Genomic DNA, 56,542 nt, shown 5'->3' on the forward strand with positions numbered 1-56,542 from the left:
AATGTCCGACCCTCCACACGGGGAGTGGAAGAGCCGGAACCAAATTTCAAAATTTGGCACTGACATTCATCGACACACTATTGAGTTCTCAAAGAACACACGCACACCCATCCGCGCCGGTCTCACCCGGTGCTTCTGAGAGGCAACTTTCCCAGCCTAACCGGCCTCTCGTCTGGAGTCAAGTCCATTCGATTGTCCTGGTCCTTGCGGGCCGCCAGGCGCTCCTCGTCCTACCTCGTGTCCCGGTCCACGCTCAGCCTCTCGGCTTGGCGTCTCGGCTCCGGGTCGGTGTCCGTGTCGCTCTGACGTTGAATAAGTTACGCGGCGACGAACGCGGCGTCAAATCCGCACTACACCGATGTAATTCCGCAGGTCAGAGGCTTGCGCTCGGGCCGAAAACGGGCTTGGGCCACACGAATGTGACCCAAGACACCAAGATCAACTCGCGGTGGCGCGCCGGACGCCCGCGATATTGCGCTTGCCCCTGCGCACCACCAACCAGCGTCCGTGCAGGTAGTCGCCCTCGGCAGGTGTCCATTCGAGGTCGGAGATCTTCTGATTGTTGACCGACGCGCCGCCCTCGTTGACCGCGCGGCGTGCGGCGCCGCGGCTCTCGGACAGTCCGGTGGCGACGAGCAGATCGACGATCGTGTCGGGCTGACCGGGCGCGACCTCGGCCAATTCGCCGTCGACCGCGGCCTCGCGCAGGGCGGCGGCCAGCGTCGGCTCGTCCAGTTCGCGCAGCTCGCCGCGGCCGAAGAGGGCCTGGCTCGCCAGCTGGACCGCACGGGTGTGCTCCTCGCCGTGCACCAGCGTCGTCATCTCGGCGGCGAGCCTGCGCTGGGCCTCCCTTGCGTGCGGACGCTCCTCGGTCGCCGTCTCCAACTCGGCGAGCTCCTCGCGGGAGAGGAAGGTGAACCAGCGCAGGTACCGGACGACGTCGGCGTCGGCGGTGTTCACGAAGTACTGGTACCAGGCGTACGGGCTGGTCATCTCCGGATCGAGCCAGAGGCTGCCGCCGCCGGTGGACTTGCCGAACTTCTTGCCGTCCGCGGAGGTCACCAGCGGCACGGTCAGCGCGTGCACCGATTCCCCGTCGACGCGGCGGTTCAGCTCGACGCCCGCGATGATGTTGCCCCACTGGTCCGAACCGCCGACCTGCAAGCGGCAGCCGTAGTTGCGGCGCAGCTGCAGGTAGTCGTTGGCTTGCAGCAGCATGTAGCTGAACTCCGTGTAGGAGATGCCCTCGCCGTCGAGGCGTCGCTTGATGGTGTCGCGGGCCAGCATGACGTTGACCGAGAAGTGCTTGCCGACGTCGCGCAGGAAGTCGACGGCGGTGAGCTGCCCGGTCCAGTCCATGTTGTTGGCGATGATCGCGCCGGTGGGCGAATCGTCCAGGTCGACGAACCGCTCGAGCTGGGAGCGGATCCGCTGCGCCCACTCGGCCACCGTGTCGGTCGAGTTCATGGTGCGTTCGCCGACGTCGCGCGGGTCGCCGATCAGGCCGGTCGCGCCGCCTGCCAGGACGATCGGCCGGTGCCCGGCGCGCTGGAAACGCTTCAACGCGAGCAGCGGGACCAAGTGGCCGGCGTGCAGGCTCGCGGCGGTCGGGTCGAAACCGGCATACAGGGTCAGCGGCCCGTCGGCCAGCGCCGCGCGCAGGGCGTCGAGGTCGGTGGACTGCGCGATCAGTCCGCGCCAGGTCAGTTCGTCGATGATGTCGCCGCTCACGCCGTCCCATCTTTCCGCACCGCTGTCCTGCGCCGATGCGCAGGTACCGGGGGCGATTCTCCGCGACACGGTCCGCGGTCGCGGTGCAGGCCGGGTCCGTCTAACTCCTGGCACCACCGCGCGTGCCTCGGCGAACTCGGCCACCGGCTCCTGGAACGACCGAGGGGGCCGCGGCGGCGAGGGGCGCGCGGGGACTGCGCCGGTACGCCGAGACCGCGGGCGAGGACGGTAGCCAGAACCGCCACGGACGATCGGCGGCCGTGCTGACGCCGACGCGCGGACCGCTGGCGATCTGGGCGGCATCGATCGCGCCGTCGAGCTCCAGCCGGATCGGCGAAGCCTGATCGAACAGTGGCGTGCCGTAGTCGGCCAGGGTGATGCCGAGGACGGTGCCCAGATTCCCCGGCCCTCGCCCCAGGTCCGTGTCGGAGCGCGCACCTGGCCGCCGGGAACGCGCGACATCCAGGCCCTCGACGACCTCACCCGCCCTGATCAGAACCGCGCTGGCGATACCGTCCGGGCCGCTGGTCACATTGATACAGCTGTGCATGCCGTAGCTGAGGTAGACGTAGAGGAAGCCGGCGGGGCCGAACATCACCGCGTTGCGTTTGGTGCGCCCGCGCCCGGAGTGCGAGGCCGAGTCCGGCCACGGTCCCTCGGGATCGCCGCCGTACGCCTCGACCTCGACGATCCGGACGGCCACCGGCCCCGACCGCAGCGTGGCACCGAGCAGGCGACGGGCGGCAGCGGGCGGTTCGACCACGAGATCATCGAAAGACACAGCGGCCATTCTCCTCGGCCGCACCGACAACCGCCCAACCGCTGGTCAGCCGCCATGGTGAGCCCCCGGCAGCGACGGCTCCGAGCACACCTGCCGCGCCGCCCCCCTCATGTCGCTCGTCTCGCCGCACGACCGAGCGCCCCCGCACCACCGATCCCGCGGAATCGGCGCGCGCCCAACAGTGATCGGACGATCGTCTCGACCAGCACCCAGAGGCGCGAGCCACGACAGCGACGCCCGCTCCCCCACACGACGAGCTACGCGTCACCCCAGCGTCGACGTGCTCATCGTCAGCCCCTTCAACTTCCCCGGGTTGACCTGGAAGCGCAGGTTCTCGATGCGGCCGTCCACCAGGTCGTAGGTGAATGCGGCGACCGGGACATCGCCGATGCGGGCCAGCGCGCCGACTTCGCCGTTGATGTGGGCGGACTCGAGCACGATTCCCGCCGACTCGGGCATGGCGAGCACGCCGAGGATCCAGCGGGCGACGTGGTCGGGGCCGTGCAGCGGACAGCGGGCCGCAGTGACCACGCCGCCGCCGTCGGACCATCAGGTCACGTCGGGGGCGAGCAGGTCCATCAGCGCGTTGAGGTCGCCGCCCGCGCATGCCGCCATGAACTGCTCGGTGACGTGCGCGCGCTCGGTCGTGTCGGTGTCGAAGCGGGGGCGAGCGCACGTGGTTTCTTGCGCGGTGCGCGATCGGGCGGATGGTGGCCTCCGGCCGGTCCAGGGTGTCGGTGTCGGCGATCTCGGCGTGGCTGTAGCCGAACACCTCCCGCAGCAGGAACACCACGCGCTCGATCGGAGTCAGGGTTTCCAGCACCACGAGCATGGCGGTGGAGACGGTGTCGGCCAACTCGGTCCGTTCCGCGAAATCGGGTGTGGTGAGCAGGGGTTCGGGCAGCCAGGGCCCCACGTAGCTCTCGCGGGTGGCCCTGGCCGAGTGAGCCGATCGAGCGACAGGTTGGTGACGGGCGGGTGGCCCGGCCACCAGGCCAGAGCTGCACGGCGACGGTCATCTTCTTGCTGAGCCGGAAGGTCTTCGGCGGCGAGCCGCTCACGGTCTCCTTGTACAGCACCGCGGCGCGTCCGGTGAGATGGAACCGGCGCGGGGTGTAAGACGAGTTCGTCGTAGGGCAGCACGCGATCGCCGTCGACGGCGACCAGGCGTGCCTCGGGGTCAACGGAAGTCGCCCAGCCGCAGACGAATTCGACGCCGGTGCCGTCGAGGATCTCGGGGATCCGGTGATCGGCCAGTTCCTGCCCGGTGGCGATCTGGTGCATGCGCAACCGCTCGGTGAAGCGATCGGACGGGTTGACCAGCGTGATCCGCACGGGCAGGCGGCGGGTGCGGCGGGCCAGCCGCACGGCGGCAAGCATGCCCGTGTAGCCCGCGCCGAGTATGACGATGCGGTGTTCGGTGGTTCATGGCGGTGTCTCCGATTCGTTGCTCGGTCGCTGGTTGGCGACGACCACGGGACAGGCGACCGGCGCCGAACGTGGCACCGCGGATCGCGACCCGTGTCACGCCGCGATCGGGGCTGGTTCCAGGGTCGAAATGGGGACGCTCCCCGATGCGCCCGAGCACCCGAGATTCCTACCGTCGGTGCATGTCTTCGGTTTCCCGTCCGCGTCGATGGCGGCGGTTGTTCCTCGTTCTCGTTTCCTTCGTCGTCGTGTTGCTCGCCGCGATCGGCGGTTGTGCCGGTTGGGTCTACGTCGACGCGGCGGTCTCCACCGTCGGTCGCACGGAGTTTCGCAACGAGCTGGCGGTGCCGCCGCTTGCCGAGTCTCGCGTCGAGCCCGATGGGGCGCGCCTGTTCGAGCTCGACATGCGCACGGGCAGTAGGGAATTCCGGCCCGGGCAGGCCACGGAAACCTGGGGTTTCAACGGTGACTACCTCGGACCGACGCTGCGCGCCCGGCGCGGCGAACAGGTCAGGGTCCGCGTCCGCAACGGCTTGCCCGAGGCCTCGACGGTGCACTGGCACGGCATGCACCTCCCCGCGGCCATGGACGGCGGCCCGCACCAGATGGTCGAGGCGGGCGCGACGTGGACGCCGGAGTGGACGGTGGACCAGCCCGCGGCGACGCTCTGGTACCACCCGCACCCGCACGGCGAGACGGAGGACCACGTGCGCCGCGGCCTGGCCGGGATGTTCCTGCTCGACGACGAGCTGACCGAAACCCTCGCGCTACCAAGGAATTACGGCGTCGACGACCTGCCGGTCATCGTGCAGGACGTGACCTTCCGCGGCTCGCGCTTCGACGGCACCCACCGGATCTTCCGTGAAGTCGGCTTTCTCGGCGAGCAGACGATGGTCAACGGCACACTGGCCCCCTACCGCGAGGTCGGCGACGAACTGATCCGGCTGCGACTGCTCAACGCCTCCACCGCGCGCGTCTACACGTTCGGCTTCGACGACGCCCGCGCCTTCGCGCTCGTCGGCACGGACGGCGGCCTGCTCGAACGCCCGGCCACCCTGCACGAGCTGCCGCTCTCGCCGGGCGAGCGCGCGGAGATCGTGGTGCGGATGCGCCCCGGCGAGCGAACGGTGTTGCGCAGCAACAAGTTGGCCGCGGGCCTCGGTTTCTGGACGCAGCGCTTCAGCGGCGGCGACGACACATTCGACCTGCTGGAACTGCGCGCGGCGGCGACCCTGCGCCCCTCCCCGGCGCTGCCCGCGACACTGGCGCCCGCGTCCACCCCCGACGGCGGCGACTCGGTGACCGAACGCCGCTTCGAACTCGACCTGAGCGGCATCAACGGCCAACCGATGGCGATGGACCGCATCGATTTCGCCGCCACCCGCGGTTCCACCGAGACCTGGATCGTGCACAACCGCGACGGCATGCCGCACAACTTCCACATCCACGACGTGCAGTTCCGTGTGCTCGCGGTCGGCGAGAACGCGCCGCCGCCGCGGTTGACCGGCCCGAAGGACACCGTCTTCCTCGCACCGAACGAGACCGTGCGGCTGGCGGTGCGCTTCGACGGCCCCGCCGATCCCGACACGCCGTACATGTACCACTGCCACCTGCTGTGGCACGAGGATCTCGGCATGATGGGCCAGTTCGTCGTCGTGGAGCCCGGCGGCACGCCGGGACGTCCCCCGCACCGTCACGGGCATTGACACCACTTGCCGCGCCTGGCGCGACGGCGGTAAATTCATCACACAGTGAATTCAACACTCGATGAATTGAGGCCGTCATGTCTCACCCCTCGTCGGCTCCGGCCGTCGAAATCCGGAATCTGACCGTCCGGCGCGGCAAACGCGAAGTCCTGCACAACATTTCGTTGACCATTCCGCGCGGCTCGATCACCGGGCTGCTCGGACCGTCCGGCTGCGGCAAGACCACGCTGATGCGCAGCATCGTGGGCACCCAGATCGTGGCGTCCGGCGAGATCACCGCGCTCGGTCTGCCCGCGGGGTCCGCCGAACTGCGCAGGCGCATCGGCTACGTCACCCAGTCGCCGAGCATCTATCCCGATATCAGCGTCCGCGACAACGTCGCCTATTACGCCGCGCTGTACGGCCGCGATCGCGACGACACCGATACCGCCATCGCCGCGGTCGGCCTGCTCGACCACGCCGACCAGCGCGGCGACGAACTCTCCGGCGGTCAGATGACCAGGGCCTCGCTGGCTTGCGCGCTCGTCGCCCAGCCGGATCTGCTCGTGCTCGACGAACCCACCGTCGGGCTCGACCCCGTCCTGCGGGTCGATCTGTGGAAGCAGTTCCACGAGCTGGCGGCCGGCGGGACGACGCTGCTCGTCTCCAGTCACGTCATGGACGAGGCCGAGCACTGCGACAAACTGCTGCTGATGCGCGAAGGCGACGTGCTCGCCCAGCTCAGCCCCGACGAACTGCGCGAACAGACCGGCGAGCAGAACCTCGAACAGGCGTTCCTCACCCTCATCACGATGGGACGAGCGGCATGACCACGACAGCCCTACCTTCGAGCGTGACCCGGTGGACGCTGCGCCCGTACGCCGCGACCACCACCCGCATCCTGCGCCAGCTGCGCAACGACCACCGCACCGTCGCCATGATCCTGGTGGTCCCCGCCCTGCTGATGACGCTGCTGCACTTCATCTACGCCGAGGCGCCGACCGCGCCGCATCAGCCGCTGACGCTGTTCGACCGGGTCGGCATCAGCATGCTCGGCATCCTGCCGTTCATCGTGATGTTCCTGATCACCGCGATCGCCATGCAGCGCGAACGCACCTCGGGCACCCTCGAACGGCTGCTCACCACACCGTTGTCCAAGCTCGACCTGCTCGGCGGCTACGGCACCGCCTTCTCGCTGGCCGCGGCCGCGCAGGCGACCGTCGCGTGCCTGGTGTCGTTCGGGCTGCTCGACCTGGAGGCGGCGGGCAACCCGGCGTGGGTGGTGCTGATCGCGGTCGTCGACGCCATCTGCGGTGTCGCGCTCGGCCTGTTGGCAAGTGCGTTCGCGCGCACCGAGTTTCAGGCGGTGCAGTTCATGCCGGTCGTCGTCGCACCGCAGATCTTCCTGTGCGGTTTGCTTGTTCCGCGCGACCAACTGCCCGGCTGGCTGCAACCGATCAGCGATCTGATGCCGCTCAGCTATGCCGTCGATGCGCTGCAACAGGTTTCGATGAACCCCGAGGCGACCGCGGAGATGTGGCGCGATCTGGCTGTCGTCGCGGCCTTCGCGGTGGTGGCGCTGGTGCTCGGGGCGGCGACCCTACGCAGGCGGACCGCATGAGCTCGAACGAGAATCCGGCGACGAGCCCTCCGGCATCGAGAGAGTCGGAAGGCACGAGCGCGGACGAACGTGTCGCCACGGACTGCCCGCCGTCTGGCAGCGCGGCGCCGAAACGGGTGGCGCCCGGCGGCCGAGCGCCGAAAGCCGCAGCGGCGAAAAGGGTCTCGACCGCGGCCACGCGGCGACGTAACGGATCGCAACGAACCGATGCGGTGGAAGCCGAGGAGCGGCAGGGGCGTTCGGGACGGCGGCCGGGCAGATCCGGCGCGCGGGAGGCGATCCTCGCCGCCGCCCGCGCGCGGTTCGCCGAGGTGGGGTTCGACAAGACCTCGATCCGTGCCGTCGCGGCCGACGCCGGGGTGGATCCGGCGCTGGTGCACCACTATTTCGGCACCAAACAGCAGTTGTTCGGGGCGGTGGTCGAGCTTCCGGTGGACCCGGAGGTGATCCTGAGCGTCATGGAGAGCGCGCCGCTGGACCAACTCGGCCCGACGATTCTCGGCGCGGTGGTCGGCGTGTGGGACTCCCCCGCGGGTCCCGGCATCGTCGCCGCCGTGCGCAGCATTCTCACCGGCAGCGATCCGGTGCTGGCCCGCACCTTCATCCTGGAGGTGGTGCTCGAACGGGTCCGCAAACGCATCGCCACCCCGGAGGACGACGGGCACGCGCGGGTGGCGTTGGCGGCCTCGCAGATGATGGGGGTGCTGGTGGCTCGCAAGATCATCGGTGTCGAACCCCTGGCGTCGATGCCGATCGAGGAGCTGGTCGCCGCCGTCGGCCCGACGCTACAGCGCTACCTGACCGGCGACATCGGCTCGCCCGCAAGCGAATTCGCACCGACCGCCGAAACGATCGCAGGGCGGCGCCGACGACTCGAGCGTGGGCCGTCAGCGAATCCACCCTGAGAGGATTCCAGAGCGACGCAAACGCGCTGGAACATCGGCCGCAAGCGAACCCGCGCGAACTGCCGGGACGATCCCTAGGCGACGCCGATCTACTCGATCGGCCGCCCGAAGACGCGGCCGTCGTCGCGCGCTCAGGCGGTGAACGCCTCGTGCTCGGCCTCGGTGACGTCGCGCGCCTCATCGATGAGCAGCACCGGAATGCCGTTCTCGATCGGGTAGGCGCGGCGCAGGCGCGGGTTGTAGAGCAGCGCGGCGCCCGCGGCGTCGCGGACCAGCAGCAGCGGGCCCTTGTCCTGCGGGCAGGCGAGCAGGCTCAGCAGGGTGGCGTCCAACGCGGTTTCCTCCGGCATGATCGTGAACCTACCCGACCGGTTCGCCCGCTTCGACGGCCGGGCGACGGCGGAACGAGATGTGCCGATGCCCGAAGAAACTCGCCACCGCGACCAGCCCCATCACCACCACCGCGGAGGGCTGCGCGGGCAGGTGCAGCACCGTCACGGCCAGGTAGAGCAGCGCGGTGTTCAGCGCGAGACCGCCGGAGTTGACCGCGACGAAGCCTGCGAAATCGCGTAGCACGTGGCCGCGCACCCGGAACACGAGGGTGCGGTGCAGCACGAACGCGACGGTGATGCCGAGGGCGTAGGCCAGCGGGACCGCGACCAGCGGCGCCCACCCCGCGTCGGGCAGCACGGTCAGCCAGCCCACCGTCAGCGCCATGCCGAAGACCGTGTTGAACGCGCCGATCAGCGCGAAGGCGACCTCCTGCCGCCGGACCAGCCGCAGCAGCAGACCCGAAGCGGGCGCCGCCGCCTCGGTCGTCGCGATCGAACCCTGGTCAGTGCTCACGACACCGCCGCCGCGTTCACTCGCGCCTCGCCGCGGTCTGTGTCATCGAGACGCGCGCTCACGAGACCACATCCGCGAGCTCGCGCTCCGGCTCGCCCGCGGGACGTTCTTCGGAGTCCGCGTCGTCGTCGCGCCGCCGGGATCGCACGTACATCCACTGCAACACCCCGAGACCCGCCAGCCCGGCCACCATGGTCGCGATGCCGATCTTCCAACCCGGCGGACGCCAGGTCAGCACCAGTTCCGCGTCCTTCGTGCCCGCGGGAACCTCCACGGCGACGAAGGACTTGGCCACGGTGGTGATCGGAATCTGCTTGCCGTCCAGAGTGACTCGGTATCCGGGCCAGCCGAGGCGGGCGAAGACGACGCGGCCGCCCTGCTCCGAGCTCACCCGCACGCGGCTGGTGGTGTCGGTCTCGTCGATCGACGTGGCCGTCACGTTCTTCGTGTCCGAGACCCGCCCGTTCACGGTGGACACCGGACCGTCGACGCGCTCCAGCACCGCGATGTAGCGCTCGTGGCCCGGGTAGTCCACCCACTTCCAGCCCTCGGGGGCGGCTTGGTCGCGCGCGTCGGGGTACAGCGCGCGCTGCAACACCACCCGATCGAGCTTCATCAGGTCGACCAACGGGCGGCCCGTGGTCGGCTCCGGCGCGAACACCCTGCGGTAGGCGTCCGGGCAGACGCTGCTGTCCCAGCGCATGCACAACAGCTCGCCGAAGTAGAAATGCCCGGTGGGCGTGTAGCCGTTGACGTACTTCAGCTCCAGCGCCCTGGCGTAGTTGCCGAAGACCAGCGAGCCGTAGGCGGCGTCGATGTCGCGGTCGGCCGGTTGCAGCAGCCCGCGCTCGCCGAGCTGGAGGGTGGTTCCGGTGAAATCGGGGAACTTCGCCATCGCTTCCGTGCGGTCGGCGGGCAGGTTCCACGGCATCGGCGTCGGCTGCGCGGCGCTCACCTGGAAATAGGCGATCGGGAACATCGCGAAGATGGTCAGCGCGCATGCGGCAGCGATTCCCCGCTCGCGGGCGAGCCACACCACCCCGGCGCCGACGGCCGCGAGCGCGAGCGCGGCGACCACGTGCCAGAGCGCGTGTTGCGGGTCGGCCGAGAAGGACCGCACCCACAGCGCCAGGATCAGCACACCGCCCGCGATGCCGCGGTTCTTCCAGTTCTGGAATGTCCCGTAGCGGCCGAGCAACACGCACACCAGCACCAGCAGACCGATGGCCAGCATCGGCAGCACGCGCACCGGCCAGCGCAGCGGACCGATCGAACCGGGTCCGGCTGTCCACATCAGCATGATCATGGCGAACAGCGCGACCGCGCTCAGCTCGCGCCACGACTCGCGGGCCCGCTTCCAGTCGATGAACGCCAGCGCCGGGATCAGGAACCAGGCGATGTAGGTCAGCGGCATCGGCTGCACGTAGCCCCACCAGGAGGTGAAGGCGGGCAGCGAGCTGGGCAGGCTGGCGTTGAGCGATTCCGACCACGGCACGGTCAGGAACTGGTCGTTGTTGATCTGCGCCGTGCCGCGCCAGGTCACCTTGGCCGAGAGCATGCTGGGCAGGAAGGTCAGCAGTCCGGCCAGCCCGGCGCACAGCGAGACGGCCGTCAGCCGCGCGACGGGCCACCACTTGCGTTGATACACAAGCTCGCCGACGGCCACCGCGAGCAGCATCAGCGCCGCCTCCACGGCCGGGAAGATGTACTGCGTGGAGATCGTCAGATACAGGAAGACGAAGACCGGAATCGGCCCGCCCAGCCCGCGGGTGTAGCGCACCGACGAGGCCCACGCGTGCACCAGCCAGGCGGTGCCGGTCAGCGCGGTCATCCAGCTGGCCTGATCGAAGAACAGGAAGAAACCGGACAAAGGGAACGCGATACCGGCCACCGCGGACCAGGCCGGGCGCGCGCCGTAGGCCAGACAGATCCGGTAGACGCCGGTCGCGGCGATGATGGAGAAGATCAGCTTGACGACCGTCGCGTACAGCGCCACGTTGTCCACCGAGGGTGCGATCAGATCGATCAGCAGCTGCGGCGGATTGAACAGGCCCGCGTCGTCCATCGTGTTGTTGCCCGACATCCACTGCTCCGGGACCATCACCGGGAACTGGCCGTCGCGCAGCGCACGGCCGAGGCCCACCCACAGTGCGGTGTACTGCGATTCGGTGTCGTCGGTGAAGTAATGGCGGACGTTGGCGAGCAGCACCGCCGCGTATCCCGCGATCACCCCGAGCACTGTGATCGCGGCCCACCGGTGGACGTCCCGTCGCGAGTGCGGCCGCGAGTCGAGTACTGCACTGTCGGTCACGAGTTCCAAACCCTACAGCCCACCGCGGCGCTTGGCATCGGCCGCCGAGGTGTTGATGATGGTCTGATGAACTGCACCGGAAGGCCTTGTTCGCATCGTGCTACAGTTCACGGCGGCTCGGGCTCCGCTGTCCAGCGGGCAGTACCGGCACGCACCGTCATCGAAAGTTGATTCAGCTGATGCCGATTCCCTCCGCTCGCCCGTACTCCGACCCTGCCGCGGACGGACGTCCCGGCGTCGACCGGCCGCACGGCATTTCCGTTGTGGTTCCGGTGTATCGGGGCGAGAACACCATCGGCGGACTGGTCGCCGAGCTGCACGCGCTCACCGCGGGCTCGGAGACGCCGGGCGGCACCGCGTTCACCGTCCAGGAAATCATTCTGGTGCACGACAACGGGCCCGATCGTTCCGATGTCGTGCTGCAAGAGCTGGAGCAGACCTATCCCGAGGTGCGCACCGTCTGGCTGAGCCGGAATTTCGGCCAGGACGCCGCGACCATCGCCGGAATGTCGGCCGCGCGCGGCGACTGGATCGTCACCATGGACGAGGACGGCCAGCACGATCCGCGCTTCATCGGCGCGTTCCTGGACGCGGCGCTCAACGGGCGCGCGGACCTGGTCTACTCCAAGCCGACCAACACCCGCCCGCACGGTTTCCTGCGCAATCTGACCTCGCGCGGGGCCAAGATCGTGCTGGCGACGCTGTTCGCCTTCCCCGATTCCACCAGGTTCGAGAGCTACCGGCTGATTCGCGGCGCCATCGGCCGCCAGCTCGCCGAGGTCGCCTCCAACGGCGTGTACCTCGACGTCGCGCTGACCTGGGTGGTCGGCACGGTCGTCCAGGAGCCGGTGATGCTGCGCGCCGAGGGCCGCGAGGAGTCCGGCTACAACTACCGCAGGCTGTTCTCGCTGTTCTGGAAGATGGTGCTGTGCAGCGGAACCCGCGGCCTTCGCCTGGTCAGCATGCTCGGCGTGACGCTGGCGCTGGCCGGTGTGGTGATGGCGGGTGTCGTCGTGTACGAGGCACTCACGACCGACGGCTGGGCGCCGGAGGGCTGGGCCTCCACCATCGTGGTGCTGCTGCTGTGTTCCGGAGCGATCCTGTTCTCGCTCGGCCTGATCGCCGAGTATCTCGGTGTCGCCCTGCACATCCTGGTGGGCAAGCCGCTCTACCTCACCGTCGATTCACCGACGCCGCGCCCGATCGACGCGCGGGAACTGACCACGACCACGAGTAGGGGGATCGACCGGGTTGAGCACTGACCGCGTCATCTTCAGCCGCCCGTTCCGGGCGCGCCGGGAACTGGCCAATCTGGAGGCCGTGCTTGCCTCCGACCACAGCCATGGCGACGGGCGGTTCACCGCGTCGGCCACCGCGAAGCTCAAGGCCATCACCGGCGCGCCGCACGCGCTGCTGACCACCTCGTGCACCTCCGCGCTGGAGATGGCCGGTCTGCTGCTCGAGCTCGGCCCCGACGACGAAGTGATCGTGCCGAGTTTCGCGTTCACCTCCACGGCCACGTCGATGGCGCTGCGCGGGGCGACGTGCGTCTTCGCCGACATCGATCCGGCGTCGGGCAACCTGGATCCGGAATCGGTGGCCGCCTCGATCACCGAGCGCACCAAGGCCGTGGTGGTCATCCACTACGGCGGTGTGGCCGCCGACATGGCAGGCCTGCTCGCGCTAGCCGCCCAGCACGGTTTCGCCGTCGTCGAGGACAACGCGCACGGGCTCGGCGGCAGCTGGCGCGGGCAGCCGCTCGGCACCATCGGCACGCTGGGCACGCTCAGCTTCCACGACACCAAGAACGTGCACTGCGGCGAGGGCGGCGCGCTGCTGCTCACCGACGAGATCCTGATGGCGCGCGCGGAGATCATCCGGGAGAAGGGCACCGACCGTGCCCGCTTCCTGCGCGGCGCGGTGGACAAGTACTCCTGGCAGGACATCGGTTCCAGCTACCTGCCCAGCGAGCTGAACGCGGCGGTGCTCGACGCGCAGCTCGACGAGTTCGACACGATCCAGTCCGGCAGGCATCGGGTGTGGGACGCGTACGCCGCCGGCCTGGCGGACTGGGCCGCGCGCAACGACGTCCGGCTCATGACGGTGCCCGAGGACCGCGCGCACACCGCGCACCTGTACTACCTGCGCACGCCCACGGAGCAGCGCCGCGACGACCTGATCGCACACCTCGGCGGTCTCGGCATCTCGGCGCCGTTCCACTACGTGCCGCTGGACTCCAGCCCGGCGGGCCTCAAGCTCGGCCGCACGCCCCGGCCCTGCGTGCGTAGCGCGGAGTTCTCCGGAACCGTTGTGCGCCTTCCGCTCTGGCCGGATCTGCGCGACGAGCAGGTCGCCAGGGTGATCGAGGCGGTCACCGCCTTCACCGTCTGACCCGCGCGACCGACCGACCGAACGTCACCGTCACCCGGTCGGGCGCGGTGGCGGTCACCTTCGGTCGTTCACGCCGTCAGCACGTACAACTTCTCGCGGCCGCCCGCGATCAGTGCGCGGTGGGCGATGCGCGGCCGGTAGCGATCGAAGAATTCGTCCAGGGTCGCCTCGGTGAAGCGGTGCGCCTGACGACCGTCGCCCGCGTTGGTGAACCGTCGTCCGACGGTGGCCAGGATTCGGTTGCGGCTGGTCGCGAGGTTGCGGACGGGTTCGGCGACGATCACGGCCTTGCGCGCGGCCGCGAGCATCCGGTCCAGCACCGGTCCCGGCTCGGGCAGGAAGTGGTAGAGGCTGGCCTGCATGATGACGTAGTCCGCCTCCGGCAACGGCGCGTCGGAGCGCATGTTCCAGACCAGGCCGCGACCGCCCGCGCGGGAGACGCCCGCGACGAAACCCTCGTTGAGGTCGAGCCCGGTGTAGTCGACGGACTTGGCGCGCAGGTAACGGGTGTACAGCGTCGCCGGACCGCAGCAGACGTCGACAACCTCGGCGCCGTCGGGCACCAGCCCGGCGATCGCGCCGTACCTGGCCGCGTAGTGGCGGCCGTACAGCCCGCGCATCAGCAGCTCGTACACGGCGCGATTGCGATAGATGAGGCTTTGACTCACCAAGTACCCCTGAACGGTTGTCGGACGTCGGGTGCGGCCTCCGGCGCCGCGCGGGCGGACCCGCGCACAAACTATGCCAGCCGACGCCGCGACGCGAATTGTCCGGGTGCGCGAGCCGCGGCGAATCCGGCGGATCTACAACACGTTCCGGCCGCACCGGGGGCCGGTGCGGCCGTATTGGGTTCAGTCACCGAACAGAGCGCGGGCCTCGGTCTCGGTGAGCACCTCGTAGTTCTCGGTCTCGCGGTGGTACCACCAGGTGAGCGGACCCGGTTCCGGCCGCCCGGCCGCCTGCACCGCCCTGGTGGACGGCCGGTAGCTCGAGCTGCGCGGAATGTCGTCGACCACGTACACCAGGTCGGGCCGCTGCTCGGTGTCGAGGGCGCGCATCGCCTCGGTGACGTCCTTGGGCTCCAAGTGGAAACCCGCCCGCACGGACACCGCCGCCACAGCCAGGCAGTGGTCGCCGACCGGAAGGCCGTAGGCGACCTCCATGTCGACGGCGGTGATGTCGTTGAGCACGTCCACGATCGGCTGGGTGAACACCGGGCCGCGGGCACTGTGGATCACCGTGTCCTTGCGGTCGACCAGCCAGTAGTCGCCGTCGCTGTCGCGGCGGAACAGATTCTCGGTCGGCATCCACGAGTCGCCCGGGGTGAACACCCCGCGCAGGCCGCCCTCGGAGATGTCGACGCCCTCCGAGGCCCGGCCGAGCAGCAGGCCGACCTCGTTGTCCGCGCAGCGGCGGGCGAAACCGGCATCGTCGACCAGGATGCGGCCCTCGCTCGGGTCGTAGGCCACCAGTTCGACCTTGGCGGTGCCCGGCACCGGGCGGCCCTTGCAGCCCGCCTTGGCTCCGGTCACGTTGGCGAGCACCACATCGCCCTCGATGGAGGCGTAGAACTCCAGCACCCGCGCCGGCTCGAACTGGTCCATGGTGCGCCGCCACAGTCCGGCGGGCATCCCCGAGCCGATGAACAACCGGATCGGGTGGCTGTGCCCTGCGGGGAACACCCCGGCGTCGAGGATGTCGCGCAGCATCGTCCAGGTGTAGGTCACCACCGTGACGCCGTAGCGGTGCACCTCCTCGGCGAACTGCTCCGGATCGAGCGACCTGGCCAGCGCGATGCGGCTGCCGCCCGCGATGGCGCCGCCGAGGCTGACCAGCAGTCCGGACGAGTGGTGCAGCGGCGCGAGGCAATACACCGTGTCTTTGCGGTCGAGATCGGCGGTGGTCGCGGTGCCGAAGGCCGACAGCGCCCAGCGGTGGTTGGTGATGTGCTTGGACTCCAACCGGTCACCGGTGCCGGTCACCAGCACGAAGGCCAGCTCGCGCGCCAAACCCGGGTTGGGGCGATACCAGCCGGGCACCCGCACCTGGGTCGGATCGATCTGCTCGAGGTCGATCACGTTGTCGCCCAAGGTGATGTCGAGTCCGCGGGCGTCGCCGCCGCCCAACACCAGCACCCGTGCGCCGCTCGCCGCAGCTTGGCGCAGGTTTTCCGGATCGACGATCACCGTGTCGGCGCCGGTGAGTTCGATGGCGCGGTTCAGCTCGCTGCCCGGCGCGAGCAGCACCGCCACCGCGCCGAGGCGCGACAGCGCCGCCACCGTCACCAGGGCGCTCGGGCGGGTCTCCATCAGCACGCCGACCCGGGTCGCGGGCCGGATGCCGACGGAGATGAGCCCGCGCACCACGTTGTCGATGCGGACCTGCACCGCCGCGTTGGTGTGCACCCGGTCCTCGAAGAGGAAGCATTCGCGCAGCGGCGCCCGCTTGGCCTGCTCGGCGAGCAGCTTGCCGAGCGAGATGCGGGTGTTGGGCTGGATCCTGCCCAACCGGGTCAACCTGGGCACCGCCCGCGCCGCCTCGCCCGCCAGCTCGATCGAACCGCGCACGGTGTTGTTGGCGATGCCTTCCAGCGCCTTGCCGACCCCGGCGCCCGCCTCGGCCAGCGTCCCCGCGGTGTGCACCACCCGGGTGGCCGCCGAGCGCGGTCGGTTGGTCGCCACGTGCTCGGACATACGGAAGATCTCTTCGGGCAGCGGCTTGTCGCGGTCCATCCACTCCACCCACTGGCGCACCAGCGGCCAGGTGTGGTTGGTTGCCATGCTGCCCGCGACAAGACCGAAATGACCCGCGACCAGGCTGGCCTCGAAGACCTCGGCGTTCGGCGCCGCGCGCACGATGCCGCGCACCGCGGCGGGCTGGCCGATGTCGTCCACCTCGCCGACGAAGGCGAGGATCGGGCACTTCAGTTCGGCCAGCGAGATCGGCTGATCGCGAATCACGAAGCCGCCGAGCATCATCCGGTTGTGCGCGACGAACTGCTTGAGCAGGTCGGCGGCCGCGGGCCCGGCGTAGCCGACCCAGCCGTCGCTGTTGAGGAAACGGCGCTGACGCTCCTTGGGCAGCAGCGCCTCACGGTCGTGCAGCTGGCGCAGGAAGTCGATCCTGGCCTTGGCGGTCTTGACCGGGTCGAGCATCTGGAAGCCGAACCGCACCATCGAATCGGTGATGGGCAGCCGCGTCACCACGTGGTCGGCGAGGAAATCCGCCACGTCCGACACCAGGCCGTAGGGCAGGCCGAAGGGCATGCCCGCGACGATGTCGACCGGGCTGCCGAAGGTCACGATGCTCTCGACGCCCTTGCCGAAGCGGTAGGCGGTGGTTTGGTAGGCGAACATGCCGCCCTGCGAGTAACCCATCAGGTGCACGTTGCTGCCGGTCGCCTCGCAGACCGTGTCGATGGCGCTGCTCACCGCGAGCACGTGGTCGGCGAGATCGCGCTCCCAGCCGCCCTCCTCGCTCGCCGGAGAACCGAAATCGACCACCCAGCAATCGATTCCGCCACGATGCAGGATGCCGACGGCGCCGTCCTCCGCGTTCACGTCCCAGATGTCGGCATTGACCATCAGCGGCGGCACCAGCACCGCGACCGGGCGACCGGGCGTGGCCTCGTCGGGGAAATAATGGCGCAGCCGATACATCCTGCGCCGCTCGACCACCTCGAAGGGCGACGACTCGACATCGTGGGTGAGTCCACCGAAGCGGATCACCTCCAGGCCGTTCTGCGCGGTCGCCATCAACCGCTGCACCGAACCCACCAATTCCTTACCGAAGTTCACCATCGCTCCTGGCCCTACCCTGCAATGTGCCCACACGACCTCCGCGCGCTCGGCGCGAAGAGACACCTTCCGACCCCCGGGGAAGTATGCCGTCCACGCGTATAGACGAGCTTCCCACATCGGGGTGATCTCATGTGTCGGCTGTGACAGGTTCCATGGCAGGTGAGCGCGGTCACCGCCCCATGACGTGGATGTACATGCTCTCGAACGGTTCGGGGCTGACGCTGAGATCACCGCGGAACGGATAGTCCATGGCCGCGATCAGGAAGATCATCGCGCCGAGGAAGAAGGCGAACAGACCGCCGAGCACCAGGTGCGCGCCGCGACTCAGGCTGAACATGCACAGCAACACCAGGTTGACCGCGCCGCCGACCAGGATGACCCACCACAGCACATCGGGCATGCCGCCCGCGGTGGCGTTGATCCGGTGCCTGCGGTCGGAGTCGAACTGCGCGAACTGTTCGATGGTCGCGGCGTGCACGATCTCCTGCGCGGTCGTCTGCGGCTCGAAAGCCAACAGGTTCGTTTGGAACCGGGTCACCAGAGCCGTGCCGCCCATCGGCTCGCGCCCCTCGCGCAGCGCGGGCCACGCCTCGGTCAGCACGTTGTCGGCGTAGTCGACCAGATCCTGCTGAAGCTGAGTGCGCTGCGGCTCCGGGTAGGCGCCCACCTCGCGGTAGAGCGTGCCGAGCGCGGCGGCCTCGTCGGCGACCAACGCCTGTGCGGTGTCGTAGGACTCGTAGGTCGCCGCCGCGATCAGGCCGAGCAGCAGGCCGTAGAACACGCCGCCGACGGTCAGCACCATCGTGACGGTGTCGTTCTTGCCGGGCTCGGGCCCGAAGATCCTGATCACGTACTTGCGTGACACCAGGATGCCGACGGAAGCGAGTAGCACTGCGGTGCCGGTGATGATGAGGAAGACCAGCCAGATCGGCAACACGTAGATCCACGTGAACATGGGACAGAAGATAGCCAGCCGACCGCGAATCGTCGGCGAATCCATCATTCATCCCAGGATGTTCGCGCGCGTCGCCGTGCCGTTATCTGTCGTTATCCGATCGAACGCATGTCGTAACCATCCGAAACCGTTCGGCGGAATCTGCGAATTTCGCTGCGCCGCAACACTTCCGCCACCTACCATCGATGCCGTCTGGAACGCACTGTCGCACAGATCTTTTCCACTCGAATGCCTCTCCATTCGCAGACCATTTCCGGTCTGCTGATCTGCCGTGCCCAAGAAGCACCATCGACCGTCCCGGTGACCCCTCGAGGTGAGGACCACGCATGACCATCGAAATGCCAGTCCAATCGGAAAACAACGTTCGCAAGAGCCTGAGCACGGGCGCCGCGCACCAGCTGGCGCACACCACCAAATCCGAACCGCAGATGCAGGGAATCAGCTCGCGCTGGCTCACCCGCACGCTGCCCTGGGTGCAGGTCAACGGCGGTGTCTACCGCGTGAACCGGCGCCTGACCCACACCGTCGGCAACGGTGAGGTCGAATTCGTCGTCGACGGCGGACAGGCCCACGTGATACCGCTGGAACTGCAAGAACTTCCGCCGTTGCGCGGATTCGACGACGAGGAAACGCTTTCCGCGCTCGCGCGGCGTTTCGAACAGCGCGATCTCGAACCAGGAACTGTCGTCACTGAATTCGGCAATCCGATGAATCAGGTCATTCTGATCGTGCACGGCAAGCTGGCCAAAATCGGCTCAGGCGAATTCGGCGAACAAACGAAGGTCGGCATGCTCGGCACCGGTGATTACTTCGGCGCCGAAACCTTGCTCGATGCCTCCGCCATCTGGCCGGTGACCGTCAAGACGGTCACCAAGACGACCATGCTCGTGCTGCCCCGGCAATCGCTCGACGAAATGGTCGACGCCGCACCGGCATTGCGCGAGCAACTCGAACGCGTCGCCGCCGCGCCCGCCCACCGGCAGAATTCCAAGGGCGAGGCCAACATCGAGGTCTCCTCGGGCCACGACGGCGAGCCGCTGCTGGAAGGCACCTTCGTCGACTACGACGCCTCCCCGCGCGAATACGAGCTCAGCCTGGCGCAGAGCGTGTTGCGAGTGCATTCGCGCGTCGCCGACCTGTTCAACGATCCGATGAATCAGGTCGAACAGCAGTTGCGCCTGACCATCGAGGCGCTCTACGAACGCCGGGAACACGATCTGGTCAACAATCCCGATTTCGGGCTGCTGCACAACTGCGATCTCAAACAGCGCATCTACACCGAGTCCGGCCCGCCGACCCCGGACGACATGGACGAGCTGCTGAGCATGCGCCGCAGCACGAAAATGTTTCTGGCGCACCCGAAAGCGATCGCCGCGTTCGGCCGCGAATGCACCAAGCGCGGGATCTATCCCGATCCGGTGGACGTCGACGGACACCGGGTGCCCGCGTGGCGCGGCGTGCCGATCTACCCGTGCGGCAAGATCCCGGTCAGCGACAACGGGACCACCTCGATCCTCGCCATGCGCCTCGGCGAGAAGGATCAGGGCGTAATCGGATTGCACCAGACCGGAATTCCGGACGAGTTCGAGCCGAGTCTGAACGTGCGCTTCAAGGGCATCGACGACCAGTCGATCATCTCCTACCTGGTCAGCTGCTACTACTCGGCCGCCGTGCTGGTCCCGGACGCCCTCGGGGTGCTCGACAATGTCCTGGTCGCCCGGCAGGCGGACTAGCCGGGGTGATGACCGATGTCGGTGCTCTCCCGCGCCGCCGCGCCCGCCGCCACGCACGATCTGGCCGCCGACGTCGTGGCGCTGCTCACCAACACGGACAGCACGGCGCCCGCCGAGCTGTTCGCCGAAGCGGTAGCCGAATCCCCGGCGCCGCCGACCGATTCGAGTCCACCCGCGCGAGCGGCCGGCCCGACGCCGGTCCAGCTGCTCGGCCCGAGGGGGCTCGGGTCGGGCGCGCTGCGGTTGCCCGTCGATCGCACCGCCGGACCGACCACGCCGTACCTGGCGCCGGACGGTCTGGCGCTCGGGCCGTCCGCACCCGACGCCGCTCCGGTCGCGGACGGCGTCGACGAGGCTCCGTCCGGTTCGCCGGTCGGGAACGTCGCGCACTCCGTCGGGCCGGCGCAGGGGGCCGGTCCGGCGGGGTCGCGGCGCCCGCCGATTCCGTCCGGTCCCGCCGTTCCGGTCGCCGGAAGAATCGACGGCCGCGTCGCCGCACCGGAAAGCAACGAGCACGCATCCGGCGCAGGCGGGATGTCCACGACGGATGGATTCCGGTCTCGAATTCCCCTGGGACCGAGCGGATTGGGGACCGCGGGCTCGGCGGTGCGTCCGGCACCGGTCGCAACGTCCGATCCGGCGCCCGTCCCGCTCGGCCCGACCGGGCTCGGCACGGAATCGACGCGGCGCGGTGGCGGTAGCTCTCGGATACCGCCGCTCTATTGTCCGCCGCCGCTGCGCGACGATCCGACGCTGGCCGAGGCGGTGAACGAGGGACTGCTGGCTTGGGCCGAGGACATCGGGCTCTACGCCGGTCGCCTGGACGAGTTGCGCAAGGCCGACTTCGGACGGCTCATCATGCTCGCCCACCCCGACTGTTCCGACGCCGACCGGCTGCTTGCCGCGGCCAAATGCGCGGTCTCGGAATGGTCGGTGGACGACTACTACTGCGAGGAGGACGCCGACGACCGCGCACCGGACGGCACCCCGTCCAGCCCGGAGGCCGAACTGGGGCCGCGGCTCGAATTGTGTATGGCCGTCATGGATCCCGCGCATCTGCCCGCGCGCTACGCACCGCAGCTGGAACGGGCGTTGCAGGCCGATCCGATCATGCGCGCCTTCCGTACCTCGTTCGAGCACCTGGCCAAGTACGCCACCCCTGCTCAATTGGCCAGGCTGCGAACCGAGATCGCCGGCTGGTTCATCGCGCTGGGCGCCGAGGCGGGCTGGCGCGGCGCGGGCCGGATGCCGCCGGTCTGGGAATATCTCGCCAACCGCCAGCCGCACAGCTTTCTGCCGTGCATGGCCCCGATCGACGTACTCGGCGGCTACGAACTCTCGGCGGCCGAATACACCCACCCGGCGATGCGGCGCGTAACGACAACCGCGGCGCTCGCCGCCCAAATGGTCAACGACCTGTATTCGATGGCACGCGAAGACCTTTCCAACGGAAGGGAATTCAACCTCCCCACGGTGCTCGCCGCCGAAGAGCGGTGCTCCCGTCGGGAGGCGGTGCTGCACACCGCGGCGGTCCACGACGAACTCGTGCACCGCTTCGAACGCGAGGCCGCGCCGTTGGCCGCCGGCGGATCGCCGGAACTGCGACGCTTCCTCGTCGGACTGTGGGCATGGATGGGCGGCAACCGCGCCTGGCATGCCGACAGCCGTCGCTACACAGATGTCGGATAGCCGGTACCGCAACGAGAGAGGATGATCACGCATGACCATGCTCAACCCCAAGACCGAGGCCGTGCTGCGCACCAACTACCAGAAATCCGTTGCGGCGTACTGGAACAACAACCCCAACGACGACCGCGTCAACACCAAGCTCGGTGAGGTCGACGGGCTCTACCACCACCACTACGGCATCGGCGACCCCGATCTCTCGGTGCTGGAAGGTCCCGAGGAGACGCGCCAGCAACGGATCGTCGAGGAGCTGCACCGGCTCGAGACCGCGCAGGCCGATCTGCTGCTCGACCACCTCGGCGACGTCCGTCCCGGCGACCGGCTGATGGACGGCGGGTCCGGCCGCGGCGGCACCAGTTTCATGGCCAACCAGCGTTTCGGCTGCCAGGTGGACGGTGTCACCATCTCCGAGTACCAGGTCGGCTTCGCCAACGACCAGGCCGCGCGCCGCGGCGTCGCGGACAAGGTGAGGTTCCACTTCCGCAACATGCTCGACACCGGCTTCGACAGCGGCGTGATGCGCGGGATCTGGACCAACGAGACCACCATGTACGTCGACCTGTTCGACCTGTTCCGCGAGTTCTCCCGGCTGCTGGAGCCGGGTGGGCGCTACGTCTGCATCACCGGCTGCTCCAACGACGTCACCGGCGGGCGTTCGTCCTCGGTCAGCTGGATCGACGCGCACTACGGCTGCATGATTCATCCGCGCAGCGAGTACTTCCGCGCGCTCGCCGAGAACGGACTGGTTCCCATCGACGTGGTCGACCTCACGGCGGCCACCATCCCGTACTGGGATCTGCGCACGAAATCCGAGCTCGCGACGGGTGTGGAGAAGCCGTTCCTCACCGCGTACCGGGAGGGCAGCTTCCAGTACCTGCTGATCGCCGCCGATAAGGTGGGGAGGTGACCGAGACCCTCGCCCAGCCGTTGACCGACCGCGAGGCCCTGCCCGTCGAGCTCGTGGACGAGGCGGGCCGCGCGGTCGGCGCGTGCCCGGTCTCGGAGGCGCACCAGGCGCCTGGGCGACTCCATCGCGCGTTCTCCGTCTTGCTCTTCGACGCGGCGGGACGGGTGCTGCTGCAGCAGCGGGCCGCCGTGAAGACCCGCTTTCCGCTGCTGTGGGCCAACACCTGCTGCGGACATCCCGCACCCGGCGAGCCGGTCGCGGCCGCGGCGGCGGTGCGGCTCGCCGAGGAGCTCGGGCTGGCCACCACGCTCACCGAGGTCGGCGTCTTCCGCTATCACGCGCGGGACACCGCCACCGGACGCGTCGAACACGAGTGGGACCACGTGATCATCGGCCTGCTCGACGCGGGCATGCCGAGGCCCGACCCCGCCGAGGTCGCCGCGTACACGTGGATTCAGCCGGAGGAGCTGCGTTCGGCGCTCGCGGAGGATCCGGCGAGTTACACGCCGTGGTTGGCGGATGTGTTGGAGATCGCCGACGCGGCGCATCACGCGGGGCGTGCGGGGTCGCTCTGAGTAGGGAGTAGCGGCGCCGGCGGTCGGCAAAGCCGCAATGGTCGGCAAAGCTGTGGCCCAGCCCATGAGTTGTCGGGCTGGGTCCTTCCTTCTCGAAGTTTCGACTGCCGTCGGTGACCGATATCGCTGATCGTCACGGCCTCGATCGATGTACCGGCAGACGCTGCCGCTGGTCGTCTCGGCTGCTGGCTCGGTGAGTGTGCGAAGAGTCCGCACTTCGAAAGGTGGGCTTCCCCTTCCTTGCTGGTCTTGAAGGAGTCGAACCATGTCGCGGAGTCACGTTTTGAGTCAACATGCGTTGATGCGCATATCTACGTAGCGGCATCTTGCATTCTCTCCGCAGCCGTCGGTGGACCTGGGGGCGGAGGCCGCAGGTTATGGGCTTGGCGGCGCAGGTGGGCGAGCCCGCGTACTCGCCATGTCGCAGCGCCAACCGGAGCGGCAGGTCCCGGCGCGGTCCGAATTGGAACTCGTCTCGGGCGGTACTCCTTCAGAAGCTTGGGGAAATCACAGGATCGGCACAGGGTCAGTCCAGGGGCGGCCCCGATGCTGGAGGCGTACGGAAATCCGGGGGCGATTGCGAGGTACGCGGCATGGTGGAGATCGAGGTCACTGGAACGACGGTGACGGTCAAGGTGCTCGGCGGACATCGACTGCTCGCACTGCGCGACCAACTCAGTTTCGACCTGCGCGATGTCACCGAAGTCGCGCCCGCCGAGGTCGATCTGCGACCGCCGTGGGTGCGCGCGCCCGGCACCTTCTTCCCCGGCGTGATCGCCGCGGGCACCTTCCGAGGCAAGGGCCGCAAGGAATTCTGGGACACCCGTTTCGACGGCTCGGGCGTGCGCGTCGAGCTCAGGGGCTCGGAGTTCACCCGGCTCGTGATCGATGTCGCCGAGCCCGCCGACATCCTCGGCGCGCTGCGCACCGCCGTCGCGGCCTGACCCACTCCCCTCCCCCGCCGGTTCCCGACCGGCGGGGTCGAATCGTTGATCGCCGCCGGATCGCTCTAAGCGGTCCGCGGCGGCGTCGCCGGTCCTCGGCGCTGGCGGGGCGACGGCCACCATCGACTCCCGGGAACGGGCGTTTCCGACCCGATGTGGGATGGGCGCGCCGGTTCGCCGTGTCCCAGACCCTTAGTCTGGGTAAGGGACAGAAAGGGGAAGCCTCGATGCCGACACCTCCGACAACGCAGTTCGTGGACCGGCGCTTCGTCGGCCTCGTCGCCGAATTCGACCGGCTCTTCCGCCGTCCGAGCGACGGCGGCGGCGCGCTGACGGTCTATCTGCACGGCGAGCCCGTGGTCGACGTCTGGGCAGGCTTCGCGCGACCGGGCGTTGCCTGGCAGCACGACACGCTGGCCGTGGCGTATTCCACCGGCAAGGGCGTCGCCGCCACGCTGCTGCACCGCCTCGCCGAACGCGGACTGCTCGACTACGACCGTCCCGTCGCCGAATACTGGCCCGAGTTCGCCGCGGCGGGCAAGGAGCACATCACCGTGCGCGCGCTGCTCAGCCACCGCGCGGGACTGCACCGGCTGCGCAATCTGCTGCCCGGTTCGCCGGAACGCTTCTTCGACGACGCCGCGGTCACGTCCGCGCTGGCCGCCGCCGCACCCGACCCTCGGCACCGCACGACCAGCGGCTATCACGGCATCAGCTTCGGACATCTCGTCGCCGAGCTGGTACAGCGGGTCGCGGGCGCGGACTTCACCGACGTGCTGCGGACCGAGATCGCCGAGCCGCTCGGCGCCGAGGAACTCTGGTTCCGGGTGCCCGAGACCGAGCGCGACCGCATCGCCGTCAACTTCCCGAAGCTGACCGTCGCCGGGATGAGCTGGGAGAGCGGCGCGCGGATCATGGGTCGCAGCCGCCGCCTCGCCGCCGCCGCGGAGACGACGCCCAGCGGTTTCGCCGAGCTGATGTCGGACCCGCGACTGCACGATTCGGTCATGCCCGGCGTGAACGGTGTCTTCTCCGCGCGGGCGCTGGCCAGGCTGTACGGGGCGTTGGCGATCGGCGGCAGCCTCGACGGCTACCGGCTGCTCGGCGCGGAGACCATCGACCACATGCGCGAGCGCCAGGTCTTCACACCCGATTACGTGCTCGCGTTCCGCATCCCGTGGGGACTGGGATTCCACGGTGTGCCGATGATGCCCTCCAAGGCCGCGCCGATCTCGGCGTTCGGGCACTTCGGGCTCGGCGGCTCGGGCGCGTTCGCGGACCCGGCCACGGGGATGTCGCTCGGCTTCGTCACCAATCGGCTCGGCGGCAAACTCACCCCACTCGGTGATGCCCGCTTGGCCCGGCTGGGCGCACTGGCGCACAACCTCGCGAAGAAAGCGGACTGAACGCACGGAATCATAGGATGTCTTCGGCTCGCGATGGCAGCATGAGGCCATGGAGCTGATCGGGCTGGAACGGATCGAGTCGGCCGCGGCGCTGTTGGCGCCGGTGATCCGCCGGACGCCGGTGGTGGCCTCGCGGGTGCTGTCCGAACGTTGCGGCGCGGACGTGTGGTTGAAATGCGAGAACCTCCAGCGGACCGGCTCGTTCAAACCGCGCGGCGCGTACAACCGGATCGCGAATCTGCCGCCCGAGGACCGGGCGCGCGGGGTGGTCGCGGCGAGCGCGGGCAATCACGCGCAGGGCGTCGCGTGGGCGGCTACCACGCTCGGCATCGAGGCCACCGTCTTCATGCCGGTCGGCGCCTCGTTACCGAAACTGGCCGCCACCAAGGCTTATGGCGCGCGGGTGCGGCAGATCGGCGACACCATCGACGAAGCGCTGGACGCGGCACTGGATTTCGCGGCGCGCACCGGGGCCACGCTGATCCACCCGTTCGACCACCCGGACATCGTGGCCGGGCAGGCGACCGTGGGGCTCGAAATCCTGGAGCAGCTGCCGGATGTGGGCACGGTGCTCGTGCCGACCGGCGGCGGCGGATTGCTGGCCGGTATCGCCATCGCCCTGCACCGTCTGGCGCCCGACGTGCGGGTGATCGGGGTGCAGGCGGCCGAGGCCGCGGCGTGGCCGGAATCGCTGGCGGTCGGCAAACCGGTACGGGCGGAACGGATGTCGACCATGGCCGACGGAATCGCGGTGGGGTTGCCCGGCGAGGTGCCGTTCGCGCATGTCGCCGCGCACGCGCCGCGCATCGTCACGGTGGACGAGGAGGCGCTGTCCACGGCGCTGCTGCTGTGTTTGGAACGCGCGAAGCTGATCGTCGAACCCGCGGGCGCGGCGGCTGTCGCGGCGCTGATGAGTTGCGCCGCAACCGAACTCGAGTTGCGTGAGCCGGTCTGCGCGGTGCTTTCCGGCGGAAATATCGATCCGCTGCTGCTGACCCGGATCGTCAACCACGGCCTCAGCGCCGCCGGGCGTTATCTCGCTGTGCGCGTGACGATCTCGGATCGCCCCGGCGGATTGTCCGCATTGCTCACCGTCGTCGGCGCGACGGGCGCGAGCGTGGTCGACGTGGTCCACTCACGCACCGGAACCTGGCTTGCCGTCGACGAAGTCGAAGTCGCGCTCACGCTGGAAACTCGCGGACCCGACCACCGCGACGACGTGCTCACCGCACTCGACGACGCGGGTTACACGGTGCGCGTTCAGGATTGAGGCCCTTCGCAACACGACGACGCGGACGCTAGTGCGAGCCGCCGAGTTCGAGTGCGAGCACGCCGAGAATGACCATCGCGATGCCGCCGACCTGCACCAAGCTGAGTCGTTCGTTCAGAAAAAGCACGCCGATGATCGCGATGGCGGCGACACCGACCGCGGACCAGATCCCATAAGCCACACCGATGGGCATGCCCCGCTTCAGCGCCTGGGAGAGAAAGAAGAACGCCGCGCCGTAACCGATGACGACCACGATGGAGGGAACGAGCTTGGTGAGCCCCTCGGAGAACTTCAGCGAAACGGTCGCGGTCACCTCGGAGGCGATAGCCAGCGCGAGTAGCAGCAAGGTCATGGCGGCAGCCTAGTGAGTCGGCGGACAATGGGAGGGTCCGTCGATCGAGGGATGTGATGGCGCGTGGTGGAAGCGTTCCGGATCGGTCTGATCGTGTTCGTGGCCGTGCTGTTGGCGGCGGGTTTCGGGGTGTTGCTTCCGTTGCGGGTGCGCAGGAGGCGGGCTTCTGGTCAGACGTTCAGCGAGTGGGCGGCGCGGCACGGCTGGCAGTTCGAGATGGCGCCGCTCGTGCCGTGGACCGCGCGGCTGCCCGGCCGCAATCCCACCGGACTCGGCGCGACGCTGACCGGTGAGCTCGGTGGGCACCAGGTCACCGTGGCCGACTACTCCTACCCGACGAGCACATGGAACGGCGAGGTCGTCCACACCATCACCCACCGGTGCGTTGTGGTGGTGGTGCTGCTGGAGCGGCCCTATCCGCCGGTGGCGGTGGTCGATGTCGCGGCGCTCTCCCAGCCCGGCAGCGGCCTGTTCAGCGACTCGCCCGTCACCACCGGCCATCGCGATTTCGACCACCACTTCCGGGTGACCGCCGTGGACACGAACTACGCCCGCCTGCTCGTCGGCCCGCAACTGATCGCCGCCCACTTGGCGGGCGTCGTTCCCCGCTGGAGCCTCGCGGGCCACGAACTCCTCAGCTACCAAACCGGCCGCTTGGGCGACCCCGACGCAATCCCCGATCTCGCCGCACCCGTCCTCCACTTGGCCACCCTGATCGAACGCCGCGCCCACTGACCCGGAACCCGCGTGCGCGCCTGCGGCAGTACGCGTGTCGTCCGCTCGGTCACCAGGCGCTCCCACGGCCCCTGCCGCAGCAGGGAGCCACCTGCTTTCGGCAGAACGAGCGACCGAGGGACTTTTGTTAGAACAGTCCGGTGGTGGGAGGAACATGGTTCGATCAGCGGACCTTCGGCGTTCGCTGCGAGTGGGGTGTGGCGGGGGCGCTCGCGCTGGCGCCGGGCAGCGCGTGCGTGGTGGTCGTCGACGTGCTGTCGTTCACGACGTCGGTCAGCGTCGCGGTCGACGCCGGTACCCGCGTCTTTCCGTTCCCTGGCGCGACGATCGCGCGGCCGACTTCGCCGCGGCCGAGAACGCGGTGCTCGCCGTGGGTCGCCGCGCCGTCACCGAGCAGGCGCCGTGGTCGCTGTCGCCCGCGGCGCTGCGCCGCGCCCCTGCGGTGCCGAGGCTGGTTCTTCCGTCGCCCAACGGTTCGGCCATTTCCGCCGCCGTCACCGGGATTCCGGTGCTCGCCGCGTCGTTGCGCAACGCGACCGCGGTCGCCCGATGGATCCGCCGACTGGGGTGGGGCACAGCGGATCGGCCGGTTGCCGTGATCGCGGCGGGCGAGCAGTGGCCCGGTCGCGGCGCGTTGCGTCCGAGCATCGAAGACCTACTGGGCGCCGGAGCGGTCGTCTCCGCGTTGTCGGCCGCGGGCGCCGGACCACTGTCACCCGAATCAACCATCGCCAGAACAGCTTTCGAATCGACGGACGATATCGCCGCTACCCTTGCGGAGTGCTCGTCCGGTCGCGAACTCTGCGATGGGGGATTCGCCGACGACGTCGCCATCGCCGGTGAGGTGGACGTCAGCAAGGCCGTCCCGCTCCGCGCCGACGGCGCATTCGCCTCAGCCGATGTGTCCGATTCGCGGTATCGAGCTGCGCTGGACTAGCTTTCGTAGCCATGCCCAGCTACCTGCACGAAGGTGTTCTGGAGTTGTTCCGCGCGGACCCGTCGTTGGCGGCGACGCTGATCGCTCGCGAATGCGGTGTGCTGCTGCCGGACTCCACCGGCGCCAAGGCCGAGGCGTGCGACTTCACCGACATGGGACCGAAGGAGTATCGCGGCGATCTGGCCTTTGGGATGCGGGGTGACAGCGGAGAGTACGTTCTCGGCATCTGCGTCGAGGTCCAGTTGGCGATCAAGCGGGACCGGGCGTGGAGCTGGCCGGTATACCTGGCGACACTGCGTTCACGGCTGCGGTGCCCGGTTCTACTGCTGGTGGTCGCACCGAACCAGCAGGTCGCGGAATGGGCCGGTGCGCCGATCGAACTCGGACATCCCGGGTTGACGTTGAGGCCGCTGGTACTGGGCCCTGGCAACATGCCGCTGGTGACCGATCCCATCGAGGCGCAGTCGTCGCCCGAACGCGCGGTGCTCTCGGCGATGACCTACGGCAGCGGACCCCACATGGAGGAAGTGCTGCAATCGTTCCTGGCGGGGCTGATGAAGACCGATGATGAGCGGGCGAGAATGTACCATGACCTGGTCGACGATGTGTTGTCAGAAGCAGCCAGCCGACGTTTGGAGGAACTGATGACAATGACTTACGAGTACCGAGGCCGGATCGCGCGTAAGTACGTTGCCCAGGGGCGTGAAGAGGGCTGGCAAGAAGGGCACGAGGAAGGACTCGCGGAAGTCGCTCGGGTGGTGCTGACCGTTCTCGACGCGCGCGGCGTGGTGTTGTCCGAAGGCCAACGAGCTCGTATCGAGGGCTGCCGGGACGTCGGCCAACTGGAGGACTGGGCACGGCGCGCCGCGACCATCACGATGGCGGACGAACTGTTCGACTGAGGCCCTCTGCCACACCGTCACTGGACAGCCTGTATGTCAGCGGGGCTGGTGTAACTCCTGAACAGCTGGCAGCCGCCGAATTCGGTGCGCCGCTGCATCTTCCGGCACCGTTCGATTTCGATCTCGATACGGCCGAATTCCTGTGAACAGCGACGGCGGCGGGCCGAACCAGATGCCCGCCGCCGGCCGACGATCAGTGCAACCAGGCGCGGGCCGCGGCGGACGACGCGCGGACCTCGTCGATCTGGACGGCGACCTGGGTGCCCGCGGTGCCGCCGCGGGCGTTGCGGGAGGCGATGGAGCCCTGGACGGTGAGGACTTCGCGGACCTGGGGGGTGAGGGCCGGGTCGATGGCGGCGAATTCCTCGTCGGTGAGTTCGTCGAGGCCGACGCCGCGGTTCTCGGCGGCGCGGACACACGCGCCAGCGGCCTCGTGCGCGACGCGGAACGGGACACCTTGGCGCACAAGCCATTCGGCGATGTCGGTGGCGAGAGTGAAACCGGCGGGGGCGAGTTCGGCCATCCGGTCGGTGTGGAAGGTGAGGGTGGAGACCAGGCCCGCGATGGCGGGCAGCAACAGCTCGAGCTGGGCGACCGAATCGAACAGCGGTTCCTTGTCCTCTTGCAGGTCACGGTTGTAGGCCAGCGGCTGGGCCTTGAGGGTGGCGAGCAGACCGGTGAGGTTGCCGATCAGCCGACCCGCCTTGCCCCTGGTGAGCTCGGAGACGTCCGGGTTCTTCTTCTGCGGCATGATCGACGAACCGGTAGACCAGGCGTCGGCGAGCGTGATGTAGCCAAATTCCGGTGTGCTCCAGATGATCACCTCTTCGGCCAGCCGGCTGAGGTCGACGCCGATCATGGCGAGCACGAAGGCCGCCTCCGCGGCGAAATCGCGTGCGGAGGTGGCGTCGATCGAATTGGCCGCGGCCGCGGTGAAATCCAGCTCCGCCGCGATCGCCTCGGGATCCAGGCCGAGCGAGGAACCGGCCAGCGCGCCGGAACCGTACGGCGACACGGCGGCCCTGCGGTCGAAATCGCGCAGCCGGTCGATGTCGCGCAGCAGCGGATGCGCGTGCGCGAGCAGGTGGTGCGCGAGCAGCACGGGCTGGGCGGCCTGCAGGTGGGTCTTGCCCGGCATCACCGCGTCGGGGTGGGCGGCGGCCTGGGCGACCAGCGCGTCGACCACCTCGAGCACGCCCGCCGCGATCCGGCGCACGCCGTCGCGCAGCCACATCCGGAACAGGGTCGCCACCTGGTCGTTGCGTGAGCGTCCCGCGCGCAGCCGTCCGCCGAGTTCGGCGCCGACGCGCTCGATCAGCCCGCGCTCGAGCGCGCCGTGCACGTCCTCGTCCGATTCCGCGGGACCGAAGGCGCCGGACGCGACGTCGGCGGCCAGCTGATCCAGGCCGGTCAGCATCCCGGCGAGATCGGCCTCCGACAGCAGCCCCGCCTTGTGCAGCACCCGGGCGTGCGCCTTGGACGCGCGGATGTCGTAGGGAGCCAGCGCCCAGTCGAAGTGGGTCGACTTGCTCAGCGCCGCCATCGCCGCCGCGGGCCCGGACGCGAAACGTCCGCCCCAGAGCGCACCCTCGTTCGTGCTGCCGCTCTGCGTCATCGTGTGCTGTCTCCTCGGTGAGTCGGTCGGGCGGTGCGGATCTCGAACACGTCGGTCCCTACGGTAGCCGGGGCCCACGCCGCCGCGATGGGTACGGGTTGCCGGGCGCTCGCCACCCTGCCGCCCGGTTGCACGACGAACGAGGGCCGACGCGTCGGCGTCGACCCTCGTTGCCGGGATGCTCGCTTACTTCTGGTTCAGGTCGCGGCGCGCGGCGACCTTCGAGGACAGACCGTGGATCTGCACGAACCCCTTGGCCAGCGACTGGTCGAAGGTGTCGCCCTCGTCGTAGGTGGCCAGGTTGAAGTCGTAGAGCGACTGCTCGGACCGGCGGCCGTTGACCACCGCGTTGCCGCCGTGCAGGACCATCCGGATCTCGCCCGAGACGTGCTGCTGGGTGTCCTGGACGAAGGCGTCCAGCGCGCGCTTGAGCGGGGAGAACCACAGGCCGTCGTAGGCCAGCTCGCCCCAGCGCTGCTCGACCTGGCGCTTGTAGCGGCCCAGCTCGCGCTCGATGGTGACGTTCTCCAGCGCCTGGTGCGCGGTGATCAGCGCGATGGCGCCGGGGGCCTCGTAGATCTCGCGGCTCTTGATGCCGACGAGACGGTCCTCGACCATGTCGAGGCGGCCGACGCCCTGGCGGCCCGCGCGGTGGTTCAGCTCGACGATCGCCTCGAGCACGCTGACCGGGCGGCCGTCGATCGCGACCGGCACACCCTTGTCGAAGGTGACGATCAGTTCGTCGGGCGCCTCGAAGTTGACGGTCGGGTCGGCGGTGTAGTCGTAGACGTCCTTGGTCGGCGCGTTCCACAGATCCTCGAGGAAGCCCGTTTCGACGGCGCGGCCCCACACGTTCTGGTCGATGGAGAACGGCGACTTCTTGGTGACGTTGATCGGGAGGCTGTTCTCCTCGGCGAAGGCGATGGCCTTCTCGCGGGTCCACGCGTAGTCGCGGACCGGGGCGATCACGTTCAGGTCGGGCGCGAGCGCGCCGATGCCGACCTCGAAGCGCACCTGGTCGTTGCCCTTGCCGGTGCAGCCGTGCGCGACGGTGGTGGCGCCGTGGAACTTGGCGGCCTCCACCAGGTGCTTGACGATGAGCGGGCGGCTGATCGCGGAGACCAGCGGGTACTGGCCCATGTACAGGGCGTTGGCCTGGATGGTGGGCAGGCAGTACTCGTCGGCGAACTCGTCGCGGGCGTCGACCACGATCGCCTCGACCGCGCCGCAGTCCAGCGCGCGCTGGCGCACCACGTTCATGTCCTCGCCGCCCTGGCCGAGGTCGATGGCGACGGCCACGACCTCGGCGCCGGTCTCCTTGCCGATCCAGCTGATCGCGACGGAGGTGTCAAGCCCACCGGAGTAGGCGAGTACGACGCGCTCGGACATGTCTGTGTGCTCCTCGGTTTCGTGCGGGTGTGTCTCGGGGCGCCGCGTTCGGCGGCCCGGCCGGTCGCGCCGGCGCGCAGGTCAGGCGGCCCGCGCCCTTCTGCAAATGATTATGCATGACGATGCAATCCCATTCAGAACCGGGGTGCCCTCGTCTTACCACGGACCCCGCGGCCGGGTGTGGCGGGCCGGGCCGTCGCCCGAATCCGCCGCCCCACCGGGCGTCCCTGTGCCACGCTGAGAACGGTACTCAGCCGTACGGGCCGAAGGACAGACGACATGCTTCAGCTGATCGCGCAGGAATTCTCCACCCTCGGCAACGACGTGCTGGACATCGGTCGCGCCGTCGTCGACCTGATTCAGGACATCATCGACATCACCACGCCGAACCAAGGTCCGGGCACCGGCGGAGGACGCGGCGGGGACTACCCGTTCGCCTGAGGCCGCACGCGGCTCGACAACCCTGGTGATCATCGAGCGATTCCGCCGATCCGAGTAATCCGGCTGTGCCACGCTGGACGGGATATCACCGGACGGCGAGGGGGTGTCCGAATGCTCCGGACCCTGACACTCGATTTCGGGATCGGCCGCGACCTGCGCGTCTTCGGCCAGGCCCTCCGCGACGTTCTCACCGGCCTGCTCGCCCTCGCCGACCCCGGACAGGGTGGACGCGGCGGTGTCGGCGGTCAATACCCCTTCGCCTGACGGGCTTTCAGCCAAGCGCGACCGGCCGTTCCTCGCCCGCAACGGGTGATGCGCCCAACCCGACGATGTGGCGGGCGCCGAGCAAGCCCTCGCGCTGGCCGACGTGAACGGCTGGCAGGTGGTCAGCATCCGGGACGACTGGGCGACCGTTTTCTGAAGCGTCGCATCGGCAGGCGTATCACCCGCCACGGGTGAGGCGATCGTCCTCACGGCTTCCTAGGTTGAGGGCCGGGGGTCTACCCATGAGGAGAAGACCATGGCAGTTCCATTCCGCGGTGTGGTCAACCTTGACATCCGCGACTCGATTCCCGACTGGGGCCCCTACGAGCAGCCGAAGGCACCGCCCGGCTCGCCGAATGTGCTGTACATCGTGCTCGACGACGTGGGTTTCGGCGCGATGGGCTGTTACGGCGGCCCTATCGAGACCCCGAACATCGACCGGATCGCCGCGAACGGGCTGCGCTACACCCAGTGGCACACCACCGCGCTGTGCTCGCCGACCCGCTCCTGCCTGCTCACCGGCCGCAACCACACCACCAACGGCATGGCGTGCATCAGCGAGTGCGCGGTCGGCTTCCCCGGCGCCAACGGACACATCCCGCCGGAATGCGCCACGCTCGCCGAGATCCTGGTCGAGCGGGGATTCAGCACGGCGATGGTCGGCAAGTGGCATCTGTGCGCCGAGGACGAGATGAATTTGGCGTCCACCAAACGCAATTGGCCGGTCGGCCGCGGCTTCGAGCGCTTCTACGGCTTCCTCGGCGCGGAGACCAACCAGTGGTATCCGGACCTGGTGCACGACAACCATCCCACCGAGCAGCCCGCCACACCCGAGCAGGGCTACCACCTCAGCGTCGACATCACCGACCGGGCGATCCAGTACATCGATGACGTCAAGGCGATCGCCCCCGAGCGTCCGGTCTTCCTGTACTACGCGCCGGGCTGCGCGCACGCTCCGCACCAGGTGCCGCGCGAGTGGATCGAACGCTACCGCGGCCGATTCGACGCGGGGTACGAGGTGATGCGGGAGCAGATCCTGGCAAGGCAGAAGGAGATGGGGCTCGTCCCGCAGAACACCGAACTGCCGCCGCTCAACCCGATCGGTACCCCCGAGACCCGCAGCGGTCCCGACGGTCAGCCGTTCCCGCCGCTGGACTACACCCGCCCGTGGGACAGCCTCTCCGAGGACGAGAAACGCCTGTTCGCCCGGATGGCCGAGGTGTACGCGGGCTTCCTCTCGCACTGCGACGACCAGATCGGCCGCCTGCTCGACTACCTGGAGAAGATCGAGCAGCTGGACAACACGATCATTGTCGTGGTTTCCGACAACGGAGCCAGCGGTGAGGGCGGTCCGGACGGCTCGGTCAACGAGAACAAGATCGCCAACAGTGTCCCGGACGACCTCGCCGAGAACCTGTCCAAGCTCGACGAGCTCGGCGGTCCCAAGACCTACAACCACTACCCCAACGGGTGGGCGATGGCCTTCAACACCCCGTTCAAGATGTGGAAGCGGTACTCGTTCAACGGCGGCACCTGCGACCCGTGCGTGATCTCCTGGCCCGCCGGGATCAAAGCGCATGGCGAGACTCGCGACCAGTACCACCACGCCGTCGACCTGGTGCCCACCTTGCTGGATTGCCTCGGCATGGAGCTTCCGGACACGGTGAAGGGCCACGCCCAGACGCCGATTCAGGGCGTGAGCATGCGGTACAGCTTCGACGCCGCCAACATCCCGACCGCCAAACACACTCAGTTCTATTCGATGCTCGGTGGCCGAGGCATCTGGCACGACGGCTGGAAGGCGGTCACCACCCATCCGACCCTCAGCGGATGGAGCCATTTCCCCGACGACACCTGGGAGCTTTACCACACCGACCAGGACCGCGCGGAGTTGCACGACCTCGCCGCCGAGGAACCCGGCAAGCTCGCCGAACTCATCGGCCTGTGGTTCTACGAGGCGGGCGCCAACCAGGCGTTCCCGCTCGACGACCGCTCGGGCGTCGAGATTCTCACCACCCAGCGCCCCCAGCTCGCGCCGCCGCGCAACCGCTACGTCTACCGCCCGGGCGGCGCCGAGGTACCCGAGGCGGTCGCGGTCAACATTCGCAACCGCTCCTACTCGATCGGGGCGCTCGTCGATCTGCCGGGCCCTGGCGCCGAGGGCGTGCTGTTCTCCCACGGTGGCCGGTTCGGCGGACATGCCTTGTACATCAAGGACAATCGGCTGCACTACGTCTACAACTTCCTCGGCAGCGAAGAGCAGCGGATCAGCGCGACCGAGGACCTGCCGACCGGTGCGAACCTGATCCTCGCCGCCTCCTTCGACAAGGAGACCGAGGACCCGCCCGGCACCGCGCGGGGCACCCTGAGCCTCTACTACGGCGACCGCAAGGTCGGCGCGGGACGGATCAGGACCCAGCCCGGCAAGTTCAGCATCGCGGGTGAGGGTCTCAACGCGGGCCGCGACAACGCGGAAGCCGTCAGCGACGACTATCCCGGGACCTTCCCCTGGGCGTTCACCGGCGGCACGCTGCACCGGGTGGCCGTCGATGTGAGCGGCGAACCGTACGTCGACCTCGAACGCGAAGCCGCCGCCATGCTGTCGCGCGAGTAGCGGACCGTGCCCGCCCGGGTCATCCCGACCCGGCGCCGCCTGCGCGCCGGGCTCGCCCAGCTGGTGTTCGTCGCCACGGGGGTGGGCCTGGGCCTGGCGGTGCCGGGCATCGGCCGCGGACCGCAGGTACCGGCGCACGCGGTGATCAACATGCTGTTCTCGGTCGGTCTGGGTGTGCTCGGCGTTGTCGCGGTGATCTTCTCGCTGCTGTTTCTTGTGGTGCAGTGGGTGGCAACGACTTTCACGCCGAGGCTGACCCTGTTCCGTGACGCCCCGATCGTCTGGCGGACATCCGGCTACGCCGGCGGGGTCGCCTTGTTCTGCTTCACCGCCGCCCTGGTGATCGGCACCGACAGCAAGGTCTCGATGGCGGTGCCGATCATCGCGGTCGTCCTGACGCTCGGTCTGCTCGCGCTGTTGCGAAACCTGCACATGAGGGCCTTCTCCGCCATCCAGTTGGCCCCCGCGCTCAGCGCGATCGCCGCGCGCGGGCGGGCGATATTGGCGGTCGCCTACCCGCAGGACACCGGGCCAGCAGCGGTCACCGCCGCGCCGCGCGCGACGGTGACGTGGCCCCATCCGCCCGCGACGCTGCAATCCGTGCGGATGGAACGTCTGCTCGAGACCGCGCGCTCCGCGAACGCCGTCGTCGTCCTGCGGTCGGCGCCCGGCGCCACCTTGCATCACGGCAGTGCGGTCGCAGACGTGTACGGAGCCGAACTGCCGGATACCGCCGTCCTGGAGGCGCTGATCGTCGGCAACGAGCGGACTTTCGACCAAGACCCGCTGCTGGCGTTCCGGCTGCTCGCCGACATCGCGCTGCGCGCGCTCTCCCCCGCGGTGCACGACCCCGCGACCGCGGTGCAGGCGATGGACGAGCTGGGTGATCTGCTTGGCTGGGTGGCGGCGGCGCGGCTCGGGCCGCTGCCGCTGACCGACCGAGACGGCGCCGAACGCCTCGTTGTGCAGCTGCCGCACTGGGAAGACTTCGTCCGCACCGGCCTCGACGACATCGCCGTGGCCGCTGTCGGCTCACCGATGGCCCTGACGCACCTGCGGGAAATGCTCGAGCGAGTCCGCGACCGCGCCCGCCCCGACCGCGCCGCATCCCTCACGCAACGGTTGACCTGGGTGAACGAGCAACTGACCCACCGCTTTCCCTACCTGCGTCGGACCGGAACCCGAGAGGATCCCGGCCCTGGGTGAGTCAGCCGGGCACGCGGTGCCCGAGCCGGTCGCCGCTACGGTTGTTCCAGTACGTCGAAGGGAATTGTCGCCTCGACCGGGTCGTCGAGAAGCAAGACCCGTCGGTGGACCGTGTGGGCAGCGTAGCGGCGGCCGGACCAGTCGAGACGGTATTCCTCGATCTCTTCGATGCGGTCTTCCTTCTGGTCCAGCCGGACGATCAGGTACCGCGGAATGCCTGCGGTCGCGTATTGAATTCGCTTGTCGTTGATATCGGCATCAATGGTCGATTCGGAGGTAACCTCGACCACCAGCAGGATGTGCTCACGCACGGTGTTGACGTCGTAGGGTTCGCAGTCCCGGATCCAGATGTCGGGATAGCGGACGTTCAACCGCCGATCCGCTGATGCGGATTCCGCGTCGGCGAATCGCGCGGCGACGTCGGAGTCCACCACCATGCACGGCCCGCCGACGCGCCGGGCGGCCTCCAGCATCCCGGCCAGCCGCCGGACCACGCGGCTGTGCACCGGGCTCTGAGCCATCAGCCGGACCACGCGCCCGTCGACGATCTCGATGTCACCGAGTTCGGCAGTCGCCCCTTCGGCGAACTCCTCAGCCGTCACACGCAGTACCTGTTGCTCGTCGGGAGCGCTCATACCAGACATCATCGCAGTTCGAACCAGACTGGACCACGGACCCGGCTTTCGTGGTCGTCCCGCCCGTGCTGATTGGCGTCACCGATACCGCCGGTAGCTACAACCGTAGTGGTGGCTGGACGGCAGACGGACCGTCCTGGTCAGGCATTCCACGGGTCGATCACCGGAACGCCCATCGGGGCGAAGTCCTTCACGTTTCGCGTCACGACTGTCATACCGTGTTCACTCGCCGTCGCGGCGATCATGGCGTCTCGCTCGGGACGAGGGTTCGGCACGTGCAGCTGCGCGGCGCGGCGCGCGGTCGATAGGTCGAGGTCGAGAACCCGGCCCGCGAATGCGTCGAGGACCTTGTCCTCCAACCACATTCGCAGTTGCTTGCCCTGCGTCGAGTCACGTCGTTCGACCCGGCCGATGCCGACCTCGATTTCCATGACGGTGATCACGCTCAAATACAGCTCCGACGGCCTTCGCCCCGCGACCCAGGCGCGAACCGATTGATCCGCGACCCGCGACGATTTCCGCAACTCGCTGATGACGTTCGTGTCCAGCAAGAACGTCACAGCGTCGGAACCTTCCACTCGACATTCAGCGGGGCTGGATCGAAGTCGATATCGTCGTCCTCCATGCTCAACCGGGCCACGAGGTCCTGACTGTCCGCCCGCAACCTCCGATACTCCTCGATCGAGAGCAGCACGAAGGCATCCTCGCCGCGATCGGTGATCACGACCGGACCGTGCGCCGCGGCACGCTTGGCCGCGCTGACGTCCCGATTGAACTCACGCGCACTCATCGTGGTCATCGACACCTCCCTTAATGTAGGTACATACCTACATTAAGGGAGGTCTCTCTTATATGCCAGGACTCGGGCACACCGACAACGACCTCGCAGCGCGCCGCGTCAGGCCAGGCGCTCGATTTCGGCGGCCAGTTCCGCACCGGTCAACGGTTCGCGCGCGATGACCGCGATGGTGTCGTCGCCTGCGATGGTGCCGACGATGAAGGGCAGCGCCGCGCGGTCCAGCGCGCTCGCCAGGAAGTGCGCCGCGCCGGGGGGTGTGCGTAGGACGGCGATATTGCCGCTGGCGTCGGTGGAGACGAGCAGATCACCGAGCAGCTTGGACAAGCGGCCCGTGCCGCCGGTCACGCCGCGGACGGGGCTGCCGTCCTCGGGGACGACGTAGACGCCCGCACCGCCGTCGGCCGCGCGGAGTTTCACCGCGCCCAGCTCGTCCAGGTCACGCGACAGGGTCGCCTGGGTGGTCTCGATGCCCTCGGCGGCCAGCAGCGCGGCCAGTTCGGTCTGGCTGCGCACCGAATGCGCGGAGAGCAGCTCGATGATGCGCGACTGGCGGCCTGCGCGAGTGCGGGCGATCGCGGGACCTTTGCCCGGTACCGTCGCGTCGACGCTCATGCCCGCACCTCGCCTGCGCTCGGCTCCGGCATGCGCGAGGCTCGCTGGCATCGCTGACTGCGTACGCTCATCGTCGCCTCCCCGGCGCCGGCGCGTCGCCCGGTCACGACGCACCGCTGCTTCGTCTGGCCAGCAACCACACCAGCAGCGCCTTCTGCGCGTGTAGCCGGTTCTCCGCCTCGTCCCAGACCACGCTGTGTGGTCCGTCGAGCACCTCGTCGGTGATCTCCTCCCCGCGATGGGCAGGAAGGCAATGCAGCACAACGGCATCGGGCTCGGCATTGGCGAGCAGCGCGGCGTCGAGGCGGAACGGGCGGAACGGGCCGACCCGGTCGAGCCCGTCGTTCTCCTGGCCCATGGAGGTCCAGGTGTCGGTGACCAGCGCGTCGGCGCCCGCGGCGGCCGCGATCGGGTCACCGGTGACGGTGATCGTCGCGCCGGTCTCGGCTGCCCGCTTGCGCGCGGCCTCGAGAATCCACGGCAGCGGCTCGAATCCCGTTGGGGCGGCGATGGTCACGTTCAACCCCGCCGTGACGCCGCCGAGCAGCAGCGAGTGCGACATGTTGTTCGCGCCGTCGCCGAAATAGGTGAGGTTGCGCCCGGTCAGGTCGCCTTTGCGCTCGCGAAGGGTGAGCAGGTCGGCGAGCACCTGGCACGGGTGGAACTCGTTGGACAGCGCGTTCACCACCGGAACGGTTGCCGCCGACGCCATTTCGTCAAGGCGGACCTGCTCGAAGGTGCGCCAGACGATGGCGTCGACATAGCGCGAGAGCACCCGGCCGGTGTCGGCGAGGGTTTCCTCGCGCCCCAACTGGGTGTCGCGGCCGTCGACCACCACCGCGTGCCCGCCGAGCTGGGCGATGCCCATCTCGAAGGAGAACCGGGTACGGGTGGAGTTCTTCTCGAAGATCACCCCGACCCCGCGCGGCCCCTCCAGCGGGCGCTGCGCGAAGGGGTTCTTCTTCAACGCCGCTGCCAGCGTGAGGATTTCGGCCTGTTCGGCGGGCGAGACGTCGTCGTCGCGCAGGAAGTGCCGCAGCTCACTCATTACCGGACCTCCTTGGCGTCCGCCGCCGCGCCGTCCAGGATCTGCGGCAGGTCGGCGACGAAATTGTCGGACTGGGTCTCGGTGAGCACCAGCGGGGGCGCCAGCCGGATGACATTCGGCTTCGGCGCGTTCACCAAGTATCCCGCCTCCCGCGCCCGCGCTTCGACCTGCGCCGAAACATCTTGGGTCAGAACGATTCCCAGCAGCAGACCGGCGCCTCGCACGTGATCGACCAGCGGGTGCTGGAGCAGTTCGATGCCGTCGCTGAGCCGCTTGCCGACCGATTCGACGTGGGCGAGCAGATCGGTCTCGTCGATGGTGCGCAGCACCGCGAGCGCGGCCGCCGCGCACACCGGGTTGCCGCCGAAGGTGGTGCCGTGCAGGCCCGGCGTGAGCAGCTCGGCCGCCCGGCCGTTGGCCAGCACCGCGCCGATCGGCAGACCGCCGCCGAGGCCCTTGGCCAGGGTGATCACGTCGGGCACGATGCCGACGGCCTGGTGCGCGTAGAACTTTCCGGTGCGGCCGATGCCGGTCTGCACCTCGTCGAGCACCAGCAGCGCGCCGTGCCGCGCGGTGATCTCGCGCGCCTTGACCAGGTAGTCGATCGGCGGGACCACCACGCCGCTCTCCCCCATCATGGGTTCGAGGAACACCGCGGCGGTCTCGTCGTCGACCGCCGCCTCCAGCGCGGCCGCGTCACCGTAGGGCACGTGCACCACGCCGGGCGGCATGGGCTCGAACGGCGCCCGCTTGGACGGCTGGCCGGTGAGCGCGAGCGCGCCCATGGTGCGGCCGTGGAACGCCTCCTCGCAGGCGACGATCTTGGTCCGGCCGGTCAGCCGCGCGATCTTGAACGCGGCCTCGTTGGCCTCGGTGCCGGAGTTGCAGAAGAACGCCTTGCCCTCGCCGTCGCCGAAATGCGCGAGCAGCCGCTCGGCCAGTTCGATGACCGGCTCGCTGGCATACAGGTTCGAGACGTGACCGAGGGTGCCCAGCTGCTGGGTGACCGCGGCGAGGATCGCCGGGTGCGCGTGGCCGAGGCTGTTGACCGCGATACCGCCGAGGAAATCGACGTAGCGCTTGCCGTCCGCGTCGTAGACCACCGCGCCGGCACCGCGCACCAGCGCGACCTTCGGCGTGCCGTAGTTGTTCATCAACGCGGCGGACCACCGCTGCTGCAATTCGTCGACAGTACTCATGATTTCGTTCCGTTCGGCGCGCCGGTCCCGGCCGGGGCGGGCGTCACCATCGTTCCGATTCCTTCTCCGGTGAACAGCTCGAGCAGGACCGAGTGCGGGACCCGTCCGTCGATGACGTGCGCGGTCGGCACGCCGCCGAGTACGGCGCGCAGGCAGGCTTCCATCTTGGGCACCATGCCCGCATCGAGGCTCGGCAGCAAGGCGGCCAGCTCGACGGCGTCGATGCGGCTGGTCAGCGAGGAGCGGTCGGGCCAGTCGGTGTACAGGCCTTCCACGTCGGTCAGCACGACCAGTTTCTCCGCGCCGATGCCCTCGGCGAGTGCGGCGGCGGCGGTGTCGGCGTTGATGTTGTGCACCACGCCGTCGGCGTCCGGCGCGATGGTGGAGACCACCGGGATGCGTCCGGCGCCGATCAGGTCGAGCACCGCGTCCGGGTTGACCTCGGTGACGTCGCCGACCAGTCCGATGTCGGTCGCCTCGCCGTCCACGTCGACGGTGCGGCGCGTCGCGGTGAACAGTCCGGCGTCCTCACCGGAGATGCCGACCGCGTACGGCCCGTGCGCGTTGATCAACCCGACCAGTTCGCGACCGACCTGACCGAAAAGCACCATCCGCACCACGTCCATCACCTCGGGCGTGGTGACGCGGAAGCCGCCGCGGAACTCACCTTGCAGGCCAAGCCTTTTCAGCATCGCGCTGATCTGCGGACCACCGCCGTGCACCACCACCGGGTGCACGCCGACGGTGCGCAGGAACGCCATGTCGGCGGCGAAGGCCCGCTTGAGCTCGTCGTCGATCATGGCGTTGCCGCCGTACTTCACCACGACGATCTTGTCGCGGAACTTCTGCAGCCAGGGCAGTGCGTCGGCGAGGACGTGCGCCTTGTCCAGTGCCGAGAGTTCGTGGATCGCGGGACTTGTCATGAGCTGTAGGCCGAATTCTCTTCGACGTAACCGTGCGACAGGTCGGTGGTGCGGACCGTGGCCGTGCCGTCGCCGACGTTCAACTCGATCAGCACGGCGATGTCCGCGCCGGACAGGTCGACCTGGCGGGCGCCCGGCGCGCCGACACTGTCGACGCAGACCGGATTGCCGTTGAACGACACCGAGATCCGGTTCGGATCCAGGGTGATCGGCGCGATGCCGACGGCGGCGAGCACCCGGCCCCAGTTCGGGTCGGAGCCGAACAGCGCGGTCTTGACCAGGCTGTCGCGGGCCACCGCGCGGGCCGCGATCAGCGCCTGCTCCTCGTCGACCGCGCCGGTGACGGTGATCGTCACCCGCTTGGTGACGCCCTCGGCGTCGGCCATCAGTTGGGCGGCGAGGTCGTCACAGACCGCGAGCACGGCGGCGTCGAGTTCGTCCTGCGACGGGGTGACCTCGCTGCCGCCGTTGGCCAGCAGCAGCACGGTGTCGTTGGTGGAGCAGGAACCGTCCACGTCGAGCCGGTCGAAGGTGAGCCTGGTGGCGTTGCGCAGCGCCTTGTCGAGCTGTTCGGCGCTCACCGCGGCGTCGGTGGTCAGCACGACGAGCATCGTGGCCAGCGAGGGCGCGAGCATGCCGGCGCCCTTTGCCATGCCGCCCACGTTCCACTTGTCGCGGTGGTGGAAGGCGGCTTCCTTGGGGACGGTGTCGGTGGTCATGATGGCGTAGGCCGCGTCCGCGCCGCCGGACATGCCGCCGCCCATCTCGTGCACGATCTCGGTGATCCCGGGAAGCAGCTTGTCCATCGGCAGCCGGTCGCCGATCAAACCCGTTGAGCAGACCGCGATTTCACCGGCGCCGGTCTCCGTGCCCCAGTTGCTCAGCGCCTCGGCGAGCTTCTCGGCGGTCTGGTGGGTGTCCTGGAAGCCGCCGGGGCCGGTGCAGGCGTTGGCGCCGCCGGAGTTCAGGATGACGGCGCGCAACCGGCCCGACTTCAGCACCTGCTGCGACCACAGCACCGGTGCTGCCTTGACCTGGTTGCGGGTGAACACACCGGCGGCGGCGTACTCCGGGCCCTCGTTGAACACCAGCGCCAGATCGGGTTTGCCGCTGGCCTTGATACCCGCCGCGATGCCCGCGGCGCGGAAGCCGAGCGGCGCTGTCACGCCCTGGGTGCGGACCAGCTTGCCGTTCACGCTCTCAGCGGTTGTCGTCACGGTGCCACTCCTACGGTGGAAAGTCCTTCGGTCTCGTCGAATCCGACGGCCAGGTTCATGGATTGGACCGCGGCGCCCGCGGTGCCCTTGGTCAGGTTGTCGATCGCGCCGATCACCACGAGCAGTCCGGCGTCGGCGTCCACCGCGACCTGCAGGGTGACGGCGTTGGAGCCGAGCACCGAACCGGTCTGGGGCAGCACGCCTTCCGGCAGCAGGTGCACGAAAGGCTCGTCGGCGTAGGCCTTTTCGTAGACGGCGCGGGCCTGGGCGGCGTCCACCGCGGTCGGCGCGGTGCAGGTGGCCAAAATGCCGCGCGGCATCGGGGCGAGGACGGGTGTGAACGACACCGCGACGTCGACGCCGCCCGCGGCCTTCAGGTTCTGCGCGATCTCGGGGGTGTGCCGGTGCGCGCCCGCGATGTTGTAGGCGCGGGCGGAGCCCATCACCTCCGAACCGAGCAGGCCGACGTCGGGTTTGCGGCCCGCGCCCGAGGTGCCGCTCACCGCGACCACCGTCACCTGCGGCTCGATGATGCCCGCGGCGACGGCGGGCGCCAAGGCCAGGCTGGCGACCGTCGGGTAGCAGCCGGGGACCGCGATCCGGGTCGCGCCGCGCAGCGCGTCCCGCCCGCCGGGCAGTTCGGGCAGACCGTAGGGCCAGCTGCCCGCGTGCTCGCTGCGGTAGTACTTCTCCCACGCGGCGGCGTCGCGCAGCCGGTAGTCCGCGCCGCAGTCGATGATCACGGTGGACTCGGGCAACGCCTGCGCGATGGCGGCGGACTGGCCGTGCGGCAGGCCGAGGAAGACCACATCGTGGCCCGCGAGCTCCTCGGCGGTGGTCGGGGCGAGCACCCGGTCGGCCAGCGGCAGCAGATGCGGCTGATGCTCGCCGAGGGTGGTTCCGGCGTTCGAACCCGCGGTCAGCGCCCCGACCTCGAGGCGCCCGGCTCGGTAGCGTGGATGGCCGAGCAGCAGGCGTAGCACCTCGCCGCCCGCGTACCCGCTCGCACCGGCAACAGCAACCCGCAACGGGGGCGCATCCGAATCAGCCATGAAATGATTATGCACGATTATGCAATCCCATTCATGGACGGGGTGCGACGAGCGTTCGAACTCGCGGTGCCGAGCTCGCCGTTGACGGGTTCGGCGGCGGGCGCACCGACACCCTCGCCACCGCGCTGGACAGCACGAACGACACCCACAGCACTGTGATTACCCAGCGCGGCGGAAGTATCCATCCGGGAAGGATTCGAACGACGGACCGGCGTTCGAGGGATACCGTCGGCGCTATGGACAAGGTGACGGCATTCCACGAACTGCACCACCGCGCGGTCCCGCTGGTGCTGCCGAACGCCTGGGACTTCGCTTCGGCCGCCGTCCTGGCCGCCGAAGGGTTCCCGGCGATCGGCACGACCAGTCTCGGCGTCGCGGCCGCCGCTGGCGTACCCGACGGAACGGGCGTCACCCGCGCGGAGACCCTGGCGCTGGCGCGGCGGCTCGCGCGGCTCGCCGTCCCGGTGACCGTCGACATCGAGGGCGGCTTCAGCGACGAACCGGACGAGGTCGCGGAGTTCGTCGCCGAGCTGGACGAGCTCGGCATCGCGGGCATCAACATCGAGGACGGACGGGCGGACACCGAGCTGGCCGCCCCCGAGCATCAGGCCGCGCTGATCGCCGCGATCAAGGAGCGCACACCCACGGTGTTCATCAACGCGCGGGTCGACACACACTGGCTCGGCATCGACTCCGAAACCACCCTGGAGCGCGCGGACCGCTACGCGCGGGCGGGCGCCGACGGGCTCTTCGTCCCCGGGCTCACCGAGCCGGACGCGATCCGTCTGGTGGTCGAGTCCGTGTCGCTGCCGGTCAACGTCCTCTATGCCGTCGGCGGGCCAACGGTTGCCGAGCTCGCGGAGCTGGGCGTGCGGCGGATCAGCACCGGCTCGCTGCTGTACCGGGCGGCGCTGGCGGCGGCAGTCGACGTCGCGGACGCGGTGCGCGCGGGACGACCGGTCGCCGCGGGCATCCCCAGCTATCGCGATATTCAGGCGAACTCGTTGCCATGAGGTCTCGATCCGCCGAAGCGCCATGAGCAGACCTGCGCGCGGAGGCGATTCGATCGACTCGCGTGCCGCGCGAGCTGATGCCCGGACGAGCCCGAGGTGTTCGTACGACCAGTGTCCGTCGCCGCGCCGGCTCCGATCGTCACCCCTCGTCGGCGCCGCCGCCCCCGCCGAAATCGGCGGTCCCGCAGCGAAATTCGCCGACGCGGACACACCGATGGCCGCGAAATCTCCTTTGTTCCAGGCGATTCGAACGCATCCGGCCCGTCGAACAGGCCGAATCACGGACACTACGCCCACCTATTACACGTCGGTCACGATGATCGGAAACAACGGCCATCGTGATTTTCTGATGCGAGCTCGAGCCGAATTGTGACCCAGCTCCCTTCCGGAAAACTCGATGCCGAAGAGACGGTGCGTCCGGCGTCACATAGGCATTCACCTGGCCTTTTGCAGCAGGCGAGCCCGCGAGGATCGCGGCCCGATACGACCCCAAACCTCGCAAATCGTTACGCTGAACGAGACCGTTACCACATTCATTCAGTGATCCGAACCACTTTTTCGTTTAGGAATCACATCGTCTCGATTACCCATTTCACGGGCCTCAACTGGGTGAATGCGGAGATGTACGACCGAGCGTTCTGACAACTCGGACGTTATTGCCACGTGATCTGCCGAGATTGATTCGTTATCGTCGGTGACGGCCCGATCGAACGCGACGGGCTCGAGCTCGAACCGCCGAACACCGGCAACCCTGTCCCGCGGTTCGAGAACCCCCGACATCCACTGGGGACAGGGACTCGACCGATCGTTGGTCGAGCCGGCGGGCGCAGCAAGGAATACCACATGTCTCAGACCCGTAAGTTCAGCACCCGTGCCGCCGCTACCGTTGCCACCCTCGGCGCCCTCGTTGCCGTCCCGTTCGGTCTGGCCACGGCCACCGCTTCCGCCAACAACTGGGACGCTGTCGCCCAGTGCGAGAGCGGCGGCAACTGGTCCACCGACACCGGTAACGGCTTCTCCGGTGGCCTGCAGTTCACGGACAGCACCTGGGCCGCCAACGGTGGCTCCGGCGACCCGTCGAACGCGAGCCGCGAGGAGCAGATCCGCGTCGCCGAGAACGTGCTCGCCACGCAGGGCCCCGGCGCCTGGCCGGTCTGCGGCGCCTACCTCTGAGCGTAGCGTCGCTCGCTGAGTGACCTTCCGACGACCCTGTCACCCCCGGGTGACAGGGTCGTCGCGCTATTTGCGTACGACGCGCTCGCCCTCGCCCGGCTTCCAGATCGTGATGGCGAGCTGATCGTCGGCGACCTCCACGCACGAGGCGCCCGTGAGGTCGGCGACGTAGAAGTGGTCGAACTCCTGGCCACGGATATCGAAGCCGCTTTCCTCGAACAGATCCTGCGCGAACCGCGCGTGCAGCTCGCGGTCCGGCAGGTCGGTGACGGTGCCGAACAGTTTCGCGTCGCCGTCGCCGACCATCGTGTCGACGGTCGCGGTGTGCAGGCAGAACCGTGGGTCACGGCCGAGGTCCTTGAACTTCGTCGTCCCCGGCATGCCGACGATGACCAGCATGCCCTCGAAGATCCTCGGCTCCACCGGACTGATCCGCGGCGAACCGTCGGCGCGGAGCGTGGCCAGCATGCACAGGTTGCCGGTCGCCTTGTGGCGACGGCGGAAGACGGTCGAGATCTTCGGCGCTTCTTCGGTGAACTCCGTCCAGAAAGTCATGGCGCAGACGCTACGCCCGAAACCTGACAGCCCACGTCAAGGTTTCCCGATAATCTTGGGGACATGCGAGCGAGTCGACTGGTCCAGCTGCTGTTGCTGCTGCAGACCAGGGGGCGGATCTCCGCGCCCGAGCTGGCGGCCGAGCTGGAGGTGTCCGTCCGCACGGTGTACCGCGACGTCGAGGCGCTCTCCGCGGCGGGCGTCCCGGTCTACAGCGAGCCGGGCCGCGGCGGCGGTGTCCGGCTCGTCGACGGCTACCGGACCCGGCTGACCGGCCTCACCTCCGAGGAAGCCGACGCGGTGCTGCTGTCCGGTCTGCCCGACGCCGCGGCCGATCTCGGACTCGGCACCGTGTTGGCCACCGCTCAGCTCAAGGTGCTCGCGGCGCTGCCGCCGGAACTGCGCGGCCGGGCGACCCGGATCGCCGACCGGGTGCACATCGACGCGCCCGGTTGGTTCCACCGGCCCGAGGAGACGCCGACCCTGGCGGTCATCGCCGACGCCCTCTGGCACGACCGCAGACTGGACGTCCGCTACGGGCGCAAGGACCGCGAAGTGCGGCGGCTGCTCGACCCGCTCGGGCTGGTCTCCAAGGCGGGCACCTGGTATCTCGTGGCGCGGCACGAGGCCGACATTCGCTCCTATCGGGTGAGCCGGATTCTCGACGCCGCGCCGACCGGTGATTTCTTCGACCGACCGGACGATTTCGAGCTCGCCGCGCACTGGGCGGCGGCGCAGCACGAGTTCGCGCGGTCGATGCTTCGGGTGCGGGCGCGCTGCCGGATCGACGCGAAGCACGTGCGTCTGCTGCGGCTCGGCTTCGAACCGGCGGCGGTCGCCGAGGCGCTGGCCTCGATGGGCGAACCGGACGCGGCGGGCTGGGTGGTGGTCACCTTGGCGGCGGAGTCGTATCCGGTTCTGGCGCACGGGATTCTGCCGCTCGGCGAGTACGCCGAGATCCTCGATCCGCCCGAGCTGCGGGCGCAACTGGCACGGACCGCGGCGGCGATGGCGCGGAGATATGGGGCCGCCCCACTCAGCCCAGAGCCGACCGACCCGGCGCCACCCGAGGCAGCGCGGTTCGACGCGAGACCAGGTGAGCCGACGCCGTTCGACGCCAGCCCGACCTGACGCCAGCGTGCCCGCAACTCTCGAAGAGAGAGCTGCGGACACTTCTCGCATGCACGGCCACGGAGACAGCACAGCGCGGTCCGCCGCAGGGACATCGACACGGTGCCGGATCGAGGCAGCGCCGACAGACCCGGCACCAGCCGACCAAGCGCCGCCCCGACCAAGCGCCGCACCGACCCAGCACCATCCGCCGCGGCACCACGTGCCGCAGCGGCATCCGACGGAGCGACAACCGACGCGGCGCCAAGTCACCCAGCGGCACCAAGCGCCGACCGACGCGGCGTCGTCCGACTCGAGCCGAGCTGACACGAGCGTGCCCGCAGGCTTCGGACGCCTGCGGGCACGCGGGTTCGGGTCAGCGCAGGGTGCGGAAGAAGGCGCGGACGTCCTCGGTCAGCAGGTCCGGGGCTTCCATGGCGGCGAAGTGGCCGCCGCGGTCGAATTCGGTCCAGCGGACGAGGTTGTGCTCCTCCTCGGCGATCTTGCGGATGGACAGGTCGCCAGGGAAGATCGCCGCGGCCGTGGGGACGCCGGAGTTCTTCGCCCCGCCGCCCCACGCCTCACCCTCGCCGTAGAGCCGGATCGAGGAGGCGAAGGTGCCGGTGAACCAGTAGAGGCTGACGTTGGTGAGCAAGGCGTCGCGGTCGACCGCGTCCTCGGGCAGCTCGATGGCCGGGTTGGTCCAGCGCTGGAACATGTCCACGATCCAGGACAGCATGCCCGCGGGCGAATCGTGCATGCCGATGGCCAAGGTCTGCGGGCGGCCCGCCTGGACCATGGCATAGCCGAAGCGGGTGAAGCTCTCCTCGCCGGTCAGCTTCTCGAGCTTCGCCTGGTCCTCGGGGCTGTACCCGGAGGACCCGCCACCCCACGAGCTGCCGCCCGCCGTACCCGGGGGTTCGGCCTTCCAGGACTCACCGCCCTCGGCTGCTTCGCCGCCCCACGACGAGTCGCCACCGTCCGCACTCCAGGACTCACCATCTTCACCGCCCCACGAATCCGCACCCCACGAGGGGATCGTGATCGGCCCGTTGACGTGGATGCCGACGACGTGGTCGGTCGCGATGCGTCCCAGTTCGGTCGAGACGAAGTACCCGGCGTCACCGCCCTGCGCGCCGTAGCGGTCGTAGCCGAGGCGCGCCATCAGCTTCGCGACCACCTGTGCGTAGTGCTCGGTGGATCCTTCGCCCACCTTCGGCCCGACGCTGGAGAAGGCGAAACCGGGCAGCGACGGGACGACCAAGTGGAATGCGTCGGCCGGGTCGCCGCCGTGCGCACGCGGATCGCTGAGCGGACCGAGCACATCGAGGAATTCGACGAATGTGGCGGGCCAGCCGTGGCTGAGCACCAGCGGCAGGGCGTCCGGCTCGGGTGAGCGGACGTGCAGGAAGTGCACTTGCTCCCCGTCGATCTCGGTGACGAACTGCGGCAGCTCGTTGAGCTTCGCTTCCGCGGCGCGCCAGTCGTAGCCGGTGCGCCAGTACTCGGCCAGCGGCTTCAGGTAGGAGACCGGCATGCCCTTGTCCCAGCCGACGCCGGGCAGCTCGTCGGGCCAGAGGGTGTCGGCGAGGCGAGCGTGCAGCCGGTCGATCCGCGCCTGCGGGATCTCGATGCGGAAAGGGCGAATGTCCTGTTCGGTCGTCATGCGAACGACGGTAGGAGCCGCTTAGGACAGTTCCGTTCCTAAGGATCTGGCATTCTCGAGATCATGTTGGAGACCTCGGCGCGCCTGCTGAAACTGCTCGCGTTGCTCCAGACGCATCGCGACTGGACCGGCGCGGAACTCGCCGAGCGGCTCGCCGTCACCGGCCGGACGATCCGCCGTGACGTGGACCGGCTGCGCGAACTCGGCTATCCGGTGCACGCCACCCGGGGCACGGCGGGCTACCGCCTGGGCGCGGGCGCCGCGCTGCCGCCGCTGCTACTCGACGACGAGGAGGCCATCGCCGTCGCGGTCGGGTTGCGCGGCGCGTCCGACGGCACGGTCGCGGGCATCGAGGAGGCCGCGCTGCGGGCGCTGACCAAGCTGGAGCAGGTGCTGCCGCCGCGGCTGCGCCACCGCGTGCGCACCTTGCGCGCGGCCACGGTCCGAGTCGGCGCGCCCGCGGCGACGGTGGAGCCGGACACCCTGATGGCGATCGCCGACGCCTGTCAGCGCCGGGAGCGCCTGCGCTTCGACTACCGGGCGCACGACGGGGCGACGGCGACGCGGGACGTGGAGCCGCACGGTCTCGTGCACTTCAGTCGCCACTGGTATCTGGTCGCCTGGGATGTGGCGCGCGCCGACTGGCGCACCTTCCGGGTGGATCGGCTGACCCCGCGGGTCCCCACCGGCCCGCGCTTCACACCGCGTGAGATACCGGAAGGCGATGCGGCGGCCTATCTTTCGATGCGATTGTCGTCGCGCGCCTGGCCCTTCCGCGCGACCGTGCTGCTGCACGCTTCGGCCGAGGTCGCCGGTCCCCAGGTCTGGCCCGGCATGGGTGTCGTCGAAGCCGTGGACGAGCAGAGCTGCCGCATGCACATCGGCGCGGACACCCCGGAAGCGCTGACCTGGATGATCACCTCCGTCGACCTCGACTTCACGTTGCTCGATGGCCCGCCCGAGTTGGTCGCCGCCCTGCGCGCCCAGGCGGCGCGATGCACGGCAGCGCTGCGTGACCTTCCGGTCTGATCCACCCGCCGCGGGTCGACCGGTCCGGAACCGCCTTCGCTTTCGTACCGTCACCAGTTGCTCAGGACCACAACCGATTTCGATCCCGCGCAAACGCTGCGGCCTACCGCGGGCGCTGTTCCGGACTCGGCGGCAGCGCTTCCAACGGCCGAGCGTCAGATGATCAGCCCACAGCTGAGTCCTATCCCACGCAACGTCGCGGCCTGTTCTCTTGACCCAAGGCACTCAGAAGAAGGTGTGTACCAAGTCGACCACGCGAGGGCGTTCGGCGTCCGCGTCGTCGACGACCGGGATCAGCCGCCATTTGTCGAAGGCCGTGCACGGGTGCGAGAGCCCGAGCCGCACCACCGAGCCGACGGGCAGGTCGGTGGCCGTGGCGCCGGGCAGGCGGACGAAGGCGTGCTGATCGTTGAGCGCGCCGACCGACGCGCCCGGAGGCACCGGCGATCCCGAAACGAGTTGCGGGACAGGCAGTCCCAGATCGTAAGGCAGGTCGCGCTTGCCGCCGTCGAGCAGCGCGAGCTCCGGCTCCGGCCGGGAGAGGGTGCGGGCCCAGCCGTGCATCGCCGCGCGCAGCGGCCGGTCCGTGCGGTCGGCCGCGAGCGGGGAGATGCCCGCGTAGAAGCCGTCGTCGTGGATCAGGTAGGCGCCCGAACGCAACACCACCGTGGTCGGAACGCCTTGCGCGCCATGTTCGTCCGCGAGTCCGGCCAGATGCTCGACGACCAGGTCCTGGTAGGCGCTGCCGCCCGCGGTGACAATCGCGCGGCCCGGATACCGCCCGCCGTCGGCGAATACGCGGTGCAGCCGGGCGAGCTCGTCCAGGTAGCGGTCGACCGCGGCGAGGGCGTCCGCGCCACGGTCGTGGGCCAGCGCGGCCTCGTAGCCGCCGACACCGGCCAGCGTCAGGCGGCGCGAACGCTGGACCGCGTCGGCGATCGCGTGCGCGTCCTCGACTCGGCGGACTCCCGTGCGTCCGTGTGGGCCACCGAGCTCGACGACGACCGCGATGCGGACACCGGGCGCGTCCGCCAGGGCCTCGTCCATCAGCGCGACGGCGGCGACGTCGTCCACCCAGCAATAGAACTCGAAGTCGGCGTCGCGGGCCAATTCCGTTGCCACCCAGCGCAACCCGACCGGATCTAGCAGGGCATTGGCCAGCACGATCCGCGACACGCCGAACGCGCGGGCCAGCTGCACCTGCCAGACGGTGGCCAGCGTGATGCCCCAGCAACCGGCGGCCAGCTGCTCGGACCACAGCTGCGGCGCCATGGTCGTCTTGCCGTGCGGAGCCAGGCGCACGCCCGCCGTGCGAGCACAGTCACCCATGATCGCCAGGTTGGCCGTCATCGCGGCACGGTCCAGGGTCAGCATCGGCGTCTCGAACTCGTCCAGGGACGGCTCGGTCGCCAGGAACTCGTGGACGGTGCGCCCCCACGCCTGAGGCGGCAGCCCCTTGTGCTCGGGACCCAGCACCCGATCGTGGAGTGCGGCAACGGCTTTCGCATCGATCGCCACGGTGCTCCTTTCCGCGGACCCGCACCTCGAGCGTACCGCCGTAGTTGGTAAGCGGTCCCGGGACCGGCACCGCACCCCAGCCGTGACGCAGTAGGCAGGCCGAACCATATGACGATGACCGCCGTTCTCGGCTCGCCAATGCGCCATGAAGTCGACCTCGGGACTGGGCTCGATCTCGCGAGCAGCGAGCTTCGTCAGCGTTTCGCGCGTGAACCGGATGTGGTGGTGAGCCTTCCACACCGCGTGCACGGCACGCTCGCCGCCGTCACGCAGGACAGCGCCGATATCAGTGCCACCGGACAGGTAGCCGAGGTCGGTGGTCTTGAAGTACGAGATTGTTAACGACAAGTTTTCTTGACGATTCGACAAGTTCTCTTGACGCTCATGTGTGCGCTTCCTGGCCGCCGATAAGCCGGCGTTACCGGCGGTCAGGGGGTCAGGGGGTCAGGGAACATCCGCGAGAAAAGTCACGCGAGCAGACCGGTTTCTCGTTCTGCCTGGGTTCAGGTGTCCAGCATCCCTACAGGACTATCCATAGGGCTTACGCATAACTGCTGCGTGGGTGGTCTAGGCTGCGATCTGCTCGACGGATCTGTCCCACCGCCTGCCGACACCGAAAGGCACACATAGTGGTTCGTGGAAGACTTTTCGCTTCGATACTGGCGTTGACCGCCGCTGTACTGGTCAATGTGGCCGGACCGGCCAGCGCAACGACCAGCATATGGATCGGGAGAGCGTTCACAGACGCACACGGCGACTACAGCTGGTGGGTCGTCGCCGAGATCACCTACGTCTGCGAACCCGGCCAGGCCAACGCCCTGTGGGTCAAGGTCGAGTCCGAACGGTTCACAAGCCCGGAAGGCCAACCCGTCCGCATGAAAGACGAGGCGCTGGGTCAGGTGACCTGTGACGGCGAATCTCGGCAGACGAAGGTCAGGGTGCCATTGGGCTACGACTACGGCGAGGGCCCGAATCTCGCGGATGCTCACGACGGCGACGGCAATGAACTCATGACGTATTACTACGATGACCGTGCGGTCGAGATCACCGCCGCGTTCGCCTACCTGCCACCTGACGCCGAGGACATGAGCCAGGTCGAGATCCATATGGACACCACCGAGAACCGGACCCTGACTCTGACTCAGGAATAGTCCTCGGCCCGCCCCGGTCCGCGCCGGACCGCTACGCAGCGTGCGAGCCTGGAACGTGAGAACCGGCCAGATACTCTGGCCGGTTCTCGTTGCGTTCGAGAGCCTCAGGCGTTGAGCTCCCAGAACCAGGGTGCGTCTTCGTGCCAGAGTGCGTCGAGTGGTCGCCCGCTGCCCACCAGGATGTCCTCGCTGTTATCCAGGGCAAAGAGATTGCCCGGGTAAAGTCTGCCGAACGCGCAGAATGCGGAGCGTGATCGCGCATTCCGCCGACTGTGCTGACCGATTCGGACAGCACGACCAGCGGCGTGGCAGGGCGTTCGGCGTGATCGATGTGCTGCTTCGTCGGTGGTGCGAGGTCGCAATGGCTCAGTCTGCCTGGAGGACGAAAAACAGGAAACCCAAGAAACTTTCGCCGATGACTTCACGGAACACCTCCGGAAACACATCGCGGGCCGCAGCCACAGGCGGCGGCTCACTGATAACACTGATGCGAAAACCCGACGCGGTGAAAGCATCGGTCATCGCGTGCAGCGGCCGGTCCCAGAAATGCAACCGGGCGGACTGCCCGCCCAAGGTCCACTCCTCGGTCCGCTCGCGGGTCTGGAAATAGTCGGTTTTCTTCCCAGCCGAGCGTTCGGTGACCCAGATGGCGAAAGGATGCTCGACCGAGACGATGAGCCGACCGCCGGGCTTCAGGACGCGCCGCAACTCTGTCAGTGTCGGTCCCCAGTCCTGCAGGTAGTGCAGCACCAGGGATGCAACGACGTCGTCGAACGCGTCGTCGGGAAACGGGAGTGGGTTCGCGAGGTCGGCGATTCGCAGGTCCGCGTCGGTGCCCAGTCGGCGTCGAGCCACCTCCAGCATTCCGGCACTCGCGTCGATGCCGGTCACCATGGCACCCCGATCGCGCAGTTCAGCGAATAAAGCACCTGATCCGCACCCGGCGTCGAGGATCCGCCGACCGCTCACGTCCCCGGCGAGCTCCAGCACCGCGGGCCGCTCGTAGTAAGCGTTCAGCAGGCTGGTCTCGTTCTCTGCGGTATACCCCTCGGCAATGCTGTCGTAGTTGTACGCCTGGGCGGGATCGGCAGGAAGCGCGGTGCCTTCCGGAACGGGAGTCATGCGGCCCATCCTGGCACGCCCGCACGTGCAGGCGCTGTAAGGCCTTGTCAGGCAACCATTCTGACTACTCGACAATCGTCCACTATCGGCTATTACAGGATGTCGATCCAAGGCGTCCGGAGCGCTGAGATGAGGTCAGAACAGGGTGTCGCGCACCCGCAGCGGTCGGTAGCCGGTAGGGCCGAGCTGGGCGAGTTCGGCGTCGATGTCGACCTCGATCGCGCCGAAGAATGATGTTGGCGCTGTGGGCCGGGGAGATGTGGGCCAGGACCTCGTCATCGATGCGCTGTCCGGACCGGCGCAGCTAAACGGCCAGCCAGGCCGTTTCCCCAGCTCGCGCCACTGACATTCTCATGCGCCCTCGCAACCCCGCTGGTTCGGTCGGCCCGGGAGCACCCACATGGCGATTCCGGACTATTGCGTCGGACGAAAATCGGTAGGCTGCCGATGACGAGAACGGCTGTCGTGAGAGCCCGCGATCGACGACCGCCCGCGCATAGTTGTTCGCCTCCGCGCGCGTCAGTTCGCGCGGGAACGGTCCTCGATCGCGATGGTCCCGCTGCCGGTGTCGCGCGCGATCTACCGCGCGCGAGCGCACCTTTCACCCCGCCGTCGCGCGCGATCGGCGACCGGCGCCCGCGCGAGTGATCGACTTTCCCGCGCGCTCGACCGATCGCGATCGGTGGCACGGAATCCGCACCATCCGGACCTGCGCCGCACCTTCGGCGGGCGCACGAGGAGGCGCCGGTCGAGGTCGCGCTCTGCCACGCCGCGAAACAGGCTTGTGCCGTAGTCCTTTCGCAGGCCGTCGCCGCTACCCCGAATTGCGCAGTGCGGTGGCCAGGCCGTTCATCGTCAACAGGATGCCGCGTTTCACCAACTCCGAGTCATCGCCCGCGCGCAGCCTGCGCAACAGCTCCACCTGCATCTGGTTGAGCGGCTCCAGGTACGGAAAGCGGTTGTGAATGGACTCCGCCAGCGACGGGTTGTCCGCGAGCAGCTGCTCGTGGCCGGTGATGGCGGCGTGCATGCGCAGGGTCCTGGCGTGCTCCTCGCGGATCATGCCGAAGATCTGCTCGCGCAACGCCACGTCGTCGACCAATTCCGCGTAACGCGCGGCGATGTCGAGATCGCTCTTGGCCATCACCTGCGCCAGATTGGACAGCACCGTGCGGAAGAACGGCCAGCGCCGGTACAGATCCGACAGCGTCGCGAGCCGTTCCGGATCGCCGCCGACCCACTCCTCCAGCGCGGCCCCGGTGCCGTACCAGCCGGGCAGCATCACTCGGG

54 protein-coding genes and 1 pseudogene (1 of these 55 cut by a window edge) are annotated in these 56,542 nt (G+C 68.8%); 26 read left to right on the forward strand and 29 right to left on the reverse strand.

Features of this window, described 5'->3' with window-relative positions; genetic code table 11:
* Positions 1-438 precede the first annotated feature (438 nt).
* The 5 genes and pseudogenes from tyrS to NAM01S_RS36900 all read right to left on the reverse strand — a co-directional run bounded on the left by tyrS (position 439) and on the right by NAM01S_RS36900 (position 3,892).
* On the reverse strand, positions 439-1,731 hold the full coding sequence (tyrS, locus tag NAM01S_RS32605) for a tyrosine--tRNA ligase (protein WP_067793005.1): 1,293 nt from the start codon (positions 1,729-1,731) through the stop codon (positions 439-441).
* A 100-nt stretch (positions 1,732-1,831) separates the two neighbouring features.
* A complete protein-coding gene (locus tag NAM01S_RS32610) occupies positions 1,832-2,521 on the reverse strand; it encodes a DNA-3-methyladenine glycosylase (RefSeq protein ID WP_067793007.1) in 690 nt (229 codons plus the stop codon).
* Positions 2,522-2,776: 255 nt separating this feature from the next.
* Complete coding sequence (locus NAM01S_RS36890) at positions 2,777-3,043, reverse strand: sigma-70 family RNA polymerase sigma factor family protein (protein ID WP_253799224.1); 267 nt, start codon at positions 3,041-3,043, stop codon at positions 2,777-2,779.
* Positions 3,044-3,248: 205 nt separating this feature from the next.
* Positions 3,249-3,344, reverse strand: a pseudogene (locus tag NAM01S_RS36895) (sigma factor-like helix-turn-helix DNA-binding protein); the annotation flags it as partial.
* The gene (locus tag NAM01S_RS36900; RefSeq protein ID WP_255284354.1) at positions 3,320-3,892 is read right to left on the reverse strand and encodes an NAD(P)/FAD-dependent oxidoreductase; all 573 of its coding nucleotides are present in this window, start codon (positions 3,890-3,892) and stop codon (positions 3,320-3,322) included. The gene NAM01S_RS36900 and the pseudogene NAM01S_RS36895, both read right to left, overlap by 25 nt.
* Positions 3,893-4,122: 230 nt before the next feature.
* Here NAM01S_RS36900 and NAM01S_RS32620 point away from each other — a divergent pair, with 230 nt between their 5' ends.
* The 4 genes from NAM01S_RS32620 to NAM01S_RS32635 all read left to right on the forward strand — a co-directional run bounded on the left by NAM01S_RS32620 (position 4,123) and on the right by NAM01S_RS32635 (position 8,151).
* The gene (locus tag NAM01S_RS32620; RefSeq protein WP_084483506.1) at positions 4,123-5,646 is read left to right on the forward strand and encodes a multicopper oxidase family protein; all 1,524 of its coding nucleotides are present in this window, start codon (positions 4,123-4,125) and stop codon (positions 5,644-5,646) included.
* Between the two features lie 77 nt (positions 5,647-5,723).
* Positions 5,724-6,455 carry an ABC transporter ATP-binding protein gene (locus NAM01S_RS32625; protein ID WP_067793014.1) on the forward strand — a complete coding sequence of 244 codons (732 nt, stop codon included), beginning with the start codon at positions 5,724-5,726 and terminating at the stop codon, positions 6,453-6,455.
* Positions 6,452-7,246, forward strand: coding sequence for an ABC transporter permease (locus tag NAM01S_RS32630; RefSeq protein WP_067793017.1), 795 nt, complete (start codon positions 6,452-6,454; stop codon positions 7,244-7,246). Before NAM01S_RS32625 ends, NAM01S_RS32630 begins: the two co-directional genes overlap by 4 nt.
* Before the next feature lie 212 nt (positions 7,247-7,458).
* Positions 7,459-8,151: a TetR/AcrR family transcriptional regulator gene (locus NAM01S_RS32635; protein WP_253799216.1), complete on the forward strand. Its 693-nt coding sequence runs from the start codon at positions 7,459-7,461 to the stop codon at positions 8,149-8,151.
* 131 nt (positions 8,152-8,282) lie between these two features.
* On the opposite strand, the gene NAM01S_RS32640 is transcribed toward NAM01S_RS32635, so the two are convergent.
* Genes NAM01S_RS32640 through NAM01S_RS32650 form a run of 3 tightly spaced genes read right to left on the reverse strand, consistent with a single transcriptional unit; the run spans position 8,283 to position 11,308 of the window.
* Positions 8,283-8,501 (reverse strand): Trm112 family protein, encoded by a 219-nt coding sequence (locus tag NAM01S_RS32640; protein ID WP_067793020.1) that lies wholly within the window; start codon positions 8,499-8,501, stop codon positions 8,283-8,285.
* A 10-nt stretch (positions 8,502-8,511) separates the two neighbouring features.
* Positions 8,512-8,997 (reverse strand): GtrA family protein, encoded by a 486-nt coding sequence (locus NAM01S_RS32645; RefSeq protein ID WP_157108034.1) that lies wholly within the window; start codon positions 8,995-8,997, stop codon positions 8,512-8,514.
* A gap of 58 nt (positions 8,998-9,055) precedes the next feature.
* Positions 9,056-11,308 carry a putative glycosyltransferase family protein gene (locus NAM01S_RS32650; RefSeq protein ID WP_169810943.1) on the reverse strand — a complete coding sequence of 751 codons (2,253 nt, stop codon included), beginning with the start codon at positions 11,306-11,308 and terminating at the stop codon, positions 9,056-9,058.
* Between the two features lie 179 nt (positions 11,309-11,487).
* Here NAM01S_RS32650 and NAM01S_RS32655 point away from each other — a divergent pair, with 179 nt between their 5' ends.
* Positions 11,488-12,570, forward strand: coding sequence for a glycosyltransferase family 2 protein (locus NAM01S_RS32655; protein WP_084483508.1), 1,083 nt, complete (start codon positions 11,488-11,490; stop codon positions 12,568-12,570).
* Positions 12,560-13,699 carry a dTDP-4-amino-4,6-dideoxygalactose transaminase gene (gene rffA, locus NAM01S_RS32660; protein ID WP_067793022.1) on the forward strand — a complete coding sequence of 380 codons (1,140 nt, stop codon included), beginning with the start codon at positions 12,560-12,562 and terminating at the stop codon, positions 13,697-13,699. Before NAM01S_RS32655 ends, rffA begins: the two co-directional genes overlap by 11 nt.
* A gap of 68 nt (positions 13,700-13,767) precedes the next feature.
* Here the strand turns inward: rffA and NAM01S_RS32665 are convergent, their stop codons facing one another.
* The 3 genes from NAM01S_RS32665 to NAM01S_RS32675 form a co-directional block, all read right to left on the reverse strand.
* Positions 13,768-14,367: a class I SAM-dependent methyltransferase gene (locus tag NAM01S_RS32665; RefSeq protein WP_157108035.1), complete on the reverse strand. Its 600-nt coding sequence runs from the start codon at positions 14,365-14,367 to the stop codon at positions 13,768-13,770.
* A gap of 183 nt (positions 14,368-14,550) precedes the next feature.
* Complete coding sequence (locus NAM01S_RS32670) at positions 14,551-17,499, reverse strand: acyl-CoA synthetase (protein ID WP_067793024.1); 2,949 nt, start codon at positions 17,497-17,499, stop codon at positions 14,551-14,553.
* A gap of 169 nt (positions 17,500-17,668) precedes the next feature.
* Positions 17,669-18,454: a bestrophin-like domain gene (locus NAM01S_RS32675; protein ID WP_067793026.1), complete on the reverse strand. Its 786-nt coding sequence runs from the start codon at positions 18,452-18,454 to the stop codon at positions 17,669-17,671.
* Between the two features lie 326 nt (positions 18,455-18,780).
* Here NAM01S_RS32675 and NAM01S_RS32680 point away from each other — a divergent pair, with 326 nt between their 5' ends.
* The 7 genes from NAM01S_RS32680 to ilvA all read left to right on the forward strand — a co-directional run bounded on the left by NAM01S_RS32680 (position 18,781) and on the right by ilvA (position 26,975).
* Positions 18,781-20,187, forward strand: a complete 1,407-nt coding sequence (locus tag NAM01S_RS32680) for a family 2B encapsulin nanocompartment shell protein (RefSeq protein WP_067793030.1) — start codon at positions 18,781-18,783, stop codon at positions 20,185-20,187.
* 15 nt (positions 20,188-20,202) lie between these two features.
* On the forward strand, positions 20,203-21,876 hold the full coding sequence (locus tag NAM01S_RS36905) for a family 2 encapsulin nanocompartment cargo protein terpene cyclase (protein WP_253799214.1): 1,674 nt from the start codon (positions 20,203-20,205) through the stop codon (positions 21,874-21,876).
* Positions 21,877-21,907: 31 nt separating this feature from the next.
* Entirely contained in the window at positions 21,908-22,780 is an 873-nt protein-coding gene (locus tag NAM01S_RS32690; protein WP_067793032.1) for a geranyl diphosphate 2-C-methyltransferase, read from the forward strand.
* Positions 22,777-23,355, forward strand: a complete 579-nt coding sequence (gene idi / locus NAM01S_RS32695) for an isopentenyl-diphosphate Delta-isomerase (protein ID WP_067793034.1) — start codon at positions 22,777-22,779, stop codon at positions 23,353-23,355. The genes NAM01S_RS32690 and idi overlap by 4 nt, the downstream gene beginning before the upstream one ends.
* 593 nt (positions 23,356-23,948) lie before the next feature.
* Positions 23,949-24,299: a hypothetical protein gene (locus NAM01S_RS32700; protein WP_067793036.1), complete on the forward strand. Its 351-nt coding sequence runs from the start codon at positions 23,949-23,951 to the stop codon at positions 24,297-24,299.
* 227 nt (positions 24,300-24,526) lie between these two features.
* Complete coding sequence (locus tag NAM01S_RS32705) at positions 24,527-25,705, forward strand: serine hydrolase domain-containing protein (RefSeq protein WP_067793038.1); 1,179 nt, start codon at positions 24,527-24,529, stop codon at positions 25,703-25,705.
* Between the two features lie 49 nt (positions 25,706-25,754).
* Complete coding sequence (gene ilvA, locus NAM01S_RS32710; RefSeq protein WP_067793040.1) at positions 25,755-26,975, forward strand: threonine ammonia-lyase; 1,221 nt, start codon at positions 25,755-25,757, stop codon at positions 26,973-26,975.
* Between the two features lie 28 nt (positions 26,976-27,003).
* Here the strand turns inward: ilvA and NAM01S_RS32715 are convergent, their stop codons facing one another.
* Entirely contained in the window at positions 27,004-27,327 is a 324-nt protein-coding gene (locus NAM01S_RS32715) for a DMT family transporter (RefSeq protein WP_067793042.1), read from the reverse strand.
* A 63-nt stretch (positions 27,328-27,390) separates the two neighbouring features.
* On the opposite strand from NAM01S_RS32715, the gene NAM01S_RS32720 reads away from it, so the two are divergent.
* The 3 genes from NAM01S_RS32720 to NAM01S_RS32730 all read left to right on the forward strand — a co-directional run bounded on the left by NAM01S_RS32720 (position 27,391) and on the right by NAM01S_RS32730 (position 29,901).
* A complete protein-coding gene (locus NAM01S_RS32720; protein ID WP_067793044.1) occupies positions 27,391-28,062 on the forward strand; it encodes a hypothetical protein in 672 nt (223 codons plus the stop codon).
* Between the two features lie 361 nt (positions 28,063-28,423).
* Entirely contained in the window at positions 28,424-28,999 is a 576-nt protein-coding gene (locus NAM01S_RS32725; protein ID WP_307188715.1) for a 2-phosphosulfolactate phosphatase, read from the forward strand.
* Between the two features lie 65 nt (positions 29,000-29,064).
* On the forward strand, positions 29,065-29,901 hold the full coding sequence (locus NAM01S_RS32730; RefSeq protein ID WP_255284352.1) for an RpnC/YadD family protein: 837 nt from the start codon (positions 29,065-29,067) through the stop codon (positions 29,899-29,901).
* 193 nt (positions 29,902-30,094) lie between these two features.
* Here NAM01S_RS32730 and argH read toward each other — a convergent pair whose 3' ends face one another.
* Together argH and NAM01S_RS32740 are read right to left on the reverse strand one after the other, a co-directional pair.
* Complete coding sequence (argH, locus tag NAM01S_RS32735; RefSeq protein ID WP_067793048.1) at positions 30,095-31,516, reverse strand: argininosuccinate lyase; 1,422 nt, start codon at positions 31,514-31,516, stop codon at positions 30,095-30,097.
* Positions 31,517-31,702: 186 nt separating this feature from the next.
* Entirely contained in the window at positions 31,703-32,905 is a 1,203-nt protein-coding gene (locus tag NAM01S_RS32740; protein ID WP_067793050.1) for an argininosuccinate synthase, read from the reverse strand.
* A gap of 279 nt (positions 32,906-33,184) precedes the next feature.
* Here NAM01S_RS32740 and NAM01S_RS35560 point away from each other — a divergent pair, with 279 nt between their 5' ends.
* The 4 genes from NAM01S_RS35560 (at position 33,185) to NAM01S_RS32750 (ending at position 37,430) form a co-directional block, all read left to right on the forward strand.
* On the forward strand, positions 33,185-33,346 hold the full coding sequence (locus NAM01S_RS35560; RefSeq protein ID WP_157108036.1) for a hypothetical protein: 162 nt from the start codon (positions 33,185-33,187) through the stop codon (positions 33,344-33,346).
* A gap of 111 nt (positions 33,347-33,457) precedes the next feature.
* A complete protein-coding gene (locus tag NAM01S_RS35565; protein ID WP_157108037.1) occupies positions 33,458-33,610 on the forward strand; it encodes a hypothetical protein in 153 nt (50 codons plus the stop codon).
* A 256-nt stretch (positions 33,611-33,866) separates the two neighbouring features.
* Positions 33,867-36,224 carry an arylsulfatase gene (locus NAM01S_RS32745; protein WP_067793052.1) on the forward strand — a complete coding sequence of 786 codons (2,358 nt, stop codon included), beginning with the start codon at positions 33,867-33,869 and terminating at the stop codon, positions 36,222-36,224.
* Between the two features lie 6 nt (positions 36,225-36,230).
* Positions 36,231-37,430, forward strand: a complete 1,200-nt coding sequence (locus NAM01S_RS32750) for a DUF2254 family protein (RefSeq protein ID WP_067793057.1) — start codon at positions 36,231-36,233, stop codon at positions 37,428-37,430.
* Positions 37,431-37,465: 35 nt separating this feature from the next.
* Here NAM01S_RS32750 and NAM01S_RS32755 read toward each other — a convergent pair whose 3' ends face one another.
* From NAM01S_RS32755 to argC, 9 genes are all read right to left on the reverse strand, one after another.
* Positions 37,466-38,065, reverse strand: coding sequence for a Uma2 family endonuclease (locus NAM01S_RS32755; RefSeq protein ID WP_067793061.1), 600 nt, complete (start codon positions 38,063-38,065; stop codon positions 37,466-37,468).
* Positions 38,066-38,205: 140 nt separating this feature from the next.
* A complete protein-coding gene (locus NAM01S_RS32760; RefSeq protein ID WP_067793332.1) occupies positions 38,206-38,625 on the reverse strand; it encodes a type II toxin-antitoxin system VapC family toxin in 420 nt (139 codons plus the stop codon).
* Positions 38,622-38,864, reverse strand: a complete 243-nt coding sequence (locus NAM01S_RS32765) for a type II toxin-antitoxin system Phd/YefM family antitoxin (protein WP_067793063.1) — start codon at positions 38,862-38,864, stop codon at positions 38,622-38,624. The genes NAM01S_RS32760 and NAM01S_RS32765 overlap by 4 nt, the downstream gene beginning before the upstream one ends.
* A 99-nt stretch (positions 38,865-38,963) precedes the next feature.
* Positions 38,964-39,476: an arginine repressor gene (locus tag NAM01S_RS32770; protein ID WP_067793065.1), complete on the reverse strand. Its 513-nt coding sequence runs from the start codon at positions 39,474-39,476 to the stop codon at positions 38,964-38,966.
* 103 nt (positions 39,477-39,579) lie between these two features.
* On the reverse strand, positions 39,580-40,524 hold the full coding sequence (gene argF, locus NAM01S_RS32775) for an ornithine carbamoyltransferase (RefSeq protein ID WP_067793067.1): 945 nt from the start codon (positions 40,522-40,524) through the stop codon (positions 39,580-39,582).
* Positions 40,524-41,723, reverse strand: coding sequence for an acetylornithine transaminase (locus tag NAM01S_RS32780; RefSeq protein ID WP_067793072.1), 1,200 nt, complete (start codon positions 41,721-41,723; stop codon positions 40,524-40,526). The genes argF and NAM01S_RS32780 overlap by 1 nt, the downstream gene beginning before the upstream one ends.
* Complete coding sequence (gene argB / locus NAM01S_RS32785; protein WP_067793075.1) at positions 41,720-42,646, reverse strand: acetylglutamate kinase; 927 nt, start codon at positions 42,644-42,646, stop codon at positions 41,720-41,722. Before argB ends, NAM01S_RS32780 begins: the two co-directional genes overlap by 4 nt.
* Complete coding sequence (argJ, locus tag NAM01S_RS32790; RefSeq protein WP_067793078.1) at positions 42,643-43,863, reverse strand: bifunctional glutamate N-acetyltransferase/amino-acid acetyltransferase ArgJ; 1,221 nt, start codon at positions 43,861-43,863, stop codon at positions 42,643-42,645. The genes argB and argJ overlap by 4 nt, the downstream gene beginning before the upstream one ends.
* A complete protein-coding gene (gene argC, locus NAM01S_RS32795; RefSeq protein WP_067793080.1) occupies positions 43,860-44,915 on the reverse strand; it encodes an N-acetyl-gamma-glutamyl-phosphate reductase in 1,056 nt (351 codons plus the stop codon). Before argC ends, argJ begins: the two co-directional genes overlap by 4 nt.
* A gap of 236 nt (positions 44,916-45,151) precedes the next feature.
* Here argC and NAM01S_RS32800 point away from each other — a divergent pair, with 236 nt between their 5' ends.
* Both NAM01S_RS32800 and NAM01S_RS32805 read left to right on the forward strand, forming a co-directional pair.
* Complete coding sequence (locus NAM01S_RS32800) at positions 45,152-45,928, forward strand: isocitrate lyase/PEP mutase family protein (protein WP_067793082.1); 777 nt, start codon at positions 45,152-45,154, stop codon at positions 45,926-45,928.
* Positions 45,929-46,771: 843 nt separating this feature from the next.
* Positions 46,772-47,101 (forward strand): transglycosylase family protein, encoded by a 330-nt coding sequence (locus tag NAM01S_RS32805; protein ID WP_067793086.1) that lies wholly within the window; start codon positions 46,772-46,774, stop codon positions 47,099-47,101.
* Positions 47,102-47,167: 66 nt separating this feature from the next.
* Here the strand turns inward: NAM01S_RS32805 and NAM01S_RS32810 are convergent, their stop codons facing one another.
* Positions 47,168-47,656, reverse strand: a complete 489-nt coding sequence (locus NAM01S_RS32810; protein WP_067793087.1) for a pyridoxamine 5'-phosphate oxidase family protein — start codon at positions 47,654-47,656, stop codon at positions 47,168-47,170.
* A 63-nt stretch (positions 47,657-47,719) separates the two neighbouring features.
* Between NAM01S_RS32810 and NAM01S_RS32815 the strand changes: the two genes are divergently transcribed.
* Positions 47,720-48,787 carry a helix-turn-helix transcriptional regulator gene (locus NAM01S_RS32815; protein WP_084483509.1) on the forward strand — a complete coding sequence of 356 codons (1,068 nt, stop codon included), beginning with the start codon at positions 47,720-47,722 and terminating at the stop codon, positions 48,785-48,787.
* A 355-nt stretch (positions 48,788-49,142) separates the two neighbouring features.
* Here the strand turns inward: NAM01S_RS32815 and NAM01S_RS36910 are convergent, their stop codons facing one another.
* Complete coding sequence (locus NAM01S_RS36910) at positions 49,143-50,432, reverse strand: epoxide hydrolase family protein (RefSeq protein WP_067793094.1); 1,290 nt, start codon at positions 50,430-50,432, stop codon at positions 49,143-49,145.
* A 63-nt stretch (positions 50,433-50,495) separates the two neighbouring features.
* Between NAM01S_RS36910 and NAM01S_RS32825 the strand changes: the two genes are divergently transcribed.
* The gene (locus NAM01S_RS32825) at positions 50,496-51,461 is read left to right on the forward strand and encodes a helix-turn-helix transcriptional regulator (protein ID WP_067793101.1); all 966 of its coding nucleotides are present in this window, start codon (positions 50,496-50,498) and stop codon (positions 51,459-51,461) included.
* A 225-nt stretch (positions 51,462-51,686) separates the two neighbouring features.
* Here NAM01S_RS32825 and NAM01S_RS32830 read toward each other — a convergent pair whose 3' ends face one another.
* Complete coding sequence (locus NAM01S_RS32830; RefSeq protein WP_067793103.1) at positions 51,687-52,979, reverse strand: type III PLP-dependent enzyme domain-containing protein; 1,293 nt, start codon at positions 52,977-52,979, stop codon at positions 51,687-51,689.
* Positions 52,980-53,093: 114 nt separating this feature from the next.
* Between NAM01S_RS32830 and NAM01S_RS35895 the strand changes: the two genes are divergently transcribed.
* A complete protein-coding gene (locus NAM01S_RS35895) occupies positions 53,094-53,321 on the forward strand; it encodes a hypothetical protein (protein ID WP_169810941.1) in 228 nt (75 codons plus the stop codon).
* 323 nt (positions 53,322-53,644) lie between these two features.
* A complete protein-coding gene (locus NAM01S_RS32840; RefSeq protein ID WP_067793107.1) occupies positions 53,645-54,130 on the forward strand; it encodes a hypothetical protein in 486 nt (161 codons plus the stop codon).
* A 366-nt stretch (positions 54,131-54,496) separates the two neighbouring features.
* Here NAM01S_RS32840 and NAM01S_RS32845 read toward each other — a convergent pair whose 3' ends face one another.
* The 3 genes from NAM01S_RS32845 to ppc form a co-directional block, all read right to left on the reverse strand.
* Complete coding sequence (locus tag NAM01S_RS32845; protein WP_067793334.1) at positions 54,497-55,252, reverse strand: class I SAM-dependent methyltransferase; 756 nt, start codon at positions 55,250-55,252, stop codon at positions 54,497-54,499.
* A 135-nt stretch (positions 55,253-55,387) separates the two neighbouring features.
* Positions 55,388-55,531 carry a hypothetical protein gene (locus tag NAM01S_RS35900; RefSeq protein WP_169810942.1) on the reverse strand — a complete coding sequence of 48 codons (144 nt, stop codon included), beginning with the start codon at positions 55,529-55,531 and terminating at the stop codon, positions 55,388-55,390.
* Positions 55,532-56,066: 535 nt separating this feature from the next.
* On the reverse strand, positions 56,067-56,542 hold the 3' end of the coding sequence (gene ppc, locus NAM01S_RS32850; protein WP_067793108.1) for a phosphoenolpyruvate carboxylase. 2,299 nt of this gene lie beyond the right edge of the window; 476 of the gene's 2,775 nt are visible here — the last part of the coding sequence; its start codon lies off the right edge, out of view; the stop codon is at positions 56,067-56,069.

It is taken from the genome of Nocardia amikacinitolerans NBRC 108937, from assembly GCF_001612615.1.
GTDB classification, from domain to species: Bacteria; Actinomycetota; Actinomycetes; order Mycobacteriales; family Mycobacteriaceae; genus Nocardia; species Nocardia amikacinitolerans.

Excerpts from the sequence above, each read along its gene's own strand:
- NAM01S_RS32610 (WP_067793007.1), bottom strand. The coding sequence starts at position 2,521 with ATGGCCGCTGTGTCTTTCGATGATCTCGTGGTCGAACCGCCCGCTGCC.
- NAM01S_RS36900 (WP_255284354.1), bottom strand. The coding sequence starts at position 3,892 with ATGCTTGCCGCCGTGCGGCTGGCCCGCCGCACCCGCCGCCTGCCCGTG.
- NAM01S_RS32620 (WP_084483506.1), top strand. The coding sequence starts at position 4,123 with ATGTCTTCGGTTTCCCGTCCGCGTCGATGGCGGCGGTTGTTCCTCGTT.
- NAM01S_RS32625 (WP_067793014.1), top strand. The coding sequence starts at position 5,724 with ATGTCTCACCCCTCGTCGGCTCCGGCCGTCGAAATCCGGAATCTGACC.
- NAM01S_RS32630 (WP_067793017.1), top strand. The coding sequence starts at position 6,452 with ATGACCACGACAGCCCTACCTTCGAGCGTGACCCGGTGGACGCTGCGC.
- NAM01S_RS32640 (WP_067793020.1), bottom strand. The coding sequence starts at position 8,501 with ATGCCGGAGGAAACCGCGTTGGACGCCACCCTGCTGAGCCTGCTCGCC.
- NAM01S_RS32655 (WP_084483508.1), top strand. The coding sequence starts at position 11,488 with ATGCCGATTCCCTCCGCTCGCCCGTACTCCGACCCTGCCGCGGACGGA.
- NAM01S_RS32670 (WP_067793024.1), bottom strand. The coding sequence starts at position 17,499 with ATGGTGAACTTCGGTAAGGAATTGGTGGGTTCGGTGCAGCGGTTGATG.
- NAM01S_RS32675 (WP_067793026.1), bottom strand. The coding sequence starts at position 18,454 with ATGTTCACGTGGATCTACGTGTTGCCGATCTGGCTGGTCTTCCTCATC.
- NAM01S_RS32680 (WP_067793030.1), top strand. The coding sequence starts at position 18,781 with ATGACCATCGAAATGCCAGTCCAATCGGAAAACAACGTTCGCAAGAGC.
- NAM01S_RS36905 (WP_253799214.1), top strand. The coding sequence starts at position 20,203 with ATGTCGGTGCTCTCCCGCGCCGCCGCGCCCGCCGCCACGCACGATCTG.
- NAM01S_RS32690 (WP_067793032.1), top strand. The coding sequence starts at position 21,908 with ATGACCATGCTCAACCCCAAGACCGAGGCCGTGCTGCGCACCAACTAC.
- NAM01S_RS32700 (WP_067793036.1), top strand. The coding sequence starts at position 23,949 with ATGGTGGAGATCGAGGTCACTGGAACGACGGTGACGGTCAAGGTGCTC.
- NAM01S_RS32705 (WP_067793038.1), top strand. The coding sequence starts at position 24,527 with ATGCCGACACCTCCGACAACGCAGTTCGTGGACCGGCGCTTCGTCGGC.
- ilvA (WP_067793040.1), top strand. The coding sequence starts at position 25,755 with ATGGAGCTGATCGGGCTGGAACGGATCGAGTCGGCCGCGGCGCTGTTG.
- NAM01S_RS32715 (WP_067793042.1), bottom strand. The coding sequence starts at position 27,327 with ATGACCTTGCTGCTACTCGCGCTGGCTATCGCCTCCGAGGTGACCGCG.
- argH (WP_067793048.1), bottom strand. The coding sequence starts at position 31,516 with ATGACGCAGAGCGGCAGCACGAACGAGGGTGCGCTCTGGGGCGGACGT.
- NAM01S_RS32740 (WP_067793050.1), bottom strand. The coding sequence starts at position 32,905 with ATGTCCGAGCGCGTCGTACTCGCCTACTCCGGTGGGCTTGACACCTCC.
- NAM01S_RS35560 (WP_157108036.1), top strand. The coding sequence starts at position 33,185 with ATGCTTCAGCTGATCGCGCAGGAATTCTCCACCCTCGGCAACGACGTG.
- NAM01S_RS35565 (WP_157108037.1), top strand. The coding sequence starts at position 33,458 with ATGCTCCGGACCCTGACACTCGATTTCGGGATCGGCCGCGACCTGCGC.
- NAM01S_RS32745 (WP_067793052.1), top strand. The coding sequence starts at position 33,867 with ATGGCAGTTCCATTCCGCGGTGTGGTCAACCTTGACATCCGCGACTCG.
- NAM01S_RS32755 (WP_067793061.1), bottom strand. The coding sequence starts at position 38,065 with ATGAGCGCTCCCGACGAGCAACAGGTACTGCGTGTGACGGCTGAGGAG.
- NAM01S_RS32765 (WP_067793063.1), bottom strand. The coding sequence starts at position 38,864 with ATGACCACGATGAGTGCGCGTGAGTTCAATCGGGACGTCAGCGCGGCC.
- NAM01S_RS32770 (WP_067793065.1), bottom strand. The coding sequence starts at position 39,476 with ATGAGCGTCGACGCGACGGTACCGGGCAAAGGTCCCGCGATCGCCCGC.
- argF (WP_067793067.1), bottom strand. The coding sequence starts at position 40,524 with ATGAGTGAGCTGCGGCACTTCCTGCGCGACGACGACGTCTCGCCCGCC.
- NAM01S_RS32780 (WP_067793072.1), bottom strand. The coding sequence starts at position 41,723 with ATGAGTACTGTCGACGAATTGCAGCAGCGGTGGTCCGCCGCGTTGATG.
- argB (WP_067793075.1), bottom strand. The coding sequence starts at position 42,646 with ATGACAAGTCCCGCGATCCACGAACTCTCGGCACTGGACAAGGCGCAC.
- argC (WP_067793080.1), bottom strand. The coding sequence starts at position 44,915 with ATGGCTGATTCGGATGCGCCCCCGTTGCGGGTTGCTGTTGCCGGTGCG.
- NAM01S_RS32800 (WP_067793082.1), top strand. The coding sequence starts at position 45,152 with ATGGACAAGGTGACGGCATTCCACGAACTGCACCACCGCGCGGTCCCG.
- NAM01S_RS32805 (WP_067793086.1), top strand. The coding sequence starts at position 46,772 with ATGTCTCAGACCCGTAAGTTCAGCACCCGTGCCGCCGCTACCGTTGCC.
- NAM01S_RS32810 (WP_067793087.1), bottom strand. The coding sequence starts at position 47,656 with ATGACTTTCTGGACGGAGTTCACCGAAGAAGCGCCGAAGATCTCGACC.
- NAM01S_RS32815 (WP_084483509.1), top strand. The coding sequence starts at position 47,720 with ATGCGAGCGAGTCGACTGGTCCAGCTGCTGTTGCTGCTGCAGACCAGG.
- NAM01S_RS36910 (WP_067793094.1), bottom strand. The coding sequence starts at position 50,432 with ATGACGACCGAACAGGACATTCGCCCTTTCCGCATCGAGATCCCGCAG.
- NAM01S_RS32825 (WP_067793101.1), top strand. The coding sequence starts at position 50,496 with ATGTTGGAGACCTCGGCGCGCCTGCTGAAACTGCTCGCGTTGCTCCAG.
- NAM01S_RS35895 (WP_169810941.1), top strand. The coding sequence starts at position 53,094 with ATGACCGCCGTTCTCGGCTCGCCAATGCGCCATGAAGTCGACCTCGGG.
- NAM01S_RS32845 (WP_067793334.1), bottom strand. The coding sequence starts at position 55,252 with ATGACTCCCGTTCCGGAAGGCACCGCGCTTCCTGCCGATCCCGCCCAG.
- NAM01S_RS35900 (WP_169810942.1), bottom strand. The coding sequence starts at position 55,531 with ATGACGAGGTCCTGGCCCACATCTCCCCGGCCCACAGCGCCAACATCA.